Here is a 57,671-nt window from a genome sequence, read left to right as displayed (position 1 = left end):
TGACTTTTTCCGCGAGCTGGTGCGCAACAGGCAGATTTTCCCTGCTGGCACTTTCAGCAAATTTATACATAAAGAAACTGCTGATTAAGGGATAAAAATAGCGTCGCGCCATGATGTGATTGTCTTTCAGCAATTCGTACAGCCCGTCACGCGTAAGAGCAAAATCTTCATTAACCATGATCGGGTAGTACGCATAATTCCAGGTCACATCTTCAGGGATCGACATCAGTGAAATCCCCGGAATATCCGCAAGCAGCGTATTGTAATGGCGATAGAGTCTGCCACGGTCATCGAGCGCTTTATCAATGTGTTGCAACTGAAGGAGCCCGTACGCGGCTTGTAATTCATTCATCTTGCCGTTGATACCCGCCGCGACAACGGTGGTCTCATTAACGAAACCAAAATTTTTCAGATAGTCGATGCGCTGCTTCATTTTGGCGTCGTGACAGATAATGGCACCGCCCTCAATCGTATTGAACACTTTAGTGGCGTGAAAACTCAGAATAGACAGGTCGCCCTGACGCAGGACGCTGACGCCATTTTGTTTAACACCAAAAGCGTGGGCTGCATCGTAGATGACCTTCAGCCCGTACGCATCCGCCAGCTCTTCGATTTTGCGGGTGTTACAGGGGATACCATAACAATGGACGGGCAGGATAGCCGTTGTAGCCGGAGTAATCGCCTGCTCAAGCTTGTCTGCATCAAGATTGAACGTCTCAGGATCGGTATCGACAAAGACCGGCGTAAGGCCATTCCAGAGCAGAGAATGTGCCGTAGCGACAAAAGAATAAGGCGTCGTGATCACCTCACCGGTGATCCCCAGCACCTGAAAAGCGGTCAGTAAGGCCAGCGTACCATTTGAAAACAAACACAAATGTTCCACACCCAGATACTCAGCCAGTTCTTTTTCCAGCTGTTGATGATACGGGCCAGCGTTTGTCAGGTGCTGACTTTCCCAGATATTTTCCAGATAAGGAATGAACTCCTCAAGCGGAGGTAATAAAGGACGAGTGACAAATATGTTTTTTTCCATGATGGCTGTAATCCTGAGAAAGTTAGAACAAGCGATATTCTGATAATAAGTCCCGAACCGTTTCTACAGAGCAGTTCATCAGCACATCAATAATAGAAAGATTAGGATGAAACTCCTCACAACCTTGCGGATAGCGGATGTCATTCATTTTTATAAACTTCAAAACCAGCTTTGATTTTAAAAACTGTTCGCGGTCATATAAATCAACACCACCTGCACTGTTAATATAAACATCTGCACCAAGTGAATGGCATATAGCAATAATTTTGTCGCTGGCACTGCCCGTCTGAGCATAATTAATCTGGCTGGAAAGCATCACAACCTTTTCCATACCCAGATAATCAAAGAAACAGCGCATCATCTTCTGGCACATCAGGGCAATACTTCGCTGTTCAGACTGCAACACCTGCTCAATAAGGGGAAAAACGGCGCCAAAAAAAGGCCTGTTCTGATAGGCCTGCCGTATTTGTTTGATGACTTTTCCCACGTCCTGACTGAACTCAAGTTCCTTTATAGGTTTGAATGAGGACGCTCCGGGGACAGGAATAACAAAACGCTGAATCTGACCGGAACTGAGAATACAATTCCTGTTTATATACCCCTGCTTGATATAGTTAACATTGTCATACAGCACAAAAATATCGCCTGAAGCAGCCAGCTGGAAATAGCCTAAATAAGGAAAAATGTAAGGCTGCATGATAGTAACGCGTTTTAATTCACTCATCAGTAAGACTTTCAGGAACAAAATAAAATACGGTCTCTAAAAGCCCCTCGGAATAATGGCGTAAATAAATTTTATAGTCCGGATTGTAGCTGAGAACCCGCTGAGGAATTGTCCACAGATCATCAGGCTTATGGTAACAACAAATAGCCAGCAGGGGCTTTTGAGTTTTAATAATATTTTGCGCACCGGCTAATGCAGGCAATTCGTAGCCCTCAATATCCATTTTTAAGCAGCTGACATCTCCTTTAAGTAATCCATCCAGCGTAACAACCTCAATGGTGACGTCGCCTGAATCACAAATCTTCGATGCACTGCCGGAACGTGAAAACCGCAGTGTTTCTGACTGGTCCGAAACACCAAAAGGATAGACCCTGACACCGGGGAGAGAACTCAGAGTTTGCGCGACCCGCTGGCACTGGCTGATGTCGGGTTCAAAAACCTGAATACTTTTATAATCCGGAAACAGTCTCGCAAATTCCAGGCTGGTTGCGCCATCAAAACCGCCACAATCTACAAAGTGACGGGCATAATCTTTGACAAACGGCAGATCAAAATACTGCTCATTCGTCCGGCAGGTAAATCCTTCAAGTGCCGCTAAGCGGTTTGTCAGCCTGAAATTAATAATTTTGTCGAACGTTTCTGCTGAGAGGGCATCCGCCAGCTGATGACGTACGTTTTCATAGCGGCTTTTATTCTGGCGGTAATCATCGACAAAAGCCTGACCATGGTAAAAAGCGACAGGGTTTAAAAAAGTCGTGAAATACCGATAGAAGGAAAAGAAATCTAAACAGTCACACTGTTGATCTTTCATCACCCTCTGGGCGGTAAGCGGGTGGCAATCGGCAATTCCGGATACCACCATGGCATCTGCCGGCACCTCTGACCATGAAACGACAGGCAGGCCGTCAACCGACGTGGCATCAGTAAACTCATCGATAAATCCGGTTATCGCAAACTTTTTGGCAATATCTTTAGAATAAGGCGTCACCCCAAAAGCAAACCGTGGCCGGGTAGTTTTTGCAAACTCCTCGCAAAATATAACAGCATCTTTATATATCATAATAATTTCCGTATCCGGTTAACGTAGCAAAAACTCAACAGCATCCACATCCATCACTGCGACATTTTTCAGCTTCGCGACATCCTGACGTTCAATAAAATAGTTATCGATAAAAAGACTCTTCTCAGGAATATAAAATGACTTCTTATCTGTACTTTCCGTTAAATGAATAACCTGATCGAATAAAGACTCAGCAATGGCAGACTGACGCAGGGTATCAACAGGATCGCTGATATGCCGGGTAATCAGGTGAAGTGATTTTCCCTGTGCTTTGCATTGATAAAGTAATGCCATCACAGCCGGAACGGCATGACCGTTAATAATTAGCGTATCGTCGAGATCAATAAAAACATGTTCAACAGGAATATCGATACGGCTGACGGTTTTAACGGATCTGTCAACCAGAGTGATATGTTCACTGGCGAGAGGCGTTATACTGCGCTCCAGAAAATCATGCAGCGTCATCAGAGGTAAATTAATTCCACGCGCGCGCTGGAAAACCATTGTGCCTGCGATACGGCAAGATATTTCCAGCAACTTCCATTTGCCATATTTATCTTTTTTTAACTGAACAAACCACGGACCACGAAACACCAGGCGGGAATTTATCGTGGTAATGATGTCCATGATTTCATCATCCGGGTTCTGTTTTTGCGAACGCATACTGATACCGGCACGTACACGTTCCCGGCTGCGCGGCCCTGCCCAGATGAGTTGCCTTTTTCGATCGGTGAAACAATCGACCGTGATTTCTTCACCGGGCAGAAACTCCACCACCAGTGGCTGAGGAACGTTTTTAATGGCCTGAAGTAACTGAGCCGCATCATCGACCCTCTGCACATCCTTTCCCCCCTGCCCGCAATCCGGTTTAATCAGCACCGGCCATTCTGCCACGGGATATTCCGGGTGATAACAGGCAGGCACCCAGCGACAATCCTGGAAAAGCGCATAGGTTTCACTTTTATAGCGGGTAGTTTGTGCAGTGGTGGCATTTCCATTCACCAGATAAAAACCCTGCCGCTGCGCCAGTAGCGCAAGTTTTACGGCCACACTGTCATGGGTAGCAAAAACAATATCCGTCTGGCACTCTTCTAACAGGGCCAGAAAAGCATCGTCAAAACTTTCGTCATCAATCAGCGGCAAATCGCCCCGGTAATTTTCGAACCTGAATTCACCATGATCGCTGACGCCTGACGCCCCCACTAACTGATTAACATGCACGGAATACCGGAGTGCCTGATATATTTCACCCGCATTTTCCGAGCCGCAGGGGAATACTAAAACGTTTAATTTTTTCATTTAAGTTTTTAATTTAACCCCCCGCAGACGGGTTAAGAAAATCAGCGACTTTTTCAACAATGAATTCCATTTCCGCAATGCCATATCTTTGATCGACAGGTAAAGGGATCAGATGATGAATAAAATCGCTCTCAATGCCTGATGGCCTGACTCTGCAGCCTGCATCATGCCAGTACGAAGGCGTGTAAATACGTTCATTAGTTAAGAACTGACGCAGACGGGATGTTCTGTTCAAAAAGGGATAGCAAAGAGCCCCGTCAGCAGTAACGTTATCAAATGCAGCCTCGTTAAAGCGTCCGAGGTGCTGATGCAGGAACTGAAAATTTTCGTTCCTCGCCTTTCGGCATTGCTGATAATCAATCGTTTTTAACAGTGTTTCCGTCAACTGAGACATGGCAGACGGCGCCTGTGTAAACGTCTCTTCTGCCTGCTGATAGGCCGCAAAACCAGACTCCGCGTTCTCTGCCAGTCGCCGCAACAAATGCGCCGAGCGGTTCAGGGAAACCAGCGGGTCAGTTTGCGGCACATCCACAGGTAATGACGTTGCCAGCAGGCCACCGTCAGGGACTCCGAAGAATTTTCTCGGTGAATACAGCGTTGCCAGACAATCGCCGGGCGGGGAATAAAAGGCCTGGGAATGATCAAGGATGAGCTGACGGGGATTAAACCGGGCGAGCATTTTTTGCTCCTGAACATCACATAACCCGAAATAGTTGACCCACAATACCCATTCATTCTCCGCTGGCACCACCTCTGAGTCCGGCATCAACTGGCTATCAAGCGAATAATATTTCACCGGGATCTGCAATGTTTCCAGGGGTGAAAGCATCGCATCACAGATATAACGCGGCACCCACACTGCATCGGGTTTGCCTGACACCAGCAATGCGTAAAAAGCGCCACGGGCAGACGAAAATAACGCTAAATTCGGATAAAAATGCGCCTGCAAGCGGGGAAGCTCAAGGGGGAAATATCCCCCGATAGCATCTGAGAATTTAGTCATCGGCAAGAACTATGGCTTGTGCGGGCAACCCTTGCTGGTGCAAGCTCCAGGCCTGTTCGAGGACTTTTTCAAAATAGAATGCGCGATGGCTGACTCTTTTTTCTCTTTCCAAAATACGGTCACGAAGAGACAAGCGCACACTGTTCAGATGCTCAAACTGTCCATTGAGCGCGACAGCTTTCGCCACGTATTCATCGGTTGAACTCGCGACAAACTCCTCAAGATCCAGGAATTTCATCGCCGCGCCGGCCTGACGTGACACGACACTGTCGCCCACCAGTGTCAGCGACGGGACGCCCATCCAGCTGGCATGGTTGGTGGTTGTACCGCCGGTATAAGGGAAGGTATCGAGGATAATATCCACGTCATTATGCATTTGCAGATAAGGCCCAAAACCGCACTTAAGACGGGCAATAATTTGCTCACTGCGGACTCCACGACTTTCAAACTCCAGCATGTATTTTTCGATCATTTCCTCATCGCTCATTGACGCGAAAAGTAATCTGGCATCAGGAAGCTGAGTTAATATTCTTGCCCATGCATCGAGCACAGCGGCGGTAATTTTTTGCGGGCGGTTAAACGTGGCAAACGTGATATACCCATTTTTGAGCGCAGGAAGAGCATTAACATCTATATTGTAATCAGCAGGTTCGAATTGCTTAGCCGCAGGTAAATAAGCCAGTTTCTCAGTAAAGTGACTGTCTAATACCCCCGGCGCGGCAAAATTGCTGTCAATAAGATAGTAATCCATCTCTTTTACGCCGGTAGTCCCCGGATATCCTATCCACGACATCTGAACCGGCGCCGGTTTCAGACCAAAAACAGGCAGGCGGTTGAATGCCGTATGGCCCGATAAGTCGATCAGGATATCAATCCCATCCGCTGCAATTTTCTCTGCCAGCTCAATATGACTCAGACTTTTAACGTCATTCCATTCTGAAGATAATGCCGCATAAAGCTGTGTATGGCGGTCATTAGACGGAGAAACATTGTAGCCAATGACGTCAAAGCGGGTTTTATCGATTGAACTGAGCACGGGATAGATGAAGTTACTCACCGGATGGTCCCTGAAGTCACCTGATACAAAACCAACCCGCAGGCGGGGATTGTCATTCACTAGAACCGGGCGTTCAACCGTCTTATTTTTCGCCCACGCGCTCAGCTTTTGACCGTACTTCTGATGCTCGGCAAGGATTTCTTCTGGCGAACATTGATGATCGTGAAGAATGACAAACAACATGTTGCTGTAATTAGCAAAATATCCGAGTGAAGACTCTGACAATCTCACGCCTTTTTCCAGATACTCTCTGGCTTCACGCATCTGATTACGTTCGCTCAGCACATTGCCTAATTTGAGCAGGTATGTTGCGTTATTACTGTTCATGTCTGCGGCTTTACGTGCGCAGTATTCATATTTCAGGCTGTTACGCAGATCGTTATAAACTTTACCCAGTAAATCCCATGCTTCAGCATTTTTGGGGTGATTTCTCAGCAAATGCTGTGCAACTTTTTTGGGATAATGACGATCATTAAGTTTTGAAAGGCACAATACAATACCGCTGTAAAATTCAAACAACCCCGAATTGATCGACAACCCTTTGGTAAGGCATCTTAATGCCTCGTCGACATTATTGGCCTGATGATAAATAGAGGATATATCGCTTAACAACGTGACACTGTCCGGGTATCTGGTTCTCAGTTCTTCCATGATTTCAAAAGATTCCTGAACATGCCCGGATAAATACAGCCCTTTCACTTTACTCAGTGCTTTCTGGTCTACATCATTTTCTGTTTTTTTACTGAGGCTTTTATGACCGGCATGTTCCTGACGGAATCCCCCTTCCTTTGTACTTGCGGAAAACAGCATTAAGCTTGAAATCCGGCGTCGGGCAATATCCACATCTTGCAATGCCATGACCTGCTGATATAAGCGTAACCAGGCAATGTCTGAACCGGTTAGCAACCCTTTGCTCACCAGATCCATCGCCAGCTTATAACTTTCCTCATCTGAAAGACGTATACCAGACTGAAAAAACCCGGCTTCACTTTTCTTCAGAACAGCCTTCTCCCCCCACAGATTCTCTGACTCGATGTATCCGCATTCGGGCCAGATAATGTTGTCAGTCGGATAAATCAGCTTAAGATTACCAAAGCGTGAGAGGTTATAAGGCGAAGGCGTTAAAGACGCATAAATACCTGAAACGTTTTCAATATATAATGCCTGCAGTGTTTTAATCACATTGCCGGCATGCTGTTCAGGTTCTTCTGGCAAATACGTATTCTTTATAATCTGCTGCGTACTGACACTCAGCGGCCAGCTGTTTCCCATTACATCCAGGATCCGCCCCAGCAAATCATTATCTGAAGTCAGGGATTCTCCCTGGCGATTATAGAAAGTTTTTGCATCCGCTTGTCTTTGATAATTTCCTGCCCAGTGCAAATTTTCAATTTCGCGGAGTTGCACCTGTGCATGAATCACTGAAGGATTATTTTTGGAAATCAAAAGACTAAAGCGAACCTGCCGGTCGACGGCAAAGTCCAGATATTGCTGCGCAGTGATTTTATCGAGTCGTTCTGTGGCCGTTGTGTGTACAGTGGCGACCTCTTTCCCGTAGTGCTGCGCTATTTCATACTGAGGCGTCACATCCCCGACGTAGTTAACATTTGATTTTATAATGTCGTGAGTAAAATTAACCAAATAGCGTGCATCATTTTTACTGTAAATATAATGTACAGCCAGCTCTGTATCCGATAAAGATAATGCTTCAGTGATACGGTCTTTCAGGGCACCGTCAGGATGAGCAATATTCATAAATCCCAGCATCGCTCTGGCTGATGAGATTTTCTCTTCATCGCTGACTGAATTTTGGGTGTGCAGTGCAATGGCCTCACGCAATGTGTCAGTGACCTGTGCGCCCGGTAACGTGTTCCACTTTACCGCGATAATTCCCTGTTCTGTTAAATGTTGCTCACAGAAACTCAGCAATGAATAACGGGTTTCCTCATCCAGCAGGCTGAAGAATTGCTGAATAATAATGTAATCGAACTTACCCGGATCAATGGAAAACAAATCCTGTAAACCGAGGCAATATAAATGGGTATTTTCAATTCCAAAGGCGGAAACCTTCTGTTGTCCTTCTCTGACAGAATCAGGGTCAACATCTATTCCTGCTGACGAACTTAAAGGATTCGCAACGGCAAAGCGAATGAGATCCTCGCCCTCGCCACAACCGATCTCGAGAACGTTCGCCGTTTTCGGATCAGCGCCTTTTACGCCATACATTGCCGCTGAGGTATAAATTCCGGCAGGAGAAAAGTGATGAGATGAATACAAATCTTTCAAAATATAAATCCTGTTATCTCAAATTTGTTTTAGTTATCTGTAAGCAAAGCTACCGCACGACTCGCGCAATGCAGCCTTATTTTTTACACAGTAATAATATAGGGGTATTTTATCATCAGAACCCAAGAGTCCATTGTTTGAAAAGATGACAACTTAACGACCAAATAGAGTTATCAGGTAAAAAAAAACGGAAGAGACATATCTGCCTCTTCCGGTAATAACGTGAGTCATCAAATTAATTAAAATTCGGTCCAGGCACCTTCCGTTGTGCTGACGTCTTTTTTAAATACAGGTTCTTTCACCTGAGTGTTTTTCTTAATCCGGCCCGTCTGACGGACAGGTTCTCCGTGGGCAGACTCCTCCATCACAGGCTGTGTTGCATTATCGGCTTTTTCCACACGGAAGAACGAGACGATATCAAACAGGTGCCGGGCATTATTATTTAGGTTTTGAGTTATCACGGATGACTCTTCCACCATTGCCGCATTCTGCTGAGTGGCTAAATCCATTTCATTCACCGCCATCGCTATCTGGGAAACCCCTGTACTTTGTTCTTCAGAAGCCTGGGTTATTTCCTGCATGATATTGCTGACGTGGGTGACGGACGTGACAATCTCATGCATCGTTTTACCTGCATCTTCTATCAGGCGCGCACCGTCATCGACGTTTTTAACAGACTCATTAATCAGCAGGTTAATTTCTTTCGCCGCATCGGCACTGCGGGCTGCAAGATTGCGAACTTCACTGGCGACAACGGAGAAACCGCGGCCCTGCTCACCGGCACGCGCAGCTTCAACCGCGGCATTCAGTGCCAGAATATTCGTCTGATTAGCAATACCATCAATCACGCCATTGATTTCAGAAATTTTGCGCGCACTTTTGGAAATCTTATCCATGGTGGAAACCACGTTGGCCATCACCGAAGATCCGTTATCCGCAGTGGTACGCGCCTGCTGAGACAACAGATTTGCCTGACGTGCATTTTCGACATTGTTAGACACGGTGGTTTTAATTTCTTCCATGCTCGCGGCGGTCTGTTGCAGTGCGCTGGCTTGTTCTTCGGTTCGGGAAGCCAGATCGTGGTTACCGGTATCGATTTCCGAAGCATCGGTTCGGATGTTACCCGACGTATCGCGCACGGAAGTAATAATCCCGCTCAGAGATCCTTTCATGTTCTGCAGCGATTCCAGCATCACACCAATTTCGTTGCGAGCTCCGGTTTCAAACTCATGGAACAACTCGCCGGAGCTGATTTTATCCAGCATGGATGACGCTGTTTGCAGACGATTAAACACAAATCGTTTGATAAGAATAAATGACAGACATGAGATACAGACAGTCAATGCCAGAAGGATCCCTGAGGTGATCAGGAATGCAAGACGGTCTGCAGAAAACTTGTCAGTAATATTACTCTCAACCTTCACGCTATAATCTGCGTATTCCTGTACTGCGTCATCCAGCGCATTTTCCAGCTTGCCGTTATCGAAGCCGGTATTGTTGTAAGCTTCGAGAGAACGCATATTATTGGTGTAACTTTCAATTAATGCGTTAAATTTATTATAAACATTGGTCGAAAGAACTTTTCCCTCTTTACTGTTTTCAGCAGCGCGCTGAAAATTACTGGCATGACGCTGTGCATTTTTAATTCCTTCTGAAATTACTGCTGCTTTTTCTGCCAGTACCTCATGAGAAGCCGTCGGGTCATTGTACACATAGTTAATATCCCCGCGGACAGAGCCAATAAATGCACCCATGCTGCGTAACTCTCTGAGATCTTGAGCCAGCGTTTTCATTTCATTAAAAGAATCACTGGCTTGTGACATGGATTTAAATGAAAAAGCCGAGGTGATCACCAGGATAAAGCAAAGCAGGAATAAAATAGTTTTGATCAGGGTCGATATTTTGAAGGATGCCATTAAAGCCTCTGCAATAATCTACTATATAAAAAAGTCAGGTCAACAGAAGGATTATTTTTGTCAGTTGCTCAAAAATATCTTCCATCATTTTTTCAAAAAACGGCGCAAGGGTGTACATGATCATCGACATCGCTATCATGCCAATACTCAGCGTCAGCGGAAAACCGACGACAAAGATGGAAAGCTGAGGCGTCAGGCGGTTAAGCAGTCCCAGCGTCAAATTCAGTGTCAGAAGCAGAGTGATAATGGGCAGTCCCAGCATCAGCCCGCATTTAAAGACCATTCCGGCGGTGTAAGTAATCGCTAACAAACCATCTGCGTTGATCGGCGTTGCACTGACTGGCAGTAATATAAAACTGTCCGCCAGAGTATTAAGCATCCATAAATGACCATTAAAGGTCAGAAACAGCAACGTCACGAGCAAATTCAGGATGCGGGAAATCACCGGCATATTTCCCCCCGCCGCCGGGTCAAAAAATGTGGCAAAGGATAATCCCATTTGCAGACCGATAATCTCCCCGGCATTACGCACGGCCACGAAAATAAACTGCACCGTCAGCCCGATGGCAGCACCGATAATGAACTGTTGCGCGCCTACCCATAATCCGGCGAAAGAAAAAATTTCAATGTGCGTGTTGGGCTGATGTTGTCCTATCAGTAATGAAATCACGATCGCCAACCCTATCTTGGCTTTCTTCCCGATGCCCTGCTCATTAAAAATTGGCGCGGTCGTGAATAAAGCCAGCACCCGCAGCATTGGCCAGAAATACTGGTTCATGACGGCATATAAGCTGGCAACGGACAACGTAAGCATAACTATCCGATGACGTACGGCAAATTAGTAAAGAGCGTGCGCATATAATCCAGAAAAAGATTTAGCATCCACGGCCCCATCAGAATACCGACAGTCACGATCATCAGTATTTTGGGAATAAATGATAATGTCATTTCATTAATTTGCGTGGATGCCTGAAATATACTGACCAGCAACCCGGTAAACAATGCGGCAAATAACAAAGGTGCCGCAATCATCAACCCGACTTTCATGGCCTGGAATCCCATCGCCATTACACTTTCCGGTGTCATTTTTCGTCCTGTTTAACTTTTTAACTGTTTAACTATTCACTGCTTACTGTTCACTGCTTAACTAAAGAAACTTTGTGCCAGTGAGCCCATCAGTAATTGCCAGCCATCCACCAGAACAAACAGCATCAGTTTGAAAGGCAACGAAATGGTTGCCGGGGGAACCATCATCATGCCCAGCGCCATCAGTACGCTGGCGACCACCAGATCGATAATCAGGAACGGAATGAAAACGGTGAAGCCAATCTGGAATCCGGTTTTCAGTTCACTGGTCACGAAGGCGGGCAGTAAAATGCGCAGAGGCACTTCTTCCTTACTTTGGAAGTTTTCTTCTTTAGCCATGCGCGTATACAGCGCCAGATCGGTTTCGCGGGTTTGTTCCAGCATAAATCTGCGCAGTGGCTGAACGCCTCGTTCCAGCGCGGTTTCCATGCTGATTTTATCTTCCGATAAAGGCTGCCAGGCGTCTTTGTAGATCTGATTAAAGACCGGAGACATCACATAAAACGTCAGGAACAGCGCCAGCCCCAGCAAGACCTGATTGGGCGGCGTAGAGGGCGTACCGAGTGCATTGCGCAATAGCCCTAACACGATGATCACCCGGGTAAAACCGGTCATCATCAGCAGGATTGCGGGCAGGAAAGTGAGTGAGGTCAGCAGAACCAGTGTCTGCACCGGCAGTGACCAGCTTTCCCCATCGGCTGAACGGGTCAGCATCACATCGCCGTTGGCAGCAAAAACATCACGGGCAGGCAACATCAGCCCGACAATCATTAAAAGAAACAGTCCCGAAGGCAGCCACCGGCGGGAATTGTGACGTGAAAATAAACTCATTCCGCTGGCTCCGTTTTACGTTTTTTCAGCAGATTCATCAGCGTGGACTGGAAGTCGACAGACGCTGATACAACCTGTGTTGCACCTTCATCAGGGGGCTTATCAAACGTGGCGAGACAACTGATCTGGCCCGGCGTGACGCCAAGCAAAACTCTTTTATCATTCATATCAATGACGACTACACGCTCGCGCTGCCCCAGAGAATGACTGGCCACCACAGAAAGTATCTGGTTGCTTTTAGGGTGATTGCGGGCAAACCCTGTGCGACGTGCAAGCCAGGCGAATACGGCAATGATCATCAGTATCAGCACCAGCGCACCGCCGACGTTCACCAGGATTGAACCGGGCATGGCCGTATCGACAGTCGAAGGAAGGGTCTGAGTCTGGGGCTGCGGGGTAGTCTGCATCATCATTACCTGCTCAGGCGATACATCCGCTCTGAAGGCGTAATAATATCGGTAATGCGTACGCCGAATTTATCGGAAACCACCACTACTTCACCCTGAGCAATCAGGTAACCATTAATCAGAATATCCAGGGGTTCACCCGCCAGACCTTCCAGAGAAACAACCGATCCCTGGCTCAGACGTAATAATTCCTTGATCGTCATTTTTGTCCGGCCTAATTCCACCGTCATTTTGACCGGAATATCGAGGATCAGATTGAGATCCTCTGAAAAGTTTGTCACCTGTGCCTCTTTTGTGGAGGAGTTATCCGCGGCTTGTTGTTCACTCATCGCATCACCCCAAAGATCATCGATGGATTCTTTATCAGAACCGCCCGAAGTTGTAGTGTCAGTCATTGGGGAATTACTCCTTTTTTAAAGATAATAAAGCGGGATTCATCATTTGCTCTACTTTCAGAGCATATTGGTTATTGACACAACCATATTTTCCCGAGAATACAGGAACGCCATCAACACGAGCTTCAATGCTCTCTTTTTTATCAATGGGAATAATATCCCCTTTCTGCATATTCATAACTTGCGAAAGGCGGGTGGAAATGTCGGAGAAATTCGCCACCAGCTCAAGTTCAGTATCTCTGACCTGAGAAGCAAGCGTACTCCGCCATTGCCGGTCTTCCTGTTTGGAATTTTCCATTGGCGGATTCGTCAGTAATTCGCGCAAAGGCTCGATAATGCTAAACGGAATACAAATATCAAACTCGCCCCGGTGCGGGCCAATTTCGACATAAAAAGGTGTCGTCACCACAATATCGTTAGGTGACGACGTAATATTGGTGAATTTCACCTGTATTTCTGCGCGGACATATTCCGTTTTCAGTTTAAAGATGGAACTCCAGGCGAAATCGTACGCCTCCAGCGCCATCGTCAGCATCCGGTTTATCACGCGCTGTTCGGTCGGTGTGAATTCACGGCCGTCCGCTTTGGTAGGAAAACGTCCGTCTCCGCCAAATAAATTATCCACCGCCATGAACACCAGATTAGGCGAGAAGACAAATAACGCCGTCCCGCGCAACGGGTTCATATGCACCAGATTAAGGTTGGTCGGCACCGGAAGATTACGGGCAAACTCATGATACGGTTGAATTTTGATGCTTCCGGCAGTGATATCCGGGCTTCGACGCAGAAGATTAAACAGTCCCATACGAAACTGTCGTGCAAAACGTTCGTTAATGATCTCAAGTGAATGCAACCGTTCACGAACGACGCGACGCTGAGTATTCGGATCATAGGGTTTGATCCCGTCATCCTGCACTGCATTGTTAGCAGTGGTCTCGCTTTCTGCGTTGCTGCCGCCATTTAAAAGGCGGTCAATTTCAGCCTGAGATAATATACTGTCAGACATAGAAATTACCGTAAGATGAATGCGTTAAATAATACATCAGTCACTACCGCACTGTGATTCGGTGCGAGAGGTTTGCTGACGGTCTCTTTTATTTTCTCTGTTAATCCGGTCTTACCTTCATCAGAAGAGATATCTGTCGCCGTCTGATGTGCTAAAAGAATTAATAAACGACTCCGGACTTCCGGCATATATTCTTCCAGCAGGGACTTCGATTCTGCGTCTTTAACCCTCAGCGTGAGACCAATATACAGCACGCGGTCTGAATCATTCGCTTCCGGTTTCAGACTGACGGTGAAGGTGTCCATCTGCACATATACCGGCACCGCTGGCGCCGCATTTTTTACCTTCGCCGGAGCATCACCCTTTGCTCCGGCTTTCATATTCTTCATTTCGTAAAATGTATAGCCAGCAAAAGCACATGCTCCCACAGCAACAAGCATCATTAATAACATAGCCAGGGAACTTTTTTTCCCACCCCCGCTGGCCTTCTGGTTCTTCTTGGACATTATCTGGGAAACCCTGTTGTAAAAATAAGCCGGCGAACAGGCCGTAATAGATGCTCTGATAAGCCGTGCATTCTATTACAGTCGGACACCAGAACAATTCACGAAAGAAATGAAATTAGTGTTGCCAATTCGCTCTATAAATTTTTATGTCAAACAAATGTATTAATACCGTTGGAATAATGGAGAGTTTTGTTACTTATTTCCGGCTTGTCATCGGCCAGATGCGCATTCTCCTGCCCGTCATCTTCTGTGGATCCCCGGCCGGATGATCCGTCGGACTGCGCGGAGGCACTCCACGACGAAGAAGAGTCAGCGCCGACACTGCTTTGTCCCAGATGGATCCCCGACTCCGCCAGTGATGTACGCAGATGCGGCATCGCCGCTTCCAGTGCAGCGCGCACCTGATGGTTCTCGGTAACAAAATGCAGCTGCGCCTGATCGTTATTCAACCGCAGGCTGATTTGCAGCGCCCCTAACTCTTCCGGATGAAGGCGTAACTCCGCATTGTGAATGCCGTTACGTGAAAAATAAGCCAGCTGCTGCCCTACGGCCTGTTGCCACGCCGGGGTGCCCAGCGCCTGATTAATCACCGCCGGAGACGTCGTGACGCCTGTTGCCGGAGCAGCCGTCAGCTCGCTGACTGGCGTAACGTGCGGTCGCAGGCCGGTTTCTGGTGTCAGCAATACGGAGCTTTCCTGTCTCACCGGCAGTGCCGGATTCAGTTCAAATCTGGCCGGTGCGGCGGCAGGTTCTTTTGGCGCAGCGTCGGTTTTCGTCATCACAGACAGAAAATCCTTATGCTGATCGGCGCTGGTCTTATCGGTTCCCTGCTTGCCTTCCAGCGAAGCCTGTGCGGCCAGTGCAGCCTGTGAGACGGCTTTCGGCTTCATGCTTTCCGGCATCATAAACGCACTGCCCGGACGTTCCTGGCTAAGTGCAGCCTGGACTTCAGCTACCGGATCCGCCTGAGCTGGCATCACCGGTGCGTCAGTCGTGGGTGCCGGTTGCACAGGCACGGCAGCATTCTGCGTAACGATTTGCTGCAAAGCCAAAAGTTGCGGATCAACAAAAGGCGTCTCAGGCGTCTGCACTTCGGGTGCCGGTTGCGGCATATCTGTGATCAGATCCACCGGCGGTAACTCAGCGGGCAGTACGGGCACGGGCACGGGAACAGGCACCGGCAGCGGTTCAGCTTCTGCACGGGTATTATCGGGCTGTGGCGTATCAGGTTGCGTCGTCTTCGTATCCTTCGCGGGCAAGGCCGGTTTGGTCGGATAGGCTTTTTCGAGAGAGGTCGCGAAATTCGCCTCACCGGTTTCAGGCGTGGTGCCTTTTTCCGGCATTTTTGTTGGGGTTACACCGCTGACGACAGAGCTGGCCTGGACAATCATAAAAGTTCTCTTCCCATGCAGGCACGCTGCGCAAATTCATCCATGAGCTTTTGCTCCTGTCGGTTTTCTTTCAGCATCCGTACGTCGTCTGCCCGGCTTTTAAGGGTTTCAAACGCATTGAGACGCTGCTTATCGTGGCGCCAGGTCAGCAGTGTTTCATTGACCGTGTTCTGGCATTTCTGCACCTGATTCGCCTGCTGCTTAACGACATTTCCCAGCGAATCAATGAAAGACTGGCGGTTGAGCAAATCAGCCACCGGGATCCCTTTACCGGACACCGTCGCCCGAAGCTGTTGCTGATATTCCAGCTCGAAGCTTTCCAACTGACCGAGTTGTGTCGCCGCCAGCGTATAAGCCTGCTGAACTTTGCCCAGCTCAGCGGTGGTATCTGTCAGTGTTTGCTCTGCAAGTTCACGCAGAAAATCCATCGGATTGGTGATAGCCATAATTAATTAGTCACCTCAGGCTTTGGGTTGGTCTGAAAAAATGGCATCAAGCTTGTCGCCCGCTTCCTGATAACCGCTGCTCTCGTAGATCGCCTGCTGTAAATAGGCTTCCATCTGCGGGTACAGGCGAATGGCTTTATCCAGCAGCGGATCGCTGCCCGCCGCGTAAGCCCCGACGCTGACCAGGTCACGGTTACGCTGATATGAGGAAAGCAACTGCTTGAAGTTTTGGACTTTTTTGTAATGTACCGGCTCGATAAGCTCGGTCATCGCACGGCTGATGGAGGCTTCAATATCAATGGCCGGATAGTGGCCGGATTCAGCCAGACGACGCGACAGCACAATGTGTCCGTCGAGGATCGCACGGGCGGAGTCGGCGATCGGATCCTGCTGATCGTCGCCTTCCGTCAGAACGGTGTAAAACGCGGTGATCGACCCCCCTTCTTTCACGCCATTCCCCGCACGTTCAACCAGTGCCGGTAATTTCGCAAACACAGAAGGCGGATACCCTTTGGTCGCCGGAGGTTCACCGATGGCCAGCGCGATCTCACGCTGCGCCATCGCATAGCGGGTCAGGGAATCCATGATCAGCAGGACATCCAGCCCGTTGTCGCGAAAATCTTCGGCGATACGCGTGGCATAGACCGCGCCCTGCATACGCAGGATCGGTGAAACGTCCGCCGGGGCGGCAATCACAACAGAACGCTTGCGCCCTTCTTCGCCGAGAATATTTTCGATGAAGTCTTTCACTTCGCGGCCACGTTCACCAATCAGGCCGACGACAATCACATCGGCTTTGGTGTAGCGGGCCATCATGCCCAGCAGCACACTTTTCCCGACGCCGGAACCGGCAAACAGCCCCATACGCTGACCACGACCGACGGTCAGCAGGCCGTTAATCGCACGGACGCCGACGTCCAGCACATTTTTAATCGGGTCACGTAACAGCGGATTCACCGGTGGCGTAAACAGCGGGCCGTGTTGTGCCGTGACCGGCGGCGGCAGGCCATCGAGCGGACGGGCGCTGGCATCCAGCACGCGCCCCAGCAGTTCTCTCCCCAGCGGCAATTGCTTGCCTTTGCTGGCTCCTTCCCCGCTTTCAAGCGCATAAACCCGTGCGCCCGGTAAAATGCCATCGACATTTTCCAGCGGCATCAGATACAAAATCTGGCCGTTAAAGCCGACCACTTCGCTTTCGACTTTATCCACGCCTTCGCGGGAATGACGTTCCACGATGCACAATGTGCCGATGGGCAGTTTCAGCCCGACGGCTTCCATCACCAGTCCGGTGGCGCGGGTTAGTTTGCCGTACTGGCGAAAAGGCGGCAGCGAGGTCATCAGCTTCTCTTTTCTGTCGATAGCCTCCAGCCATTTTGCGAGACGCATCGTCATGCCAGATAATCCTCACGACTCAGCTCGCACAGTTCCTGCCAGCGGGTATTCATGGTCGCATCGAACTCGCCTTCTTCCGACGTGATCCGGCATCCGCCCGGCAAGATCTGCGCGTCGCCACGGATATCCCAGCCCATCGACGCCAGTGATTTACCAACGTTATCCTGAACCAGCGCCAGATCATCAGGATTGACCCACAGAATCGCGGTGCCCTTGAACAGCGTTTCCTGCTGTAACAGCTGCTGAATTTTCTCCAGCAGGACGTCGTTATCACAGGTGATATTTTTGCCCAGAATGGAGCGTGCCGCCGTCAGCGACAACTGCACCAGACGCGACGGGATCACGCTGTCGAGGTTGCTGAGGGCAATTTTGAACTCCTCCAGCAGCCGGGCAAAATGCTCGCCGGTTTCACGCTGCTGCGCGCCGGCCTCAGCCAGACCCTGTTCGAAACCTTCTTTGTGACCCTGAGCAAATCCCGCCTCGTGCCCCTGTTTTTTACCTTCTTCCACACCACGAGCCTGCCCTTGCGCAAAGCCTTTTTGTTCGGCCTGCTGGCGGATGCGGGATAACTCGGCCTGCAATAATTCATCAGACTGATAGGTTCCCGGCGTATCAATAATGTCATGTTCAGGCTGGCTGAAATCGTCCAGCAGGTTCTGCGGCTTCCAGACCTGCCAGTCAGGCTGCTTTTCGCGATCAGACGTAGGCATCTTCGCTTCCTCCAATCACCACTTCGCCGGTCTCTGCCAGACGGCGGACAATCAGCAAAATGCTCTTCTGCTCGGCTTCCACCTGAGACATACGGATCGGGCCACGTGAACCCAGATCCTCTTTCATGATGTCAGCCTGGCGACGGGACATATTGCGGAAGAACTTCTCACGCAGCGGCCCTTCGGCACCTTTGAGGGCAACGATAAGTGATTCGTTTTCGATTTCCTGCAGGATGCGCTGAATGCTGCGGTCTTCGATTTCCACCAGATTTTCGAACAGGAACATCTCGTCGATAATCTTCTGCGCCAGTTCCTGATCGAACTCGCGAACGGCTTCGATAGCCGCCTCTTCCTGCTGAGATTTCATCAGGTTGAGAATTTCCGCCGCAGGACGTACACCGCCCATTTTGCTGCGTTTGAGATTCTGACCGTGCAGCAGACCGTTGAGCACTTCGGTCAGTTCCTGCAAGGCAGCAGGCTGAACACCGCCGAAGGTAGCGATACGCAACATAATGTCGTTACGTTCGCGGTCATCGAATTTACTCAGCACATCCGCAGCCTGACCGCGTTTGAGGTGAACCAGAATGGTGGCAATAATCTGCGGGTGTTCGTCGCGGATCAGGTCGAAGACGGTCTGCGGCTCCATAAAGTTGAGCGTCTCGATACCGTTGGTGCCCTGCTGGCTATCCAGCAAGTCCTCGAGCAGGCTTGAGGCACGCTCTTCGCCCAGCGCCTTCACCAGCACACTGCGCAGATACTCATTGGTATTCACGCTCAGTGCCGCGTATTCACTGGAATCCCGCTGGAATTCCTTCAGAACTTCGGCCAGTTGCTCATGAGTGAAGCCGCCCATATTGACCATTGAACTACTGATCAGTTTGACTTCATGGGTGTTGAGGTGTTTGAACACCTCGGCCGCCAGCCCGTCACCGAGCGTCAGCATGACGATCGCACTTTTATCTGAGGCATTCATCAGGACTTCATCTCCTTATTCATCCACTGGCGAATGACCAGTGCAATAACCCGTGGCTCCTGCTGTGCCAGTTCGCGCAGGCTCTGGGTATTAAGTTCCGTTTCAACGCGCTGCTCGGCCTTGGCTCTCGCGCCGCTTTCTGCACGGCGTGCGCTGGCATCCAGTTCTTCCTGACGTGCCTGTTTCTCAAGCTCCAGCCGTTGCAACACCAGTTCCTGATTACGCAGCCAGGCAGGCTGCACGGCTTTACGCCACAGGAACCAGGCCACGAGGGCAATCAGCAGATAACGGGCGGCAGACATCAGCAGATTGATGAAGCCTTCCTGTTTCCAGAACGGCGGTGCCGGTTCTTCTTCCACCGGGGTAAATGGCGAGTTCACAATGTTGATGGTGTCGCCACGTGCGGCGGAATACCCCATCGTCTCTTTCACCAGCGCATTCACCTGCTCCAGTTGCTCCGGCGTTAACGCCACCGGCGTGCCGTCTTTACCCGGCAGATAGTTGACGACCACGGCAACAGAAAGCCGTTCGATGCTGCCGGTACTGCGCTTGATGTGCGTCAGCGTGCGGTCGAGCTCATAGTTAGTGGTGTTGTCTTTGCGGTTGTTAAACGGCATCGGCGTAGCCACTGTCGTTTCAGCCGTGCCTGCCGCCTGAGTGGCGTTGTTGTTTGCCGCATTGGCCCCCTGCGCAGGTTGATTCGCTACCGGCGGCTGGGTAATGGGCGCGGTCGCCGGCACAGGTGGCTGATTGCTCAGCGCCCCCGGCACACCACCGACGCCATTTTTGCTGCCCTGTTCGGCATCACTGGTCTGGCGGCTGCGGATCGCCATTTTGTCCGGCGATGAATTGGGCTGGTATTGCTCGGCGGTTTGTTCGTGCTGAGTGAAATCAATCTGTGCAGTCACCTGCGCCTTAACGTTATTGCGCCCGACAATCGTGGCGAGGATCGTCTGGATACGCTGCTGGTAATCCGCTTCCACTTCGCTGGTGTATTTGAGCTGCGTCGTCTGCATCGCCTGACCGCCACTTTGGGTCAGCAGCCGTCCGCTCTGATCGACGATGGTGACGTTATCGGCATTCAGCCCCGGCACCGCGCTGGAAATCAGATACGTGATCGCATTCACCTGCCCGGAATCCAGCGTGCGTCCGTTCTTCAGCGTCACGGTGACCGCCGCAGAAGGTGGCTTCTGTTCGCGGACAAACATAGAAGGTTTTGGCATAGCCAGATGCACGCGGGCATTCTGTACCGTGCCGAGCGTTTCAATGGTGCGGGCAAGTTCCCCCTCCAGCGCACGCTGGTAGTTAACCTGCTCACTGAACTGGCTGATGCCAAATTTTTCCTGATCGAGCAATTCGAAACCCACGGCGCCGCCCTTCGGCAAACCGAGCTGGGCGAGGGTCAGCCGTGCTTCGTGAACTTTATCCTCAGGTACCATGATCGCCCCGCCGCGTTCCTGAAAGCGGTAAGGCACATTCATTTGCGTTAATTGCGCCACGATAGCGCCGCCGTCCTGATCGCTGATATTGCTGTACAGGACGCGATAATCTGGCGATTTCGCCCAGAAGATCAGGGCAATAATGATTGAAATTGCCGCAGACGCGCTGATGAGCAATATAATTTTAGGACTCGAACGTAAACGTTCTAATGCTGCCATCAGATTAGCTGTACTTTTGTTTTTAATACCGTTTGTTGTGGCATTCATGCCGTAGTCCTGTAAAAAAATAAATGACGCAATGCAGGCGTATTGTTGCGAATCAGCACTCCGGATACGGATAAGAGAAAGCGAAGCAGTAAATACACAGACAGATTTCCAGTCGCGTATTATCTTCTAATTGCGTTTTTTTTAAACATCAATAAGCTGAAACTTCTGTCAGCTATTCGCATTATTTTATTTACATGACCTTATGTTACGCTGCAGTTATTAAAAACCCACAGAGAGAATAACGGCGAGCTTATTAAGCCGATATAAAGGAATTTCTGATGTCTATTCAATCGATGAAAGGCGTTCTGGATCAAATTAGCTTCCAGGCACAGCAAACGTCGGCCACACAAAAAACACCGTTCATTTCTGATAATAAAAATGTTGAGAAAAAATTACAATTTTCAGACATTTTATTCGACAGTATTAACAATATCAGCCAGGTGCAGAACACCGCCAAGACACAGGCGCAGGACTACATGACCGGTGCGACCGACATCGGGCTGAACGATGTCATGATATCCATGCAGAAATCGTCTGTGGCACTTAATCTGGGTATCCAGGTGCGAAATAAAATGGTCAGTGCTTATCAGGAAGTCATGAGTATGTCTGTTTAAAAGACGTGTTATCTGATGACATAACAGTATCGGAAAAAAACCTCTTTTAAGAAATATGTTCAATATGGCCGGCTGATCATTTTTTATTTCTTCGCTGTCAATATCTGCCGTACCAACCTACAGGAGATCATCACCTTCCTTATCAATTGGGGAATATGCAGGCAGATATGTCAGTTATTATCCCTTTGGGAATTAAATTCCATCAGTAACAGTTGAACAATTGAAATATGCGACTTCAGGAAGAACTCTCCGATAAAGATTTGCAAAAGATTGCAGAGCTTATCTATCAACGCGCAGGGATTGTATTAAATAGCCAGAAGCGAGACATGGTCTATAACCGTTTGTCCCGCAGGCTACGTGAACTGAAATTAACCCGTTTTGCTGATTATGTGAGTCGCCTGGAATCCAATCAGAACAGCCCGGAATGGCAGCTATTTATTAATGCGCTGACCACCAACCTGACGTCATTTTTCAGGGAGTCTTATCACTTCCCTATTCTGGCAGAACATGCGCGCAACCGGCCAAATTACACCGTGTGGTGTACCGCAGCATCGACCGGTGAAGAGCCTTGTTCCATCGCCATGACGCTGGATGAAACGTTGGGGCGTCCTGTGGCAGGACCGCGAGTCTGGGCAACGGATATCGACACAGAAGTATTACAGAAAGCCACGAATGCGGTGTATCGCCTGTCCGATCTCGACAGTTTAACCGCTGAACAGAAGCGAAATTATTTCCTGCGCGGCAACGGCGATCAGGAAAATCTGGTGAAAGTCAGAAAAGAATTACTGGCCAGTATCCGTTACCAGCACCTTAATTTGCTGAGCCCGAACTGGGATGTTCCGGCGCCGTTTGACGCCATCTTCTGCCGTAACGTGATGATCTATTTTGATCAGAAAACGCAGGAGCAACTGATGAAACGCTTCGCCACCATGCTCAAACCGGGAGGCATTTTGTTCGCCGGCCATTCTGAACATTTTAACAGTAAGAATGGTCCTTTCCGCCTGCGTGGTCAGTCAGTGTATTCCCTGGCACGGGAGAAATAATGAAAAAGATACGAGTACTTTGTGTTGATGATTCGGCACTCATTCGCACCATTATGAGTGACATTGTGAATCATCAGTCTGATATGGAAATGGTGGCCACAGCACCGGATCCCATCATTGCCCGGGATTTGATCAAGCGATTTAATCCGGACGTTCTGACGCTGGACGTGGAAATGCCACGGATGGACGGTCTGGACTTTCTGGAACGCCTGATGCGTCTGCGCCCTATGCCGGTGATCATGGTGTCCTCGCTGACCAGCCGGGGATCGGAAATAACACTGAGTGCTCTGGAACTGGGGGCTCTGGATTTTGTCACCAAGCCTGAGATGGGGCTGAAAGACGGCATGATGCAATATGCGGAAATTATTGCAGAAAAAATCCGCATGGCTTCCCGGGTGCTGGTCTGCCGCCGGGACCGTCATCCCAACGTCACTGCGGTGATTTCCAGCCCGCTGGTCGGCAGTGAAAAAATCATTGCGATTGGCTCCTCCACCGGCGGTACCGAAGCCTTGCGTCAGGTGTTACTTCCGATGCCGATGACCAGTCCGGGCATCGTGATTGCTCAGCATATGCCGCCCGGCTTCACGCGTTCTTTTGCAGAACGCCTCGACAACTTGTGCCAGATTTCGGTGAAAGAAGGTGAGGACGGCGACCGCGTTCTGCCGGGTCATGCCTATATTGCGCCCGGCGACCGGCACATGGAACTGATCCGCAGCGGCGCGAATTACCACATCAAACTGAATCAGGCTCCGGCGGTTAACCGCCACCGCCCTTCCGTCGATGTGCTTTTCCGGTCAGTCGCCAATTCTGCCGGCAAAAATGCAGTCGGCGCAATCCTGACCGGCATGGGCAGTGACGGTGCCCACGGATTACTGGAGATGCGCAACTCCGGCGCGCATACCCTGGCACAAAGCGAGAAAACCTGCGTGGTCTTTGGTATGCCGCGCGAGGCAATCGGGCTGGGCGCGGCGTGTGAGGTGACTGATTTACATGACATGACGCAGCACATCCTCAACGGGGTGGTGGGTCAGGCCCGGCGAATTTAACACCTGTTATGGCACCTGCTATCGGGTGTCTTTTGTTTTTCTACCGTTTTGTATTTCCACAATTTTCACCCTTTAAGGACGAGTAAATGGCAGATAAAAATTTGCGCTTTTTGGTTATCGATGATTTCGCCACCATGCGCCGCATTGTCCGCAACCTGCTTCAGGATTTGGGATTTAAGAATGTTGAAGAGGCCGAAGACGGTCAGGATGCGCTGACTAAACTGCGCGCCTCGACCTTCGACTTCGTCATCAGTGACTGGAATATGCCAAACCTGGACGGCCTGCAACTGCTTTCGGAAATGCGTAAAGACGATTCACTGAAAGCGATTCCGGTGCTGATGGTGACCGCTGAAGCGAAAAAGGAAAATATCATTGCGGCGGCACAGGCTGGCGCGAACGGGTATGTGGTGAAGCCTTTCACCGCGGCAACGCTGGAAGAGAAACTCAATAAAATCTTCGAAAAACTGGGATGGTAATCAGAGGATGAATACAACAACAAACCAGGCGTCAGCAAAAAACTTCAAAGACATTTTTTCCCGCATTGGTCAGCTCACCCGTCTCCTGCGCGACAGTGTGGCTAATCTGGGTCTGGATCGCGCCATTATGGATGTGGCGGAAGCGATCCCCGATACCCGGGAGCGTCTGAATTATGTCGTGGGGAAAACCTCGCAGGCAGCCGACCGCGCATTAACTTGCGTGGAAATTGCGCGCCCGCTTCAGGATTCCCTGAGCGAACAATCCTCCGGCCTGAAACAACGCTGGGATACCTGGTTTGAAAATCCGGTTGAGCTGTCAATGGCGCGGGAACTGGTCGCAGACACACGCGCCTTTCTCGATGAAACGCCGGTGATTGCCCGCCAGACCAATGAACAGCTCATGCAAATCATGATGGCTCAGGACTTTCAGGATCTGACCGGTCAGGTGATCCAGAACATGATGAAGCTCATCGAAAACGTTGAGCAGGAGCTGATTCAGGTTCTGGTAGAAAACATGCCGGGCATGATGCCTGCGTCCACCAGCGAGCCGGAAGACAGCCTGAAAAACGGGCCGCAGATCAACCAGTCCGTGGCAGGCATTGTTGCCTCGCAAGATCAGGTCGATGACCTGCTCGATTCGCTGGGATTCTAAACATCATGCGGTTCTGTTTCCTCCTCTCTTCTTCTCTGCATTCCGCCCTGCGCGGTCACTTCACGGGCTGCTCTTATGTCTGAAGAAAGTGATGTAGAAAAAACAGAGGAACCCACACCCACCAGGATATCGAAAGCCCGCGAAGAGGGGCAGGTTCCGCGGTCGAAAGAGCTGACATCTTTACTGATGCTGCTGGTGGGCTGGATGCTGATCATGCTCGGTGGCTCGCATCTGGCCGGAAAGCTCAGCTTGCTGTTGCACAACGGGCTGACCTTTGACCGTCTGGTGATGCTCGATTCCAGACTGATGCTTCTGCGCGCCGGTGAGTTATTCAGCATGGCGGTATTTTCCGTGCTGCCCATTTTAGTCGGGCTGTTTTTCACCGGTCTGGCCTCGCCGCTGTTACTGGGCGGTCTGAATATCAGCGGAAAATCATTAAAAATGGATCTCAAGCGTTTGAATCCTTTATCAGGACTCAAACGCATGTTTTCCACACAGGTGGTGTCGGAATTACTGAAAAGCCTTCTGAAAGTCACCCTGGTGGGATGTGCAGCCGGGGTTTACCTGATGAGCGCAAAATCCCACATGATCCAGCTGATTTATGAACCGGTCGCGATCGGGCTGAAGGATATGCGATCGCTGGTGTCCGGCTGTCTGCTGGTGGTGATCCTGGCCCTGATCCCGCTGGTGGGTTATGACGTATTCCATCAGATCATGAGTAACCTGAAAAAGTTACGCATGAGCCGTCAGGAAATACGTGATGAATTTAAACAGCAGGAAGGCGATCCGCACGTTAAAGGGCGTATCAAACAGCTGCAACGCGCCGCTGCCCGTCAGCGAATGATGGAAGACATTCCTCAGGCTGACGTGATTGTGAATAACCCGACCCACTATTCCATTGCCCTCAGCTACAAAGAGGACGGAACAGGCGCGCCAATGATGCTCGCCAAGGGCGCGGGCGATATTGCATTACGCATCCGTGAAGAAGCGGCTAAGCACAATATTCCGATGCTGGAAGCCCCGCCGCTGGCGCGTGCGCTTTACCGGCATTGCGAAATTGGCGAACAAATCCCGACCGAATTATACGGTGCCGTCGCAGAGGTTCTGGCCTGGGTATACGGCCTGAGACGCTGGAAAAAAGGCACCGGCGCGCTTCCTAAAAAACCTGAGAACCTTCCGGTGCCTGCTGCACTGGATTTTGCACAAGAGAGTCATGAGTGATGGCCAATTTAGCCACCAAATTACGTTTACCGGATTTTAAACAGACGCAATGGCAAATACTGGCAGGTCCGGTATTGATCATGACCATTCTGGCCATGATGATTTTGCCGCTGCCAGCTTTCATTCTGGATTTGCTGTTTACCTTCAATATCGTGCTGTCGCTGATGATTTTGCTGGTGGCGATGTTTACGCAGAACACCCTTGAATTCTCCGCGTTTCCGACGGTGCTGCTGTTTTCCACGCTGTTGCGGCTGGCGCTGAACATTGCGTCGACCCGTATCATCCTGATGTATGGGCATACCGGTGAAGGGGCGGCCGGTCAGGTGATCGATGCATTCGGGCACTTTCTGGTGGGCGGTAATTTTGCCATCGGTATCATCGTGTTCGTCATTCTGGTGATCATCAACTTTATGGTTATCACCAAAGGTGCCGGGCGTATCGCCGAAGTTGGCGCACGTTTTGTCCTCGACGGAATGCCGGGCAAACAGATGGCGATCGATGCGGATCTGAATGCCGGGATCATCGGCGAGGAAGAAGCCAAAAAGCGCCGCAGCGATGTGACGCAGGAAGCCGACTTCTACGGATCTATGGACGGTGCCAGTAAATTCGTGCGCGGCGATGCCATCGCAGGGTTGCTGATCATGGCCATTAACGTGATCGGCGGACTGATGATCGGCACGATGCAGCACGATATGTCATTCGCCGAAGCCGGTGCGACTTACACCCTGCTGACCATCGGTGATGGTCTGGTGGCGCAGATCCCCGGACTGGTGATCTCTACCGCCGCCGGTGTGATCGTGACCCGCGTGGCGACCGATCAGGACGTCGGCGAGCAGATGGTGGGTCAGCTGTTTAATAATCCACGCGTCATGGTGCTGGCCGCCGGTGTGATCGGCTTGCTGGGGCTGGTGCCGGGGATGCCTAACTTTGTCTTCCTGCTGTTTACCGGCGGCTTACTGGCCCTGGCCTGGTGGATGCGCGGACGTCAGACCGATAATCCGTCAGCCCGCAAACGCCCGATGAGCAAAGACGCTCAGGCGGCGGCGAAAGCCGAAGCTGACGCGGCGCAGGTCACCGAAGCCTCCTGGGCAGACGTGCAGCATGAAGATGTTCTGGGGCTGGAAGTGGGATATCGCCTGATCCCGATGGTAGACAGTGAACAGAAAGGTCAGCTGCTGACCCGTATTCGCGGGATCCGTAAGAAATTTGCTCAGGAAATGGGATTCCTGCCACCGCCGGTTCACATCCGCGACAACTTAGATCTGGCCCCGACGGATTACCGGATCCTGCTGAAAGGCGTTGAAATCGGACGCGGGGAAACTCAGCCTGAACGCTGGATGGCGATCGATCCGGGTTGTGCTGAAGGTGAATTGCCGGGTGTACCTTGTCAGGATCCGGCCTTTGGTTTACCTGCGGTGTGGATCGACGAAGTCATGCGCGAACGGGCTCAGGCGCTGGGTTACACCGTGGTGGATCCGAGTTCGGTGATCGCCACACACCTTAATCACCTGATTTCCCTGCACACGGATGAGCTGTTTGGCCGCCAGGAAACGCAGCAACTGCTGGATCGCCTGACGAAAGACATGCCGAAACTGGTTGAGGATCTGATCCCCGGCGTGATTTCGCTGACCACGTTCCACAAAGTGCTACAAAATCTGCTGTCGGAGCGGATCTCCATTCGCGACGTGCGGACCATTATTGATACGCTGGCGGAATTCGCTGGCACGATTGCCGATCCTGACGATCTGACGGCGCACGTTCGCATCAGGTTAGGTCGCGCCATTACTCAGAAATGGTTCCCCGGCAATGGCGAAATGCAGGTGATCGGACTGGATCTGAATCTCGAACGGTTGCTGACCCAGGCGACACAAAGTGGCAGCGCCATCGAACCGGGCATTGCAGAAAATATTATGCTGCAGACGGAAAAAGCCATTGCCCAGCAGGAAGCCAGCGGATCGCCGCTGGTATTGCTGGTTAATCAGCCTCTTCGCTTCATGTTGTCCCGCTTCCTGCGCCGCGTCTATCCGCAGCTGACCGTGTTATCGAATCAGGAAATCAGCAATAACCGTAACGTCAGAATGTCTTACATCATCGGGGGCAAAGAATGAAAATTCGTGCCCTGATCACCGGGCTTACGCTGTTATTCCCGCTGGCGGCTGCGGCTGCCAGCGGTTCATGGAGCGGAGATTCTGCCGGCGGGAAAGTCAGCGTGGGCAATCAGACGTTAACCAGTCGCCCGCTAAACACGACCCTGCCGCCGGCGGCGACCCTTAGCCGGATTTCGTGGCGTATCAGCCTGCTCTCTGCGCCGCCTCCGGGTTTGCAGATTAAATTATGCAGTCAGGAAAAGTGCATCAGGCTGGATTCATTATCGGGGCAGAAAAGTGTGGGTTCATCGCTGACGGCGCGCGGACCCTTTTATTTTGTCTATACGGTGGAAAGTCAGGGACAGCTATTGCCGCCCCTGAATGTGGTGAAGAATCAGCTTACGATTAATTATTATTAACAAGTCACTGTGGCTAATTGAATTACCTGTTAAGAATAATCAGTATTCAATTTTGCCGAAGAGTAGCAAGCAAGGTGAGAGGGGTGCTCAATGCTATGCTAAGGCTATATTTGGTTAACCAAAATAGCCTCTCCGGGGATTAATGGAACGCGGAGGTAAATTGAGATGAATACGCCTCGCTGTACTTCTTCCCGCGATGTAAAGATGACATCTCCTTTTTCAGTACATCCAGTCTGCTTTTCAGCGTTTTTTCAATTTCGTCTTCACTTTCGATCAGGCTTTTCAGAATAAAGCTCAGTGACGTCTTCTCATCTGGCAATATATCTTCCGGCTGATTACTGATCACATCATTCAGTTTAGTAATATACACTTCGGCAAGCTGGATAAACTCTTCCCACTTGCCCTGCTTTACCATTTCCAGCAGATGTAAGTTCAACTGATAAATCTCTTCATACTCTTCGCATACCGTGTTACCCATAATTTTCCAGCCTTTTTTTAGGTTCAATTTCCTTCCATGTCGTGGCAAGGTTTGTCAGTATTTCACTCACACTCGTGAGTCCGTCCGGAGAGTTTTGCCGGTTAGCATCCAGCAAGGTTCGTGACATATAGTCATATAACCTCTCCAAATCTTCCGCGATGTGTTGTCCCTTTTCATGATCCAGAGACGTTCGCAATCCGTTATCAATAATATTGATAGCCCGGGAGATCATTTCTCCACGCCTGGCAATATTTCCCATCTCAAAATAGATTTTGGCGCGCAGTACGGCGTTATTCGCGCCTTCATACAACATGGTAATCAGCTCATGTGGCGATGCGCCAGCCAGCTGACTTTCCAGATCAACCTGCGCGTAAGCCTTACTTCCCGATTTTGAATACATGGTGGTTCCGCTTTCTCCCGGCAGGAGGGCAAGCCTCCTGCAAGATCATTATTCGTTAAAATTAAACCATCAGAGTTTCGATAAAAGGCCGGTCATCTGATTTTGCAGGCTGTTCAGCTGTGACATGGTGCTGTCCAGCGCCGAGAACTGAACCCGGTAACGTTCGACCTGTGCGTCGATCAGTTTCTGGGTTTTATCCAGCTGGGTCTGCATGATTTTGACCTGTTCATCCAGGCTGTCAGTGGACGTTTTAATCAAACCGTCAGTTTTGGTCTCCGGATCACCCACATATTTGGTAATGATGGTGCCGAGTTTGACGGCCATCCCTTCGTTAGTGCCGCGTCCCATGAACATATCGGCAATACCGTCTGGATTATCAGCAATGGCGGCATCAATTTTGCTTTCATTCAGCGTCATCTGGCCGGTGGCCGCATCAATTTTGATACCGATATCCGCCAGTGAGGTGATGTCGGCATCCGAAGAACCGTAGGTGCCGTTCACCGCAGTACGCAGCTCACTGACCATGCCGCGTAGGGTGGAATCCCCCATCAGTGCGCCGCTTTCACCATTTTGCGTGGCGACCTGATCGTCTTTCAGACCTGACGTATCATTCTCGACATATTTGCTGGCTGCGGTGGTCATTTTCAGCAACGCGTTGTACTTCTCAACGAAGTCTTTCACGCTGGTTTTGATGGCACCGGTATCACGGGTCATCGTCAGCTGTTCTGATTTATTATCTTCCGACACCGCTTTGAGCTGCAGGGTGACGCCGCTGATAATGTCGCTGATGTTGTTGGATGAACGGGTATATGAGCTGCCATCAACTTTGAGCCATGCATCCTGCGCGTCGGTCACTAAATACATGCCGTCGCCGTTATCGGGGCCATTAACTGGCCGGCCGCCGGCCGAGGTATTCAGCATATCGCCGAGTTTGTCATCGCCCTCGACCTTAACGCTGATTTTACCGTCGCTGCCGGTGCTTTTTGAACTCAGTACCAGCTGATAACCGTCGTTGGTGAGCTGCACGTTGGCGCTGACACCACCGTCTTGTTTATTGATGGCATTGGCAATCTGGTTCAGTGAGGTTTCATCATCCTTCAGCTCAACCGTGGTGGTTTTCGCTGAATCACCGGAGCCGGTCGTAATGGTGACCGTGCGGATACCGTTATTCGCCTCGCCTTGCGCATCGTCGGCACTGTCCACGCCTTCGGTTTTGATTTTGTGCGCCATCGCCAGCTGTTCAACCGTGACTTCATGGCTGTCGGCATTGGCGCCGGTGGTGGCTGTCGCGCTAAACGCTTTATTGGAGCTGACCGTTAAGGTGTTAAAGGCATCGTTAGACAGACTTTTTACGCTGGTTTGCAGCGCTGACATAGAACTGGAAATCTGACCCCATGCGGAAATCTTCGATTTATAGCTCGTTTGCAGCAAGGTATAAGGCTTCAGACGCGTCTGTTCCCCTGCCTTGAGCTGCTCAAGCATGGTTGCTGTGTCAAGACCGGATCCGATACCCAATGATGAGAAGGAAGCCATTATATTCTCCTGTATAGAATGTATTTTATTTCAAAGTAACTTCACTATTAGATATCGGTTCAGACAATATAAAGTTTAATTCTTTGTCATTTACCCATCAACCATAACGCCCGATAAAAACATTCCCTGCTTCTTTTCACCCAATAGATTTCAGAAATCAGCGGTTATTTCACTTATTCCGATCCGCAAACTTCACAATTAGCGACAAAAGTGCGTTCTTTTATCGTGATTATGATGTAAATAAAAAAATCCCTCTACTAAAAACGTTATTAACATCCTCACCTTTAATTTTAACAAAAGTATAATTTCTGACCGCCCAGAAAATTAATTTAAAAAAAGACTTTAGAGATTTTCCGGCACTCCGATGATTTAAGTATGCGAACGAAATAACGCATCACTCAATTTAAATACAGTTGCAGTGTTACATTATAAATACTCGAGGAAATCTCAATGGCACAAGTTATTAATACCAACTCCCTTAGCCTGGTAGCACAGAACAACCTGAATAAATCTCAGTCTTCACTGGGTACCGCTATTCAGCGTTTATCTTCCGGCGTGCGTATTAACAGCGCGAAAGACGATGCCGCGGGTCAGGCGATCAGCAACCGTTTCACTTCTAACATCAACGGTCTGACGCAGGCTTCCCGTAACGCCAACGACGGTATCTCCATTGCGCAGACCACCGAAGGCGCACTGAACGAAGTCAACGACAACCTGCAGAACATCCGTCGTCTGGCTTTGCAGTCTCAGAACGGCACCAACTCAGAATCTGACCGCAAGTCCATCCAGGACGAAATCGACGCGCGTCTGGCTGAAATCAACCGTATCTCTGAACAGACTGATTTCAACGGCGTGAAAGTCCTGAGCTCAGATCAGACCCTGAACATTCAGGTCGGTTCTGACGACGGTCAGACCATCGAAATCAACCTGAGCAAAATGAACTCCACCACCTTAGGCATGGATGGTTTCGACGCCACTAAAGTCTCCACCAAACTGAGCGTCGGTTCTAAAGTCAGCGGTGATGCTTCCGGTACTGCAGCCAATGCGGTTCTGAGCCAGACTGATATGGATAACATGAAAACTGAAGCCTTTGGCTCAGGCGGCACCGGCGAAATCTACTCCACCAAAGACGGCAGCGGCAACACTGTTTACGTCGCTGTGGGTAAAGACTCTACCGGCGCGGATGTGGCTGTCACCATGGACGCAACCTTCAGCGCAGGGTCTGGCGGCGCGGCTGATACCGTGTCCTTCTCTAAAGGTGCTGCTGCGACTGCCGATCAACTGGCAGGCGTTGGTCAGCTGAAAGCGATTGACGATGCACTGGCAAAGGTTGATGAACTGCGCTCCGGTCTGGGTGCGGTACAGAACCGTTTCGATTCTGTTATCAGCAACCTGAACAGCACCGTGAACAACCTGTCTGAATCCCGTTCACGTATCCTCGATGCTGACTTCGCATCTGAAGTGTCTAACATGAGCCGTGCGAACATCCTGCAGTCCGCAGGCGTGAGCGTACTGGCACAGGCTAACCAGGTTCCGCAGAACGTACTGTCTCTGCTGCGCTAAGTCAGTTTGTAATACGCGAGTCAGTCATAGTGTAGTCAGTATCAAATCCCCCCGGTCTTCACGGACCGGGGGGATTTTTTATTGCCGGTTAGATCACAACAGTAAATAAGCTTAATAAAAAACATCAGCAATAAAAAAGGGCGACAGAATACGCTGCCACCCTTTAATAGTATCTCTCAGTACTTACAGACGTTATTTAATTAACGTTCCGGGTTCAGGCTTCCTGGCGTTCTGTTTCAGTATGGAAAACCGACACCATACTTTCCAGCTCACCGGTGCGTTCATCCATCATCACCGTTATCGCCGCTGATTCCTCAACTAACGCCGCATTTTGCTGGGTCACCACATCCATCTGGTTAATCGCCACTGCCACCTGCTGAATCCCCATGTTCTGTTCTTCAGAAGCCTGAGTGATATCCTGCATGATGTTGCTGACTTTACTGACAATTTCAACAATATCGCTAATCGTATCTTTGGCCGTATCGACGCGTTTACTGCCCGCTTCGGTATCCTGAACTGAATGTTCAATCAGCCCGCGGATTTCTTTGGCGGCATCGGCGCTGCGTTGCGCCAGATTACGCACTTCGGTTGCCACAACAGCAAATCCACGCCCCTGCTCACCGGCACGTGCGGCTTCCACCGCCGCGTTCAGGGCAAGAATGTTGGTCTGGCTGGCAATGCCGTCGATCACTTTGATAATGTTCGAAATCTGCGTGGCATGGCTGGCAATCGTGCCCATTGAGCGGACCACATCGACCATGATTTGTGAACCGCTGTCGGCCATCTGTTTTGCTTCGTTAGCAAGATGATTGGCCTCACGGGCATGTGCCGTATTGTTTTCGACCGTGGTTTTGATCTCTTCCATACTGGCCGCAGTCTGTTGCAGGGCGCTGGCCTGTTCTTCAGTTCGCGAAGACAAATCCTGGTTACCATGGGCAATTTCAACGGCATTATGGCGCAGGTTGACCGCCACCCCCTTCACGCCGGAAATGATATTCACCAGCGAAGCGCGCATTTCTTCAATGCTGCTGAACAGTTTACCCATTTCATTACGGCCATAATCCGGCACCTGACTCGCCAGCTCTCCCTGACTGATTGCCGAGAAGATCGCGGAAGCTTCGGACAAACGGCTGATCACCATGCGGGTGATATAGCGCGAAAGTGAGACATACAAAATCACAAACAACACCACGACAATGGCGATTGTTATCCATAACAGGTCATGTAAAAAATCGGCTCTCTCTTTGTACTGAGTAGTGAGCTTATCGGCTACGGTGTAATAACTGCCGGTGACGGTTTCAAGCTCGGTGATCAAATCATCGGTCTTATCAATCACCGCGGCACTGCCATGAATATCTTTGAAGAACGTCATGTAGGTATCGGTGATCTGCATAAACAGCGCACCAGCCTTGTCTGATAACTCCTGCGTGTAGGCGTCAGTATTTTTCTCTTTTACCCACTGATCAATGCTGCGACGGATATTACTGTTATGGGCATTAATGGCGGTAGCCCACTCATCTGATACCTGTTCATTCGATAAAGACGCGGCCTTAAGAAAAAGAAAATTACCGCGCATCAGCATTAACTTATACATGGCCTGATCTAATAACTTCACCCGGCTGTTTAAGTTGGTAATATCCTGAAAATTACTGCGAGAGATATCCGATATTTTTAAACTTAATCCCGCAAGAAGGATAAATGAAAAGGCAATAACATAAAGATGGCCCTGGACCATTTTTCTAATACTGATTAATGATAACAAAATAAAGTTTCCTATTAAGTTTCATAACATGATTGTAATAAGCGGTTATGCTTGCTGGCATAATAAACACAGAAAGCCTGACTTTTTAAGAAAGGCTCTCTTGATATAAATAATCATTTTTGGGTTTGCAGCAGCTACTGGCAGACGGTTATTAGTTTGTGATTAAGAACCTGTCATTCAGAACCGGGCATTATTCGTAGGTGGCGTCCGCCATTTTTTCGACAATTTCCATTTCGTCACTGTTCAGCAGTTTTTCGATATCGACCAGGATCAGCATACGGTCATCGAGCGACCCGAGGCCCAGCAGGTATTCTGTGGACAGCGTGACGGTGAAGTCCGGTGCGGGTTTGATCTGATCCGCTTTCAGGGAAAGCACGTCAGACACGCCATCAACGACAATGCCCACCACGCGGTTACACAGATTCAACACAATGGTGACGGTATTATCGTTAATTTCCGCAGACTCAAGCTGGAATTTCACCCGCAGATCTATGATCGGCACAATGACGCCGCGAAGATTAGTGATCCCGACAATAAAATCAGGTGAGTTGGCAATACGTGTCGCACGATCGCAACCGCGGATCTCCTGAACTTTGAGGATCTCGATCCCGTATTCTTCATTACCTAATGTGAAAACCAGGTATTCCTGATCCACATTCTTTTCGCTAAATTGTTTTTCTGTTCCGGAAAAATGCATGAAATTACCTTACGCAGTAGGGACAAGTTGATTTTTTTTGGCGGCGATCTTTTTATTCTTACTCAGCGTTAAAAGAGCAACCACGTCGAGGATCAATGCGACGCTGCCATCGCCTAATATAGTAGCGGCGGAAATACCCGGCACTTTACGGTAATTAAGCTCAAGGTTTTTCACCACGACCTGATGCTGACCAATAAGCTGATCAACCAGCAAGGCATAGCGGCAACCCGCACTTTCCAGAATGACCGCAATGCCGTCACTGGCCTGGCGGATTTCACTTTCAATATTAAAGACCTGATGCAGCTCAATCAGCGGCAGATATTCGCCGCGCACTAACAGCATCTGTTCATCACCGGCCATATTGTAAAGCGCGCTTTCCGACGGTTTCAGGGATTCCATCACCGTGCCGAGCGGCAGGACATAGATTTCCTCGCCCACCCGGACAGACATGCCGTCGAGGATCGCCAGCGTCAGCGGCAGAATGATGCGGATAGTGGTGCCTTTATCCTGCTCAGAATGGATTTCGACATGACCGCCCATTGCCAGAATATTCCTGCGCACCACGTCCATCCCGACGCCACGACCTGAAACATCGGTGACTTTTTCTGCGGTAGAGAACCCGGCAGCAAAGATAAGCATCCAGATTTCTTTGTCGCTCCAGTTTTCACTGACCGCCAGCCCCTGCGAGTGTGCGCGTGCGAGGATCTTCTCGCGGTTCAGCCCCGCGCCATCATCGATCACTTCAATCACAATGCTGCCGCCGTGGTGTTCAGCAGACAGGATCAGATTACCTTTTGCCGGTTTGCCTTTCTCCAGTCGCACCTGCGCAGGTTCAATGCCATGATCCAGACTGTTGCGCACCAGATGCGTCAGCGGATCAATAATGCGTTCGATCAGGCTTTTATCCAGCTCTGCCGATCCGCCGCGCAGCGTCAGTTCGATGTCTTTGTTCAGTTTGCTGCCCAGATCATGAACCAGACGCGGGAAGCGGCTGAACACATATTCCATCGGCATCATGCGGATCGACATCACCGATTCCTGCAAATCACGCGCATTGCGTTCCATTTGCCCTATGCTGCTGATGAGGGTGTCGTGAAGGGTCGGATCCAGCACGCCGGAAAGCTGCGATAACATGGCCTGCGTGATGATCAGCTCGCCGACCTGATTAATGATTTGATCTACCTTTTCTACCGCCACACGCAGACTGTTGGACTCGGCAGGTTGTGCGCGTGGTGTGGCTTTAGGCTTTGTCGCGGGAGGCGGCGGCGCGGCGACTGCCTTTTTTGCCAGCGGTTTTTCTTCCGGCTGCGTGTCTTTCTGAGGCATTTCCTGCGCGGGAACGTCTTGCACAGGCGCCACGGAGGTTGCCGGTTTTGCGTTGCCTGCGGTAATCGTAATTTGTCCGGGTTCCAGCACAAAACAGAGTACCGCGAGAATATCGTCGGCACAGACGCCGGTCTGCAACGCAACCTCGAGCGAATCTTCACCCTGCTGATGACTCAGTACGTCGCCGAGATTAGCCAGTTCTTCCAGAAGCACGGTTTTATCTGACGCTGAAATCCCGCTCAATCTGACGTTCAGCATCTCACCGCGGGTTTCAGCACTGACCGGAACCGGCTCGGCTACCGGTTGTTCAGCAGTTTGTTCAGCAGGTGCTTCTGCGGCAGATGCTGCTGACGTGGCGGAGTGTTTATCTTCCAGTGCAATTTGGCGGAGCGCTTCACAGATATAGCGGAAACTTTCCTGGTCAGGCTCTTGCGAGGATTTATACGCATCAAGCTGATCTTGCATAATATCTTTGCTCTCCAGAAACAGATTTATGATGGCGTCAGTGAGCGTCAGTTCTCCCCGTCTGGCGTCATCCAGTAAGTTTTCCATGATGTGCGTCGTTTCCTGCAGAACCGTAAATCCAAAGGTTCCTGCTCCTCCTTTTATCGAGTGAGCGGCACGAAAGATGGCATTCAGCATTTCCTTGTCGGGCGACATGAAATCCAGCTCCAGAAGGTGCCTTTCCATATCGGCCAGGAGCTCATCTGCCTCATCAAAGAAGGTTTGGTAAAAATCGCTGATATCCATTTTTAATGACCTTGTCCCTGAGAAGATTGCTGTAAAGGATTGACGACAACCGAACCGGCAGGCTCAGTCTCAACGCCGCCTGACATTTTTTTCAGTTCAGCTTTAATTTTCTCACTGCCCTGGTTGTCGGTGACCTGCTGCAAAACCGTATCCTCTTCCAGAATCGATTTTTCTTTATTCATGCTGAGAACCAGAATACTGATACGGCGGTTTACCGGATCATCGGGACGCAGATTTTCCAGGCTCATCCTGTCGGCAGTACCAATGACGCGCAGGAATTTATTATCGGCCAGGCCACCGGAGACTAAGGCACGGCGCGAGGCATTGGCACGATCGGAGGAAAGCTCCCAGTTGCCATAACCGGCTTCGCCGTTGGCATAAGGCAGTGAATCCGTATGCCCGGTCAGGCTGATACGGTTGGGCAGTTCATTGAGCACCGGCACCAGCGCCTGAAGAATGCCGCGCATATAAGGTTCAGGCGTTTTACTGCCGACTTTGAACATAGGCCGTTCCTGCGTGTCGATGATCTGGATAAGCAATCCGTCATCGGTCAGGGAGAGGCGCAGGTTAGACTGGAAATCGCTCAGACGAGGATCGTTGTGGATCAGGCTTTCCAGTTTTTCATGGGCGCGTCGTAAATTTTGCGCATTCTTTTGCCTGTCGAGCCGGGTGAGCGTTTGTTTGAATACCTCGCCGTCCTGCTTCATAAAATCATCCCCGCCGCCGGGTATCACGCTGCTGCTCAGACTGGCTTTATCCCCTTTGCCCATCGCCACTTTCAGCGGCATCTTGAAGTAATCCGCGATTTGTTCACGTTGCAAAGGGGTTGAGGATGACAGCAGCCACATGACCAAAAAGAAGGCCATCATGGCCGTCATAAAGTCTGCGTACGCAATTTTCCACGAACCGCCGTGATGGCCGTGTTTATGCTTTTTGCGCTTACGGACAATGATTACCGGACCGGGACTTTTGTTCATGATGGCGTGCTTTCCGAGCTGGCCGAGGACTTCGCTTCGCGCACATGTTCTTCAAGCTCAATAAAGGTTGGACGCTCACTGGAGAACAGCGTTTTACGCCCAAATTCCACCGCAATCTGCGGCGCATAGCCATTCATGCTGGAGAGCAATGTCACCTTGATGCATTGCAGCATTTTAATTTGCTCGGCGCTCTTTTGACGCAGCACAGAGGCCAGCGGCAAGACAAATCCATACGCCAGTAAAATACCGAGGAACGTCCCCACCATCGCGTGAGCAATAAGCTCACCCAGCTCGGCCGCCGGACGGTCAGCGGCCGCCAGCGCATTCACCACGCCCATCACCGCGGCAACGATCCCAAAAGCCGGGAATGCGTCACCAATCACGTTCAGGCTGTTAGACGGGACTTCATGTTCGTGTTCACAGGTTTCGATTTCCTCATCCATCAGCGCTTCGATTTCATACGAATTCATGCTGCCGCTTATCATCAGGCGCAGATAATCGACAACGAAGTTCATCAGTGAGGCATCAGCCAGCAAACGGGGATAAGCGGAAAATATGGGACTGTTCTGCGGATCTTCAATATCGCTTTCCAGGTTCATCATGCCGTTCTGTCTGGCTTTGGTCAGCAGCAGAAACATCATCGCCATCAGGTCCATATAAAGCGCTTTGGTATAACGTGAACTTTGTAATAAATGAGGAAAGGCTTTCAGCGTGGCTTTAATGGATTTGCCGTTATTCCCGACAATAAATGCCCCCACACCTGCCCCCCCGATAATTAACAGTTCAGCCGGCTGATACAGTGCACCGAGCTGTCCGCCGGTTATCACGAACCCGCCAAAAACAGTGAGAATAACAACCACGTATCCAATAATGACTAGCACATGTGCTCCTTAAATAATTCAATATCCAGATCTTACCCATGTGTTCAGTAGCCATAAAATTGACATACGGGGAGGCCGTATCACATCGTGGCGACACCAGGTTTCAACAACATTTTTAACGGCTTATTTTAATTTGCCGCAGAACTGGCCGCGTGATCCGTTGAGGAATCGGCCACTTTGCACTTTTTAATGGCGCGCGAAGGCGGACTGCATAAGCTACAGGTAAAAGGATTCTTCGAGTGTTCACTCGTGACAACGAAACCGCCACCGCAAATACAACATTCTGTATGCTCTATAATTCCACAATCGATAAACCGTAATAACGTCCATGCGCGTGTTAAACCCAGTACAGGTTTTTCACCCGGAGGCGTCGGACATTGTTCCAGATATAAGCGATAGGCTTTCACCGTGGCTTCAATCGGGCGACAAGGTTCGGTTTTCTGTATATAAAGATGGATGTTATAGAACATAGATGAATGAATATTTTGCTCCCACGCCATAAACCAGTCTTCGGAAAACGGTAACATGCCTTTCGGGGGCGGACATCCTCTTAACTCTTTGTAAAGACGTAATAATCTTCTGCGACTTAAACTGGTTTCACTCTCCAGCATCTGCATACGGGCACCAAAGGAAATCAGCTGCATGGCAATCTGGACTTCTTTGATTTCTTGTAAAATACTTTTTTCGCTCATAACCACATTCTCCATTAATCCATTAATCCGTTAACCTGGTGTAGGGCTGTTCTCCGAGAGTGAGTTAAGCAGATTGGTGGATAAAATGATCCCTGTATGAATTTGCTGTAAGGCTTCGATACGTGAATCTTTCGTCAGGTTATCGATCACAATTTCGTTATCTACGCGCAGGCGACAAATTAACTGGTTGGTAGAGGCCAGTTTTATCAGTTGCGGCAGAGAAAGTTCTTTCAGTGCATCTATCGTTGCTTCAGTCAGCCCGAGGCGAAATCCTGCAGCAAACTTATCTTCTCTGATCAATTGCTGAGCCAGCAGCAGGTAAGAAAGGTTAATGTCATGAATTCTTTGAAGCTGTTCGTCAACGTTGTCTATATTCATTTTTTCGTTACTCGATCCTTTACGGATTGTCGGTGAAAGGACGTTAATTAATTCGTTGAAAATAAATAATTGAAGCTATAGGTTCAGCAATAACTACCACACAAGAAGTAGTAAACTATTGATTATTTTTGTCATTACGACGGCTTTGTCATGATGACAAATAATGACATTTCCCCGGTCAGACTCCGCATTCAACCGGCAACATAAGAGTTGTCGCTGACAAATAGGGACTCCCCATCTTACCTCATATTTCAAAGTAAAAATGGCGCTGGAAATCATTATTTGAATAATAACGGTAATGACCTAAAAGCTCAACGCTTCAGAGCGAAAACCTCACTAAGAATTACTTTATCCTTGATATAAACCCCTATTTAATCGCTATACTATAAAAATTTACAAACGTCCTACATAATATTTAAACCTGGTAGGAAAATTCCTACACGCTTTATTTAAGCGCATCCATTCTGGCGCGAATTCGTTTGATCGCCTGGCTGTGTAACTGGCTAACCCTTGTTTCCGTGACACCCAAAATAATGCCCACTTCCTTCATGTTCAGTTCCTGCTGATAATACAAATTCAACAACACCTGCTCACGTTCCGGAAGTTCTTTAATCAGCTGGCTCACTTGTTTCGCCAGCTTGCCTTTCATTAATTCATGTAATGGATTGAGCATCTCATGCTGTGCGCCCGGCTGCTCAACATCACTGACGGATTCTTCCTGTAACTCTTCCAGGGAATAGAACTGGCTGCTGTTAGTATCCACTAACATCTGCTGGTATTCTTCCAGCGAAATCCCCATAAAGGCAGCCACTTCCGCCTCTGAAGCGATACCGCCGGTCTGCTGCTCAATCTCCCGAATGGCGGCAGAAATTTCTCTGGCATTAGTGCGGACCCGCCGGGGAACCCAGTCGCGATCGCGTAATTCATCTATCATCGCCCAGCGCACACGTTGAGTGACATAGGTACTCATGCCGATCCCTTTCTTGGGGTCGAACTGGTCAATGGCCGTCAGCATCCCAATTGCACCAGCCTGAATGAGGTCATCCAGCTCTACGCATGCGGGTAATCTGGCCTGTAACCGTAGTGCTTCGTGACGAACTAAATAACGGTATTTCAACCACAACTCGTCCTTTTGCACCACTCCAACATGGGTGTAAATACCATTCACAATTACGACATCCGGCGTATAAAAGGGATAACAATTATTAAGGAATAATCTGAAATCATATAGCCTGATAAGACCGAATTATATTGCGCAATCCGGCTGTTAAATTTCGATCATCCGCCCGAAATCATCACGCTCTGAATTATCACTACCGATATTTGTAAATTAATTAAAATTATAATCGCTGAGATTGATTTAAAACGTCTCCCATTCTTCTTACTGTAACGCCGGGATAATTTTGGGTGTTACTTTGTTACCGGTGATACTGGGCGTATAAGAGGCTGTCTTTATTTTTTGTTCTCCGTCAGCGGTAACGTCCTTCTCATTGAGAGAAAATTTCCCGACGATTTTTTCCAGAGATTCCGTTTGTGCTTCCAGATTACTGGATGCCAGCGCGGCTTCTTCTACCATCGACGCGTTCTGCTGCGTGACATGATCCATTTCATTGACGGCCTGGGCAATCTGATTAATCCCGGCACTTTGCTCATCAGAGGCTGACGCTATTTCACCCATAATATCGGTGACCTGGGTGACGGAATTAACAATCTCCTTCATTACCCTTCCGGCCTGTTCCACCTGCTGAGAACTGGTGCTCATATTATTGACACAGGTGGTGATCAGCTGGCCGATCTCTTTTGCCGCATCCGCACTGCGTTTTGCCAGATTGCGCACTTCACTGGCCACAACGGCAAAACCACGCCCCTGCTCTCCGGCTCTGGCCGCCTCAACCGCGGCATTCAGCGCCAGTATATTGGTCTGGCTGGCAATGCTGTCGATGACATGGTTGATGTCAGCAATCTGCCGGGAGCTTTTGGTGATCTCCTGCATGATCCCATCAAGGTCAGACACCACATTGCCACCTTTGTGCGCGTTACTGCTCGCACCTTCAGCCAGCTGACGCGCGGTATGTGCATTGTCGGCATTATGACGCACGGTGGTTTTCAGCTCTTCCATGCTGGCCGCCGTTTCCTGCAACGCCGATGCCTGTTCCTCAGTGCGGGCAGAAAGATTGTTATTACCCTGCGCAATTTCCTGAGCATTCAGGTAAATCTGTTTAACGCCCTGCTGCACGCCGGACACGGTTTCCTTCAGGGAAAGACGCATACTTTCCAGTTCTGCCAGCATCAGCCCCAGTTCATTCGGATTACCGGTTTCAATTTTCTGACGCAGATCACCGCTGGCAATCATCCTGATCGAACGGGAAGTTTGTTCCATCCGCAGCACCAGCGCGTGGCGCACCCAGATACGGTTGGTCACCGTCACGGCAACCGATATCAGCAGGACAATGACAGCCATAATGATCATGTTGTGATAATCGCGATCCGCCTGATCGATGTATCCCTGGTTCTGCCGGGCTGAAATCGCGGCATAGGTGTCGATTTTATCCCGCAGCGACATGCGCTCATTCCATTCCTGATCCAGCGCGTCAGGAAGCTGAGCCGGGTCAGCGATGTAACGGAGTTTGTCCCGCGACAGGCTGAGCACTTTTTCAAATTGTTTGCTCAGATCACCGGCAGCCTGTTTTTCCTCTTCCGAATTAAACGGCGTCGCCATAAAAGCTTTAATATTGGTTTCCGCCTGCGCGAAAATCCCCTGAACGGTCGTGACTGCCTCAGGATTTACCTGACGATGCAGACTGGTTTGCAGCATCAGGGCGTTCACATGCGTCAGGCCGCCGTTGAGATTAAAGACGGCATGTTGCATCTCAGTGGTGTTGTCCACAGAGGTGGCCATGCGGGCGAAGTTGCTTTTCGCTGACATCGCATTCATCAGACTCAGTCCGGCAATCACCACGATAAACAACGCCAGCGTCGCGATAATGCCGGTAATGCCTGTCGAGATCTTTAATCCTTTAAACATACTGCCCCTCATACGACATCGTAATAACGCAGTGATCGCGCGGATGCTGCCGTTCTCAGTCATGCACGGATTTACATGTTAAAAATATTCATCTTCTGCATGGTCTGGAAAACCATCATTGAGGCATTCAGGCTAAATTCGGCCATTTTTGACTGACTCACCAGCGTGATAAACGTGGAATAATCAGACCCAACAGTCTCTTGCAGGCTGCTTTCCACGTTGATTTTCTGAACCATTGACGTGGCGTTCAGGGCGTCAATTTGCTGAAGATTGGTCCCGACTTCTGCCTGAATCCGCCCTAAATTATCGATGCCTTTTTTGATGGACACGTTCACGCCATCCAGCGTCTTTTGCAGGGCTTCGCGTCCCGCGTCATCGGTAATCGGGGTATTAAGTGCGGCAATCGCGCTGTCGAGCTGGGCAAGCAGGTCGTCCGGCGTTCCGCTCATGAACACGTCACTGCCGGTGTGTCCGACCTGCATTTCCGTGCTGTCAGCCACAATCTGCGTCATGGCCGTATTGCCGCCAATGTAGGTGCCGTCTTTTTCGAACGGCGCGGTTCCGGTGTTATAACCGGCGAAAACGTAGCGGCCATTGCTGTTTTTGGCATTGCCCAGATCCAGCATGTTGTCGCGGATCCCCTGCAGTTCCGTCGCCACCGCCTGACGGTCAGCATCAGACATCGTACCTTTGCCTGCCGCTACGATTTTTTCACTCAGGTTCTTGGTCAGAATATTACCCAGCGAGTTGAGGGTATTATCTTCAAAGTTCAGAGCGTCTTTCGCAAAACCACGGGCCGAATCAAACTGCTTCATATTCGCCAGAGAGTTCTGGTACATGATGGCCTGCGCCGCACCTGACGGGTCATCAGAAGGGTTCAGCAACCGCTGACCTGCGGATAAACGCATACTGATACCGTTAGCGGTATTCATCGAACTGGAGAGGCTGTTGATATTGTTTTGAAACATATACTGAGTGCTAAGGCGCATCACAATCATCCTTAATAGCGTGCCACGCAGCCCGTGACACATTCACGGGTTAGCGGAGACTCAACAGAGTGTCAAAGAGTGTGTTCGCGGCCTGCAACACTTGTGCATTGGCCTGATAATACTGGGTATACATCTGGATCTTGACCGACTCTTCCATCAGATCCACGCCGGAAACCGACTGCTTCTCGAATTCGATAGCGGCGGTGGCTTTGGACGTTGTTTCGTTATCTGCCTTAAGCGCGGTCATGGAAGAACCGACGGAGCTGACCAGACTGGAATAGGCTTCGGTGAGCGTGCCGTTGCCAATCAGCGTTTCGGTCTTGATCGCCAGCATATCCTTGATGTTTTCGTTATTGCTCTCTTCGCCGCTTTTACTCGATGCTGCGATCTGGTCGCCTTTGGTAATAGCCACGCTGAGCTTTCCGGCCGCGCCCGCTGTCGGGTTCATCACGAAACTGTCACCCGGCTGAGGCGTTCCCTGCGGTTTGATGGACACCCCTTCAAACTCCAGTTCGCCGTTAGTGCCGACAGTCGGGTTGATGGTTCTGCCATCTGCCGTGGTCACTTCCCAGTCAGTATCGTTCGGGCCTTTGAAGGTTAAGGTGTAATCCTCTGACTTCACTTTGCTGATATCGGAGAAGGACACGTCCAGCGAGCTGTCGCCGGTATTTCCACGGTTTGCCAGTGCGGTCGGGTCAGCAATATTGAAAATGTTACCGCCCGGATTACCGTCGAGATCGAACCCTGCGGCATTGACCTCGTTGAAGCGGTTAGCCATTTGCAAAGCCAGCTGGTTCAGCTGGTTACGGGCTTCGACCAAATCTTCATTGCGGAATTTAAATAATCCGCCCAGCTTGCCGCCGCTCATTTTGTCTTCATCAAGCAGCATTTTGTTGCCTGAGGCATCGACGTAAGCCACAACCGTTTTGGAAGGATCTTCAGCGGAAACCGACGCTTCAAGCGCGTAAGAGCGGTTACCGTTCACCAGCGGCATACCGTTGGACAGCGTCACGTCCACACGACCCGTGGTGGTGTTTTCGTTGACCTTGATGCCCACCTGCATGCTCAGGCGTTCTAACAATGCATCGCGCTGATCGAGCAGGTCAGCCGGAAGATCGCCGGTGCGCCCGTGGATCTTGGCGATTTCGTCATTGAGTTTTGCGAGCTGTTTGGCATCGGCGTTGATGTCAGAAACACTCTGAGAAATTTGGGTGTTGGTACTTTTTTCCAGCCCGTTGAGGGTATTGCTCTGGGTATTGAACTGGTAAGAAATCGCCTTGAACTGGGCTAACGCCCCCTGACGCGCGGCCTGGCTGACCGGATCGGCGCTCATTTCCTCAAGCGATTTAAAGATGCTGTTCAGCGAAGTGGAAATGTTGCTGGTGTCATCACCCAGCATATTATCAATCTGGGTCAGCTGCTGATAACGCCCGACCTGGCTTGATGATTCTGTGTACGCGCCGCGCAGCTGGTTATTCACAAATCCGTTATAAGCGCGCTGAACGCCATTCACCTGAACCCCGTAACCGAAGTAGCCGGAACCGGTGGTTCTGCCGCCCGCTTCGCCCAGAATAATACTCTGTCGGCTGTAGCCTGGCGTTAAGGCATTGTTCATATTGTTGCCCACGACATTCATCGCTGCCTGTGCTGAGCTGAGCCCGCTCTGAGCCAGATTAAAAAGATTCATAAATCACCAACATTGTGTTCTTGGCTAAAGTTGTTAGCGCCTTTGTCCAGAATTATTCTCTAGGAAAATTCGCACCTGTTTAATCTATCGGTACTTCGAAAATAAACTAAAACGCCGAAAGCTAAAAAATTGATGAAAGATCGGTTTTATAAGCATTCACGCCCTGACTGATATTTCCTTTCACCTGATTAATGATGTTGATCAATTTTGTCGCATACGCCGGATCGGTGGCATATCCGCCTGACTGCAGGGCGTGCGCCGCCCTTTCCGGTGAGCCTGAACGCGCAACATTTTGATAACGTGGATTATTCGTCAGAAGAGACGTGTAATCGGCCAGCGCTTCAGAATAAGACGGATATACGCGAAACGCGGCTTTGACCTTTTGCGCCGTGCCGTTGACAAACTCGGTGGTGGTTATTTCTGTCGATTCACCTTTCCAGTCCGGCGTGGCTTTTATTCCGAATAAGTTATGACTTGGTTTACCATTTGTTGTGGTAATTTCTTTATTTCCCCAGCCTGACTCCAGCGCCGCCTGGGCAATAATCAGCTGATGCGGAATACCACTTTTCTTTGCCGCCGCTATTGCGGGTTCAAGCATCCGGGAAATAAAGTGGCTGTTTTTCTCGGTTCCCCTGGAATATTGCGCCGCGCTCAGGCTTTCAGATGTCATCTGCTCAGACCGGCTCAGCGGGACGCGGGACGCATACCCGCCACCGTTGAGCACATAAGGTGCCGGAGCAACACCGGGTGTATTCGTTACCGGCGTCACTTCTCCCCCCATTTGTCTGACCATCAGGTCGGCAAACCCCATTTTGCTTTGCGAGGCAATGTCCTGAGAGATCTGCTGGTCATACATGGAGGTGAACATATCTGACTGCTGGCTGTTCAGCAGGCCATCCTTAAAAGAGGCGTCGCGCATACTTTTAAGCATCATCTGGATAAACATGCCTTCCATCTGCTTAGCCGCCGCTTTGATCCCTTCCTGCGAATTACTTTTAACTTCGCGCTTCAGGGCATCAAGGCCGCGGACATCAAACGCCGCACCGGAAGTCAGCGGTGAGCTGCTCATCAGTTGGTCTCCAGTTTGGCGCGCAGACAACCGGCACTTTTCATCGACTGCAAAATCGACATCAGATCGTTCGGCGTCGCGCCCAGGCTGTTCAGCGCACGGACCACGTTATTGAGATCAGCACTGGTATTCACCCGTTGCAGCGAACCATTTTGCTCACGTACGGAGATCTGCGTATTCGGTGTCACCACCGTCTGACCGCCGCCGAAAGGTGTATCCGGCTGACTGACCTGATTGCTGCGCGAGACTTCGACGGTCAGATCACCCTGCGCCACCGCACAAGCGTCCAGCGTCACATGGCGGTTCATCACCACCGAACCGGTGCGGGAGTTGACGATCACTTTGGCATCCATAATGCCGATACGGATCGGGATGTTCTGCACATCGGCCAGGAAGCGCACTTTGGCGGCACTGCCGGACGGGGCAAACAACTTCACGGTGCGCGAGTCTTCCGCGACGGCGGTTGCCCCCCCGAAGCGGCGGTTAATCTCATCACTGATCTGCTGAGCGACGGTGAAATCATCATCGTTAAGTTGCAGGCGCAGCGTATTTTCCTGAGCAAAACTGGCCGGCACTTCACGTTCTACCGTGGCGCCGCCGCTGATGCGCGCGCCGTTAAGCTGATTGGTCTGCACACGGCTACCGCCGCTTTGCGCCCCCGCACCGGAGACCAGTAAATTCCCCTGCGCCAGCGCATAAATTTGGTTATCCACACCCTTGAGTGGCGTCATTAATAATGTGCCGCCACGCAGGCTTTTCGCGTTACCCAGCGAAGACACCACCACGTCGATTTTCTCGCCCGGACGTGCGAAAGGAGGCAAATCGGTAGTCACCATGACCGCCGCCACATTTTTCAGCTGCATGTTGGTGCCTGCGGGCACGGTGATCCCCAGCTGGGACAACATATTGCTCAGGCTTTGGGTAGTGAAAGGCGTTTGCATGGTCTGGTCGCCGGTGCCGTCAAGGCCGACCACCAGCCCGTAACCCATCAGGGAATTGCTGCGAATACCCTGAATCGATGTTAAATCGCGAATACGCTCTGCCTGTACATTCTGCGGCATGATGAAAATCAGGCCACAGAACAGCGTCAGGCACAGCGAGAGAAATGAAGTTTTCATAACTGTCGTCTGTTAACCATTAATAAGGGGATAAATTCAGGAACAGACGCTGCAACCAGCCCATCTGTTGCGCTTCGTTGATGTAGCCGTTACCGACATATTCGATGCGGGCGTCCGCCACCTGAGTGGAGATAACCGTGTTACTGCTGCTGATGGTTCGCGGGTTAACCACACCGGAAAAACGGATGAACTCCGTTCCCTGATTGATGGCGATTTGCTTCTCGCCCACGACTTTCAGGTTGCCGTTTTCCAGCAGTTGCTGAACGGTGACGGTGATCGTGCCGCTGAAGGTGTTTTTCGCCGCAGCGCCGCCTTTGCCGGAGAAATCATTTTTGCCACTGATCGAGGTCGCTGCGCGGTCACCGCCCAGTAAACCGGCCAGCATACCGGGCACCGCATCAACCGAAAGGTCGGTGGATCCGCCACGGTTGGCATTGGCCGAAGAACTTTTGCTGGCGCTGACATTTTCCTGCAGCACAATGGTCAGCGTGTCGCCCACGTTGCGGGGTCTGCGGTCTTCAAACATCGGCTGATAGCCGTAGCTCATCGCCTGCCCGGTTTGAAATACAGACCCGTTAGCGGTAGTGGTGGCTGCCGCCGCCGGACTGGCTGTCGTGACGCCATCGACTAAAGGTTTGTGAGGAAGATAAGCGCATCCCGTCAGAAGCAACGTCAGCGCACCGGCCGCGATCAGCTGGCTGGCGGCACGTGTGCGGTTCGGCAACAGGGCGGGATACAGAGAAGAAAGCTGGTTTTTCATTTCATCCACTACAGGCTTAAGCAGCCATAAAGCGGCCCCCGTCTGCAGGACAGAGGCCGGGCGTATGGGTGCTTTGAGGCTTCTAAATACGATTAAGGTTTAAAAACGATTCGGGCTTAAACAGGAGTCAGGTTTAAACAGGATTCAGGTTTAAACAGGATTCAGGTTTAAACAGAATTAAAGTTGTGTGAGGCGTTGCAACATCTGGTCGGACGTTGAAACGGCTTTACTGTTAATTTCGTAGGCACGCTGAGTCTGGATCATGTTGACCAGCTCTTCCGCCACGTTAACGTTTGAGGTTTCGACATAGCCCTGTTTCAGGGTGCCGCCCCCGTTCAGACCGGGCGTTGTTTCGTTCGGCGCGCCGGAAGCCTGGGTTTCGCGGTAAAGGTTTTCACCGATACTTTCCAGACCGGAATCATTGATGAACGTGCTTAACGTCAGCTGCCCGACCTGTTGCGGCGCAGTCTGGCCCGGTACGGTGACGCTCACGATGCCGTCGTTGCCGACGGTCAGGGTGTCAGCATCTTGCGGAATGGTGATCGCAGGCTGAACCTGATACCCGCTGGCGGTGACCATCTGACCGTTCTGATCAAACTGGAATGACCCGTCGCGGCTGTAACCGGTGGTGCCATCGGGCAGCAACACCTGGAAGAACCCGTGACCTTCGATCGCCAGATCCTTACTTTTATTGGTTTGCGTCAGGCTACCCTGGCTGTGAATACGCTCGGTCGCCACGGGACGAACACCGGTACCCAGCTGCAAACCGGAAGGAATGGTGGTCTGCTCGGAAGACTGAGCACCGGGCTGGCGCAGGGTCTGATAAAGCAAGTCTTCAAACACCGCACGCTGGCGTTTGAAACCGTTGGTGCTCACGTTTGCCAGGTTATTGGAGATGACATCCATGTTGGTCTGTTGTGCTTCAAGACCTGTTTTGGCAATCCATAAAGAACGGATCATGCTGAATTTCCTCTTAGCCCATGCTCAGTAGCTGGTTAGCTTTCTTTTCGTTGTCATCCACTGCACTGATGACTTTCATGTTCATATCAAAGCCGCGCGCGGTCGCAATCATGTCCACCATCGATTTAGCGGGATTGACGTTGCTGCTTTCCAGCGCGCCCGGGATCAGCTGTAAATCAGGATCCGCAGGGAGCTGAGCCAGCCCGGCGTTTGGCGATTGTGGAGAGATATGGAACAACCCGTCATCGCCGTGCGTCAGATCCTGAAGGGGTGAATTCACCATCTTCAGTCTGCCCACCTGCGCCAGCGCGGTCGGTTCATCACCGGCACCGAGTGCGGTGATCGTCCCGTCCGGCGCAATGGTCAGTTCAGACTGCGGTGGCACGTTAATCTGGCCACCGTCGCCGAGAACCGGCATTCCTCTGATGCTCAGCAGACCTTCGCTGTCGACGGCAATATTGCCCGCGCGGGTGTAAGCCTCAGTACCGTCCGGCAAGGCGACCGCCAGCCAGCCATTTTGTGGCAGGGCAACGTCGAGATTGCGTCCGGTCTGGTTGATGGCGCCCATCGAATCGTCGTGGTAAGGCGTGGATTCCGTCACCAGCGTACGGGTGGCGACGGACGGACCATTTACCGGCACAGCGCGGAAAGCCGCGAGCTGTGCCCGAAATCCGGTCGTGGTGGCATTCGCCAGGTTATTTGACGTGACGGCCTGACGGTTGAGGGCGGCATTTGCCGCGCCCATGGCGGTATATATTGCGCGATCCATAGCAGCAGCCTTTAGCCCAGATTAGCCAGGATCTGAAGGAGTTCAGACTGGGTTTTGATGGTCTGCGAGTTGGACTGATAGTTGCGCTGATAGACGATCATGTTGACCATCTCTTTGCTCAGATCCACGTTGGAAGACTCAAGCTTGTTACCCAGCAGGTTCCCCAGATTCCCGGTGCCGGCCACGCCGGTAGAAGGCTGACCAGATTCCGGCGTTTCTGCCCAGGTGTTGTCACCTTTGGACGTCAGACCGCCCGGGTTGGTGAAGTTTGACAGCACCACCTGACCGATCAGCTGCGACTGACCGTTGCTGTAGCTTGCAATCACCTGACCGTTATCACCGACCATATAGCCGTTCATCATACCCGGCGCGTAACCGGTGGTGGTCGGGCTGCCCATGTCCGTATCCGACGCCTGCTGGGTCATTCCGTCCATATCCAGATCGAAATTCAGCGGTGCGCCGCCGTTATAACCGGCACCCTGAATGCTTAATTTCGCCGGGTTGGTGGTCAGCTGACCTGCGGTATCGAAAGATAAACCGAGTTCCTGATAGACCGGCTCACCCTGATCATTCAGATTTGGCGAGGTGGTATCACTGGAATAGGCTTTCCATTCGTTGTCACCGGTTTTGACGTAATACACGTTAATGGTGTGCTTGTTACCGAGGCTGTCGTAGGCATCCAGCTGAGTGACGGAGTTGTAGCTTTTATTATCCGCTGGGTCGAACGGGTTAGCGGTCTGATCGATGACATCGCTGCCCGAATCCAGGTTACCTTTCAGGGTACCGGCGTCAGAAGCGCGCGCGGGCATCTGACCATTTGGGATCTGAATCGGGCCGACAGCCGCACCCGGCTGAATGGCTGGCGGGTTTCCGGTGGCCTGATAACCGGTCAGGAACATGTCCTGGTTGTTGACGATATAACCGTTTTCGTCCTGTTTGAACTGTCCGTTACGGCTGTAGAAAATGCTGCCGGATTCACTGGCCAGACGGAAGAAACCGTTGCCCTGGATACCCATATCCAGATCACTGTTACCCATCCCGAGTACGCCATCGCTGAAGTTCTGGTTTACTGAGGAAACCTGTACACCCATACCGATTTGAGAACCGGCAAAGACATCAGCAAACGCAATGGAGCCGGATTTGAAGCCCACTGTCTGGGAGTTCGCAATGTTATTACCGACCACATCGAGGGCCTGAGAAGCTGCGGTTAACCCGCTGAGACCTTGTGAAAAACTCATTGTTATTCTTCCTGAATACTAATAAATGAAATATGAAGACCTGATCACTCAATCAAATACACTTTGCCAATCGGCGCGGTTCCATCCAGCCCCAGCTGGAGCTGAGCGCCGCCATTGGTGAAGGACACGCTTTCAACGGTGCCTTTTTTCAGTGACGTGACTTTTGGCACACTGCCGTTTTCGTTGGAGGCGGTGAAAGTCACCTTAAAGATGCTGGTCTCATCAACGGTCGGATCGGAAGGCTTAAAGTTCTCCAGATCGTCCAGTGAATATTTATTGGGACCGGCTTTTGCCCCTTTCACATCCGCGGTATAGGCGTTGCCCTGCTCATCCGTCAGGGTGACGGTCACCTTGTCGGCATCCGAATCGAGGCTGAAGCCGAAATCTTTATTCCCGCCTTCTTTGTTGGAAACGGTGGAATCGCCTTCGATATACACGGTGCGTCCGACCCATTGCGCGGCGTTCATCTGCTGCATGCTGTTGACGATCAGACCCACGTCACCCAGGGTGCTGTTAAGCTTCTCGACGCCCGCGGCGGTGTTAAATTGCGCCAGCTGAGAGGTCAGCTGGTTGTTATCCATCGGATTAGTAGGATCCTGGTTCTTCATCTGCGCGACCAGAAGTTCCATGAAACTCTGCGACAGGTCAGCCGCGCTGCTGCCCGTACCTGTCGACGTCGGGGAAGATGAACCATTATTCATTACCGGTGAAACAGCCATGGCTTTGTCCCTTATTGACCCAGCGTTAATGTTTTCAACATCATCGATTTGGCCGTGTTCATCACTTCGACGTTGGCCTGATAACTGCGGGAGGCAGAAATAGTGTTCACCATTTCGTTCACCACATTCACATTGGGCATACGGACATAACCCTTAGCGTCCGCCAGCGGATTTGACGGCTCATACACCAGACGATCCGGCTCATTACTTTCCACCACATCGCTGACGCGAACGCCGCCAATTTCCTGACCCGGCGCACTGTTCACCTGAAATACCACCTGACGGGCGCGGTAAGGCTGACCATCCGGCCCGACAACGCTGTCGGCGTTAGCCATATTGCTGGCGCTGACGTTCAGACGTTTAGACTGGGCCGCCATGGCGGAACCTGAAATATCAAAAATACTCATCGTAGACATGACAATAATTAACCCTGGCCAATGACACTCATCATGCCTTTAATTTGCCCACCCAAAACGGTCAGGCTGGTCTGATATTTCATGTTGTTATCAGCAAAACTGATACGCTCACGATCCATATCAACAGTATTTCCATCAGCACTTGGCTGATCGGGAATACGATAAAGCAGCTGCCCGTTATCTATTGCCGGTGCCACAGCGGGAATATGCGATCCTGACGTTAATGACAAGGTCAGAGGACCCTGTGCTGGCGTATTTCTTTCCACCGCACTTTTTAACTGTTCAGAGAAATCAATATCCCGGGCTAAATATCCCGGCGTATCAGCATTAGCAATGTTTGAAGCCAATATATTCTGACGTTGAGTCAGTAAGCCCAGCGCTTCCTGCTGGAAACGTAGCGCATTATCGAGTTTATCAAGCATGAAGAAACAACCCTCTGCCTTATGAAAATTAACTCATACATTCTATTGGCGAATGATTCAATTTTATACTGTGATGATATGACAAAAATAAGCGCATTTAGCGGGATGGATTTTTCGTGCTTATTTTCACAAAGCAATCCATTAAATTGGCATCACAAATTCGCGCATTTAACACGTTAATAAACGCAATTTCTGGCTTATACTTTGAGCCGTCAAAAGTTGTTGGAAAAGGGATCCGCCCTGCGTTATATAATATAAGGTCAGTACACATCATGTTTTTTCCCCGCCCTCTTTATACCGCGGCAATTTCATTATTAAGCCTTATATTTTATTTACCCGCTTTTGATGCCATTGCCGCTACGCCGTCTGTTGAGACGCTTAAAACACACATTACTGCGCTGGTGAATAGCCATAATGAAAGATCGTCGGACAGCGCCATTACCCGCACCATAAAGATTCTGACGCCCGCTGAACAACTGTCATCCCTTTGCGCTACGCCGGAATTATCCGTAGCAGGCAACAACCGGCGTCTGACCGGGAATAAAAGCATCATTGCGCAGTGCGGAAACAAACGTAAATTTATTCAGATTTCAGTGCAGGCGCAGGGAACCTGGTGGACGGCTCGTCACGGGATTAAACCCGGCAGCGTGATTGATGCGAATGATATTGAGCCGCGCAGCGGATCGCTGGACAGACTCCCCGCCGGGCTGATTTTCGACCGGGAGAGCATTGTCGGACAGACCGCCACGCGCACTATCAATAAAGGCCAGCCGGTGGTGGAAAATCAGCTCCGCAAAGGCTGGTCTGTGGTTTCCGGCCAGGAAGTGGACGTGTTAGCCACCGGTGAAGGGTTTCAGATCCGCATAAAAGCCAAGGCGCTGGACAGTGCCGCAGCAGGCCAGCCGGTGAGACTGAGCACACGTTCAGGGCAAATTGTGACCGGTACGGTGACCCCGGACGGAAAAGTGCATATTAATTTAAAAGAATAGCTTTAGTTATTTTGGCAGCCACCGATATTTTAGATATACCGTGAGGTCACCAGAACAACGAATGTAGAGGAACACCATGAGCATCGACCGAGCAATTCAACCTCTTTCAGTACCCGCTGTGAATGTGCAACAGCAGGATTTAAAAATGCGTCCGAAAGCCGCGGATATCAGCGCGGCACCGGTTGCAGCCAGCGAAACCTCAGGTACGCAAATTAAGCTGAGTAAAGTGACGCAGGCCATTCAGGCAGACAGCTCACAGGATGTTGACTACGACCGTCTTGCAAAAATTCGCGCAGCCATGGATGCCGGTGAATTACAACTTGATACTGACCAGATTGCCAATGCGCTGGTCGAAGACATCTTTCAACTCTCATAAGTTCTGATAAGACATTAATGAAAATGGAAAACTTACGTTCGGTTCTGCTAAAAATTCAAGATTCTCTGGGTGAACTGGAGGCTATTCTTGTCGAAGAAGCAAACCAATTAAGGCGGACGCAGATTAATCCTGTTTCCCTGCAAATTGTATCTGACAGCAAAAGTCAGTTGCTGGCGACGATCAGTCATTATGATGACCTGCGTAAGCAAATTGAAAAGCCGTTACATCTTTCTGCGCCTTATCATCAGAACGCAAGATTTGCATTGCTGTGGAAAAATATCACCAGGAAAGTCACTACCTCTAACGAGCTCAATAAAAAGATTTATGACTTGCTTGAAATGCATATTCAGAAAACTGAAAGCATTAAAAAACTGGTGAATGATGCTGGCACACCCACCTCACTTTATGGTCAGGAAGGTCAGTCTGCGACGCCTGTATCAGGAAAGGTTTATAATATCAGCGTGTAACGGGATTATTAATAGCATTAACAAACTAACAACTTATGTCCCCTAAATAAAAAATCTAAAAAAACCACTCTGTTGTCTATTTTAGCTTCCTGTCGCGGGAAGCTTTTTTTTGTATTTTCCATCTCCTTAATAAGCGTCACTTCTGTTCGTTCTTCGGCCAATCTGTTTATCATTATTTCATCCCGAAAGCCGTTAAAATAGCCAGCGTAAAAATATGCGGAATTTTAAACAGGGTGTGAAGTGGCAAATCTAATACTGCGCAGTGGATATCTGGACGATTACAATGCGCTCGGTGAAAACGGCCAGACAATATTTGAAAGCGCGATACAAATTCGCGAAACATTACGTCTGCGTAAACAACAGATCCTCCTCGATTGCCTGGCGATCCCCCAGCACAATGAAGCCGAAGACAAAGTGGACTGGTACGCGCCGCACGAAGGCACCGTCACTCAGTGGGCTTACGCCAGCGATAAGCAACGCGAACAGGCCCTGCGGTATCTGGAAAATTGCCTGACCAGCGCCAGTGCGCTGAGCAAAAGCTGCCTGCTGGCTGAAAAAACCGCCGTCCGGTTATTTGGCTCACTGCTGGCCCGGGTGGTGCAGTTTCCCGCCAGTCAGCATGTCTATCTGGTCAATGATAAACCGGTGATCACTTTCTGGGGATTTACCCGTCTCAACCATCCGCAGCAGGATGATCCCCTCGATTGCCTGCGTGAAATCGCGCCACCTGTGGTGGCAGAAATCATCACAGAACACGAACCGGTTGTTGCACCGGTGGCTGAAAAACAGGACGCTGAAAAGCCTGAAATCAGTACGCCTGTAATCAATAAGCCGCTGGTTATTGAGGCTTCCGATCCGCTGCCTGAGCCTGAGCCTGAAGAAGAAAAATTTGCTGATCCGCAGCCGGTTGTCGTCACGCTCTCATCGCCTTCTGCACCGCCGTCAGAACCTGCTGCCACCGTGCAGGCTGAGCCCGCCGCATTGCCCCAAAAAACCAGACCGCTCTGGCGCAGACTGATGCTGAAAATTGCCTTTGTGGGCATCCTGTTTATCGGCCTGCCCGTCGCCTGGCCGTACATCGCCGCCATGATGCCGTCGCTGGTGGTGACGCCTTACCGCGCCGGATCCACGGAAAACAACGTGCCTGCAACTATCGCCGAAACGGCGCCAGAACCGGTGGCCGAAACGCCAAAAATCCTGCTGTCCGTTCACCTTCCGGTTCAGCCTGCCGTCGTGGTTGCGCCGCCTGCGCCTGCGGTGAAAGAAGAGTCAGTGAAAGAGCCTGTCGTGGAAAAAGTAGAGGAACCGGTCATCGATAAAAATGCACTGGTGCTGCCCGCTGATGAGGTTAAAGCGGGATCCACAGCCTTTATGAATGGTCGCTGGAAGGCGAGCATCAACGTCAATAATCCGCTGACCAGCACCCCGCCGGGTCTGCGTTATCAGATCAAAAATAGTGAAGGCACCATCAGCATTACCCGCAACAACAATATCGTCTGTAAAGCCGACGTTTATCTCGGGCTGATGCAGTCAGGCAATTTGCTGATTAAGAGCCGTACCAAAGCGAAATGCAGCGATGACACCCGTTATCAGGTGCCGGAAATCACCTGCAGACAACCGCTCAGCGGCGCGGCCCAATGTACCGGCCGCTATGAAGACAACACCGTCGTTCCGATGACGCTTTTGAGAGTGGGTAAATAATTCATGCTGGCAACTCTTATCGACTTCAAACCGGCCGTTACGCTCATCCAGAACAGCAGCGTGCAGTTTCTGGATTTCGGTCTGAATCCGGTGGGCGCAAGCCCGCACGCGGGTCGCTTTGTGCGCCACAGCGTCAATGGCCCGCTGCTGCGTCTCAGCTACGATACGCTGTCTGAGCGCTTCACCCTGCCCGCTGAAAACGGCGGCGAGCCGGAACTTGTCCGCCCGGAGATGACGGTTTCTCTGGAACATTCTTTGCAGGTGATGGACAACGTCTGGCTGCCGCTGCCTTTTATGCGTTTTAGTCCGCCGCGCGTATTCACCAACAGCCCTGCGAACTGGGCGCGTGTGCAGATTAAACGCCTGCCTGCGCCGGATGAAGCCGGTAACACCCTGCGTTTGTGTATTGCGTTCGACACCAAAGTTCACGCCGATGACAGCGCCACCGCAAAGCTGGCTCTCACCACCCGTGATGTACGCGACGGCAGCCGCTTTGCACTGGCGTGGCACAATCATGAAATCAGTGAGTTTCTGGATGAAACCTGGGTCGATGGCTGGTTGCGTGAAGTGTTTGTTCACTATGCCACCAATCAGGAAAAGCGCAGCGCGGGTGATATCAGTAACGCCATGAAAGCCTTCGAGTATCAGGCACACTTCCTCAATATTCTCGAAATGCTCGGTACCCAGCTCGAGATCCCGGAAGTTCAGATCGTCACGGAAACCCTGAGCAATGCGCCGGTTCCG

Annotated in this window: 57 protein-coding genes (2 of these 57 only partly in view); 14 read left to right on the top strand and 43 right to left on the bottom strand. The window is 50.5% G+C overall.

What is annotated here, in order from left to right; all coding sequences use genetic code 11:
* The 20 genes from EC840_RS14650 to fliF form a co-directional block, all read right to left on the bottom strand.
* A protein-coding gene (locus tag EC840_RS14650) for a DegT/DnrJ/EryC1/StrS family aminotransferase (RefSeq protein WP_132965871.1) crosses the window boundary here: on the bottom strand, window positions 1-1,033 show its 5' portion. Its footprint begins 116 nt before the window's first position; 1,033 of the gene's 1,149 nt are visible here — the first part of the coding sequence; the start codon lies at window positions 1,031-1,033; the stop codon falls past the left edge of the window.
* A 22-nt stretch (window positions 1,034-1,055) separates the two neighbouring features.
* Window positions 1,056-1,757, bottom strand: coding sequence for a WbqC family protein (locus EC840_RS14645; protein WP_207914759.1), 702 nt, complete (start codon window positions 1,755-1,757; stop codon window positions 1,056-1,058).
* Complete coding sequence (locus EC840_RS14640) at window positions 1,750-2,817, bottom strand: FkbM family methyltransferase (protein WP_132965869.1); 1,068 nt, start codon at window positions 2,815-2,817, stop codon at window positions 1,750-1,752. The genes EC840_RS14645 and EC840_RS14640 overlap by 8 nt, the downstream gene beginning before the upstream one ends.
* Before the next feature lie 18 nt (window positions 2,818-2,835).
* On the bottom strand, window positions 2,836-4,038 hold the full coding sequence (locus EC840_RS14635) for an ATP-grasp domain-containing protein (protein ID WP_243701072.1): 1,203 nt from the start codon (window positions 4,036-4,038) through the stop codon (window positions 2,836-2,838).
* Window positions 4,039-4,129: 91 nt separating this feature from the next.
* Entirely contained in the window at window positions 4,130-5,119 is a 990-nt protein-coding gene (locus EC840_RS14630) for a hypothetical protein (RefSeq protein ID WP_132965865.1), read from the bottom strand.
* The gene (locus tag EC840_RS14625) at window positions 5,112-8,462 is read right to left on the bottom strand and encodes a methyltransferase (protein WP_132965863.1); all 3,351 of its coding nucleotides are present in this window, start codon (window positions 8,460-8,462) and stop codon (window positions 5,112-5,114) included. Before EC840_RS14625 ends, EC840_RS14630 begins: the two co-directional genes overlap by 8 nt.
* Before the next feature lie 239 nt (window positions 8,463-8,701).
* Window positions 8,702-10,378 carry a methyl-accepting chemotaxis protein gene (locus EC840_RS14620; protein ID WP_132965861.1) on the bottom strand — a complete coding sequence of 559 codons (1,677 nt, stop codon included), beginning with the start codon at window positions 10,376-10,378 and terminating at the stop codon, window positions 8,702-8,704.
* A 34-nt stretch (window positions 10,379-10,412) separates the two neighbouring features.
* Window positions 10,413-11,192 carry a flagellar biosynthetic protein FliR gene (gene fliR / locus EC840_RS14615; RefSeq protein ID WP_132965859.1) on the bottom strand — a complete coding sequence of 260 codons (780 nt, stop codon included), beginning with the start codon at window positions 11,190-11,192 and terminating at the stop codon, window positions 10,413-10,415.
* Between the two features lie 2 nt (window positions 11,193-11,194).
* Window positions 11,195-11,464, bottom strand: coding sequence for a flagellar biosynthesis protein FliQ (gene fliQ / locus EC840_RS14610; protein ID WP_112291438.1), 270 nt, complete (start codon window positions 11,462-11,464; stop codon window positions 11,195-11,197).
* A gap of 57 nt (window positions 11,465-11,521) precedes the next feature.
* The gene (fliP, locus tag EC840_RS14605) at window positions 11,522-12,178 is read right to left on the bottom strand and encodes a flagellar type III secretion system pore protein FliP (RefSeq protein ID WP_232829978.1); all 657 of its coding nucleotides are present in this window, start codon (window positions 12,176-12,178) and stop codon (window positions 11,522-11,524) included.
* Window positions 12,179-12,291: 113 nt separating this feature from the next.
* Window positions 12,292-12,702: a flagellar biosynthetic protein FliO gene (gene fliO, locus EC840_RS14600; protein WP_243701071.1), complete on the bottom strand. Its 411-nt coding sequence runs from the start codon at window positions 12,700-12,702 to the stop codon at window positions 12,292-12,294.
* A gap of 5 nt (window positions 12,703-12,707) precedes the next feature.
* The gene (gene fliN / locus EC840_RS14595; protein ID WP_112291435.1) at window positions 12,708-13,097 is read right to left on the bottom strand and encodes a flagellar motor switch protein FliN; all 390 of its coding nucleotides are present in this window, start codon (window positions 13,095-13,097) and stop codon (window positions 12,708-12,710) included.
* A gap of 7 nt (window positions 13,098-13,104) precedes the next feature.
* Window positions 13,105-14,103: a flagellar motor switch protein FliM gene (gene fliM / locus EC840_RS14590; RefSeq protein ID WP_112291433.1), complete on the bottom strand. Its 999-nt coding sequence runs from the start codon at window positions 14,101-14,103 to the stop codon at window positions 13,105-13,107.
* A 5-nt stretch (window positions 14,104-14,108) separates the two neighbouring features.
* Entirely contained in the window at window positions 14,109-14,609 is a 501-nt protein-coding gene (gene fliL / locus EC840_RS14585; RefSeq protein WP_112291432.1) for a flagellar basal body-associated protein FliL, read from the bottom strand.
* Between the two features lie 149 nt (window positions 14,610-14,758).
* Window positions 14,759-16,000, bottom strand: a complete 1,242-nt coding sequence (locus tag EC840_RS14580) for a flagellar hook-length control protein FliK (RefSeq protein WP_243701070.1) — start codon at window positions 15,998-16,000, stop codon at window positions 14,759-14,761.
* On the bottom strand, window positions 15,997-16,446 hold the full coding sequence (gene fliJ / locus EC840_RS14575) for a flagellar export protein FliJ (protein ID WP_112291430.1): 450 nt from the start codon (window positions 16,444-16,446) through the stop codon (window positions 15,997-15,999). Before fliJ ends, EC840_RS14580 begins: the two co-directional genes overlap by 4 nt.
* 15 nt (window positions 16,447-16,461) lie before the next feature.
* Window positions 16,462-17,838: a flagellar protein export ATPase FliI gene (gene fliI / locus EC840_RS14570; RefSeq protein WP_113878046.1), complete on the bottom strand. Its 1,377-nt coding sequence runs from the start codon at window positions 17,836-17,838 to the stop codon at window positions 16,462-16,464.
* The gene (locus EC840_RS14565; RefSeq protein WP_132965857.1) at window positions 17,835-18,548 is read right to left on the bottom strand and encodes a flagellar assembly protein FliH; all 714 of its coding nucleotides are present in this window, start codon (window positions 18,546-18,548) and stop codon (window positions 17,835-17,837) included. Before EC840_RS14565 ends, fliI begins: the two co-directional genes overlap by 4 nt.
* Window positions 18,535-19,521: a flagellar motor switch protein FliG gene (gene fliG, locus EC840_RS14560; protein ID WP_112287671.1), complete on the bottom strand. Its 987-nt coding sequence runs from the start codon at window positions 19,519-19,521 to the stop codon at window positions 18,535-18,537. The genes EC840_RS14565 and fliG overlap by 14 nt, the downstream gene beginning before the upstream one ends.
* Window positions 19,521-21,227, bottom strand: a complete 1,707-nt coding sequence (gene fliF / locus EC840_RS14555) for a flagellar basal-body MS-ring/collar protein FliF (RefSeq protein WP_132965855.1) — start codon at window positions 21,225-21,227, stop codon at window positions 19,521-19,523. The genes fliG and fliF overlap by 1 nt, the downstream gene beginning before the upstream one ends.
* Window positions 21,228-21,505: 278 nt before the next feature.
* Here fliF and fliE point away from each other — a divergent pair, with 278 nt between their 5' ends.
* The 8 genes from fliE to EC840_RS14515 all read left to right on the top strand — a co-directional run bounded on the left by fliE (window position 21,506) and on the right by EC840_RS14515 (window position 28,785).
* Entirely contained in the window at window positions 21,506-21,841 is a 336-nt protein-coding gene (fliE, locus tag EC840_RS14550; protein WP_112287673.1) for a flagellar hook-basal body complex protein FliE, read from the top strand.
* Window positions 21,842-22,068: 227 nt separating this feature from the next.
* A complete protein-coding gene (locus tag EC840_RS14545) occupies window positions 22,069-22,884 on the top strand; it encodes a CheR family methyltransferase (RefSeq protein WP_113878044.1) in 816 nt (271 codons plus the stop codon).
* Complete coding sequence (locus tag EC840_RS14540) at window positions 22,884-23,930, top strand: chemotaxis response regulator protein-glutamate methylesterase (RefSeq protein WP_112287675.1); 1,047 nt, start codon at window positions 22,884-22,886, stop codon at window positions 23,928-23,930. Before EC840_RS14545 ends, EC840_RS14540 begins: the two co-directional genes overlap by 1 nt.
* Window positions 23,931-24,016: 86 nt before the next feature.
* The gene (cheY, locus tag EC840_RS14535; protein WP_113878042.1) at window positions 24,017-24,406 is read left to right on the top strand and encodes a chemotaxis response regulator CheY; all 390 of its coding nucleotides are present in this window, start codon (window positions 24,017-24,019) and stop codon (window positions 24,404-24,406) included.
* 7 nt (window positions 24,407-24,413) lie between these two features.
* Complete coding sequence (cheZ, locus tag EC840_RS14530) at window positions 24,414-25,058, top strand: protein phosphatase CheZ (protein WP_112287677.1); 645 nt, start codon at window positions 24,414-24,416, stop codon at window positions 25,056-25,058.
* A gap of 75 nt (window positions 25,059-25,133) precedes the next feature.
* Window positions 25,134-26,279 carry a flagellar biosynthesis protein FlhB gene (gene flhB, locus EC840_RS14525; RefSeq protein ID WP_112287678.1) on the top strand — a complete coding sequence of 382 codons (1,146 nt, stop codon included), beginning with the start codon at window positions 25,134-25,136 and terminating at the stop codon, window positions 26,277-26,279.
* Window positions 26,279-28,387: a flagellar biosynthesis protein FlhA gene (gene flhA / locus EC840_RS14520; RefSeq protein WP_132965919.1), complete on the top strand. Its 2,109-nt coding sequence runs from the start codon at window positions 26,279-26,281 to the stop codon at window positions 28,385-28,387. The genes flhB and flhA overlap by 1 nt, the downstream gene beginning before the upstream one ends.
* Window positions 28,384-28,785: a flagellar protein FlhE gene (locus EC840_RS14515; RefSeq protein ID WP_112287680.1), complete on the top strand. Its 402-nt coding sequence runs from the start codon at window positions 28,384-28,386 to the stop codon at window positions 28,783-28,785. The genes flhA and EC840_RS14515 overlap by 4 nt, the downstream gene beginning before the upstream one ends.
* Window positions 28,786-28,924: 139 nt before the next feature.
* Here the strand turns inward: EC840_RS14515 and EC840_RS14510 are convergent, their stop codons facing one another.
* The 3 genes from EC840_RS14510 to fliD form a co-directional block, all read right to left on the bottom strand.
* On the bottom strand, window positions 28,925-29,263 hold the full coding sequence (locus EC840_RS14510; protein ID WP_232829827.1) for a flagellar protein FliT: 339 nt from the start codon (window positions 29,261-29,263) through the stop codon (window positions 28,925-28,927).
* A complete protein-coding gene (fliS, locus tag EC840_RS14505; RefSeq protein ID WP_112287681.1) occupies window positions 29,256-29,663 on the bottom strand; it encodes a flagellar export chaperone FliS in 408 nt (135 codons plus the stop codon). The genes EC840_RS14510 and fliS overlap by 8 nt, the downstream gene beginning before the upstream one ends.
* 69 nt (window positions 29,664-29,732) lie before the next feature.
* Window positions 29,733-31,196, bottom strand: coding sequence for a flagellar filament capping protein FliD (gene fliD / locus EC840_RS14500; RefSeq protein ID WP_132965853.1), 1,464 nt, complete (start codon window positions 31,194-31,196; stop codon window positions 29,733-29,735).
* A gap of 450 nt (window positions 31,197-31,646) precedes the next feature.
* On the opposite strand from fliD, the gene EC840_RS14495 reads away from it, so the two are divergent.
* Window positions 31,647-32,759 (top strand): FliC/FljB family flagellin, encoded by a 1,113-nt coding sequence (locus EC840_RS14495; protein ID WP_132965851.1) that lies wholly within the window; start codon window positions 31,647-31,649, stop codon window positions 32,757-32,759.
* Window positions 32,760-32,973: 214 nt separating this feature from the next.
* On the opposite strand, the gene EC840_RS14490 is transcribed toward EC840_RS14495, so the two are convergent.
* The 20 genes from EC840_RS14490 to flgB form a co-directional block, all read right to left on the bottom strand.
* On the bottom strand, window positions 32,974-34,353 hold the full coding sequence (locus EC840_RS14490) for a methyl-accepting chemotaxis protein (protein ID WP_243701069.1): 1,380 nt from the start codon (window positions 34,351-34,353) through the stop codon (window positions 32,974-32,976).
* A 358-nt stretch (window positions 34,354-34,711) separates the two neighbouring features.
* A complete protein-coding gene (cheW, locus tag EC840_RS14485; RefSeq protein WP_112287685.1) occupies window positions 34,712-35,218 on the bottom strand; it encodes a chemotaxis protein CheW in 507 nt (168 codons plus the stop codon).
* A 9-nt stretch (window positions 35,219-35,227) separates the two neighbouring features.
* Window positions 35,228-37,294 carry a chemotaxis protein CheA gene (gene cheA, locus EC840_RS14480; RefSeq protein ID WP_132965847.1) on the bottom strand — a complete coding sequence of 689 codons (2,067 nt, stop codon included), beginning with the start codon at window positions 37,292-37,294 and terminating at the stop codon, window positions 35,228-35,230.
* 2 nt (window positions 37,295-37,296) lie between these two features.
* Window positions 37,297-38,271: a flagellar motor protein MotB gene (gene motB, locus EC840_RS14475; protein ID WP_132965845.1), complete on the bottom strand. Its 975-nt coding sequence runs from the start codon at window positions 38,269-38,271 to the stop codon at window positions 37,297-37,299.
* Complete coding sequence (gene motA, locus EC840_RS14470) at window positions 38,268-39,152, bottom strand: flagellar motor stator protein MotA (RefSeq protein ID WP_132965843.1); 885 nt, start codon at window positions 39,150-39,152, stop codon at window positions 38,268-38,270. The genes motB and motA overlap by 4 nt, the downstream gene beginning before the upstream one ends.
* A 128-nt stretch (window positions 39,153-39,280) precedes the next feature.
* Window positions 39,281-39,844, bottom strand: a complete 564-nt coding sequence (gene flhC / locus EC840_RS14465) for a flagellar transcriptional regulator FlhC (RefSeq protein ID WP_112287689.1) — start codon at window positions 39,842-39,844, stop codon at window positions 39,281-39,283.
* A gap of 30 nt (window positions 39,845-39,874) precedes the next feature.
* The gene (gene flhD / locus EC840_RS14460; RefSeq protein WP_112287750.1) at window positions 39,875-40,216 is read right to left on the bottom strand and encodes a flagellar transcriptional regulator FlhD; all 342 of its coding nucleotides are present in this window, start codon (window positions 40,214-40,216) and stop codon (window positions 39,875-39,877) included.
* A gap of 451 nt (window positions 40,217-40,667) precedes the next feature.
* Window positions 40,668-41,390, bottom strand: a complete 723-nt coding sequence (locus tag EC840_RS14455; RefSeq protein ID WP_112287690.1) for an RNA polymerase sigma factor FliA — start codon at window positions 41,388-41,390, stop codon at window positions 40,668-40,670.
* Window positions 41,391-41,603: 213 nt separating this feature from the next.
* Window positions 41,604-43,247, bottom strand: a complete 1,644-nt coding sequence (locus EC840_RS14450) for a methyl-accepting chemotaxis protein (protein WP_132965841.1) — start codon at window positions 43,245-43,247, stop codon at window positions 41,604-41,606.
* A gap of 71 nt (window positions 43,248-43,318) precedes the next feature.
* Window positions 43,319-44,236 carry a flagellar hook-associated protein FlgL gene (gene flgL / locus EC840_RS14445; protein WP_113877436.1) on the bottom strand — a complete coding sequence of 306 codons (918 nt, stop codon included), beginning with the start codon at window positions 44,234-44,236 and terminating at the stop codon, window positions 43,319-43,321.
* 49 nt (window positions 44,237-44,285) lie between these two features.
* Complete coding sequence (gene flgK / locus EC840_RS14440) at window positions 44,286-45,923, bottom strand: flagellar hook-associated protein FlgK (protein ID WP_132965839.1); 1,638 nt, start codon at window positions 45,921-45,923, stop codon at window positions 44,286-44,288.
* A 121-nt stretch (window positions 45,924-46,044) separates the two neighbouring features.
* A complete protein-coding gene (gene flgJ, locus EC840_RS14435; RefSeq protein ID WP_132965837.1) occupies window positions 46,045-46,992 on the bottom strand; it encodes a flagellar assembly peptidoglycan hydrolase FlgJ in 948 nt (315 codons plus the stop codon).
* Window positions 46,992-48,053, bottom strand: a complete 1,062-nt coding sequence (locus tag EC840_RS14430) for a flagellar basal body P-ring protein FlgI (protein WP_232829831.1) — start codon at window positions 48,051-48,053, stop codon at window positions 46,992-46,994. Before EC840_RS14430 ends, flgJ begins: the two co-directional genes overlap by 1 nt.
* Before the next feature lie 76 nt (window positions 48,054-48,129).
* Window positions 48,130-48,870 carry a flagellar basal body L-ring protein FlgH gene (locus EC840_RS14425; RefSeq protein ID WP_132965835.1) on the bottom strand — a complete coding sequence of 247 codons (741 nt, stop codon included), beginning with the start codon at window positions 48,868-48,870 and terminating at the stop codon, window positions 48,130-48,132.
* A gap of 177 nt (window positions 48,871-49,047) precedes the next feature.
* On the bottom strand, window positions 49,048-49,830 hold the full coding sequence (flgG, locus tag EC840_RS14420) for a flagellar basal-body rod protein FlgG (RefSeq protein WP_132965833.1): 783 nt from the start codon (window positions 49,828-49,830) through the stop codon (window positions 49,048-49,050).
* Between the two features lie 13 nt (window positions 49,831-49,843).
* Window positions 49,844-50,599: a flagellar basal body rod protein FlgF gene (locus EC840_RS14415; protein ID WP_120163766.1), complete on the bottom strand. Its 756-nt coding sequence runs from the start codon at window positions 50,597-50,599 to the stop codon at window positions 49,844-49,846.
* 11 nt (window positions 50,600-50,610) lie between these two features.
* Window positions 50,611-51,837 carry a flagellar hook protein FlgE gene (gene flgE / locus EC840_RS14410; RefSeq protein ID WP_132965831.1) on the bottom strand — a complete coding sequence of 409 codons (1,227 nt, stop codon included), beginning with the start codon at window positions 51,835-51,837 and terminating at the stop codon, window positions 50,611-50,613.
* Window positions 51,838-51,881: 44 nt separating this feature from the next.
* The gene (locus EC840_RS14405; RefSeq protein ID WP_112287699.1) at window positions 51,882-52,556 is read right to left on the bottom strand and encodes a flagellar hook capping FlgD N-terminal domain-containing protein; all 675 of its coding nucleotides are present in this window, start codon (window positions 52,554-52,556) and stop codon (window positions 51,882-51,884) included.
* 11 nt (window positions 52,557-52,567) lie between these two features.
* A complete protein-coding gene (flgC, locus tag EC840_RS14400; RefSeq protein ID WP_112287700.1) occupies window positions 52,568-52,972 on the bottom strand; it encodes a flagellar basal body rod protein FlgC in 405 nt (134 codons plus the stop codon).
* Between the two features lie 8 nt (window positions 52,973-52,980).
* Complete coding sequence (flgB, locus tag EC840_RS14395) at window positions 52,981-53,394, bottom strand: flagellar basal body rod protein FlgB (protein ID WP_112287701.1); 414 nt, start codon at window positions 53,392-53,394, stop codon at window positions 52,981-52,983.
* 272 nt (window positions 53,395-53,666) lie between these two features.
* Here flgB and flgA point away from each other — a divergent pair, with 272 nt between their 5' ends.
* From flgA to EC840_RS14370, 5 genes are all read left to right on the top strand, one after another.
* Entirely contained in the window at window positions 53,667-54,383 is a 717-nt protein-coding gene (gene flgA, locus EC840_RS14390; RefSeq protein WP_132965829.1) for a flagellar basal body P-ring formation chaperone FlgA, read from the top strand.
* Window positions 54,384-54,459: 76 nt separating this feature from the next.
* Window positions 54,460-54,759 carry a flagellar biosynthesis anti-sigma factor FlgM gene (gene flgM, locus EC840_RS14385; protein WP_132965827.1) on the top strand — a complete coding sequence of 100 codons (300 nt, stop codon included), beginning with the start codon at window positions 54,460-54,462 and terminating at the stop codon, window positions 54,757-54,759.
* 17 nt (window positions 54,760-54,776) lie between these two features.
* The gene (flgN, locus tag EC840_RS14380; RefSeq protein WP_112287704.1) at window positions 54,777-55,226 is read left to right on the top strand and encodes a flagellar export chaperone FlgN; all 450 of its coding nucleotides are present in this window, start codon (window positions 54,777-54,779) and stop codon (window positions 55,224-55,226) included.
* Window positions 55,227-55,466: 240 nt separating this feature from the next.
* Window positions 55,467-56,927 carry an SrfA family protein gene (locus tag EC840_RS14375; RefSeq protein ID WP_132965825.1) on the top strand — a complete coding sequence of 487 codons (1,461 nt, stop codon included), beginning with the start codon at window positions 55,467-55,469 and terminating at the stop codon, window positions 56,925-56,927.
* A 3-nt stretch (window positions 56,928-56,930) separates the two neighbouring features.
* On the top strand, window positions 56,931-57,671 hold the beginning of the coding sequence (locus EC840_RS14370) for a virulence factor SrfB (protein ID WP_132965823.1). The gene runs 2,232 nt beyond the window's last position; 741 of the gene's 2,973 nt are visible here — the first part of the coding sequence; its start codon is at window positions 56,931-56,933; its stop codon lies off the right edge, out of view.

This window comes from Rahnella sp. JUb53 (assembly GCF_004346065.1).
Taxonomy (GTDB): Bacteria; Pseudomonadota; Gammaproteobacteria; order Enterobacterales; family Enterobacteriaceae; genus Rahnella; species Rahnella variigena.
This window is presented reverse-complemented; position numbering and strand designations above follow the sequence as displayed.

Excerpts from the sequence above, each read along its gene's own strand:
- fliP (WP_232829978.1), bottom strand. The coding sequence starts at position 12,178 with ATGCTGACCCGTTCAGCCGATGGGGAAAGCTGGTCACTGCCGGTGCAG.
- flhA (WP_132965919.1), top strand. The coding sequence starts at position 26,279 with ATGGCCAATTTAGCCACCAAATTACGTTTACCGGATTTTAAACAGACG.
- EC840_RS14405 (WP_112287699.1), bottom strand. The coding sequence starts at position 52,556 with ATGGCTGTTTCACCGGTAATGAATAATGGTTCATCTTCCCCGACGTCG.
- fliI (WP_113878046.1), bottom strand. The coding sequence starts at position 17,838 with ATGACGATGCGTCTCGCAAAATGGCTGGAGGCTATCGACAGAAAAGAG.
- EC840_RS14495 (WP_132965851.1), top strand. The coding sequence starts at position 31,647 with ATGGCACAAGTTATTAATACCAACTCCCTTAGCCTGGTAGCACAGAAC.
- EC840_RS14645 (WP_207914759.1), bottom strand. The coding sequence starts at position 1,757 with ATGAGTGAATTAAAACGCGTTACTATCATGCAGCCTTACATTTTTCCT.
- flgJ (WP_132965837.1), bottom strand. The coding sequence starts at position 46,992 with ATGAGCAGCTCACCGCTGACTTCCGGTGCGGCGTTTGATGTCCGCGGC.
- flhC (WP_112287689.1), bottom strand. The coding sequence starts at position 39,844 with ATGAGCGAAAAAAGTATTTTACAAGAAATCAAAGAAGTCCAGATTGCC.
- EC840_RS14545 (WP_113878044.1), top strand. The coding sequence starts at position 22,069 with ATGCGACTTCAGGAAGAACTCTCCGATAAAGATTTGCAAAAGATTGCA.
- flgL (WP_113877436.1), bottom strand. The coding sequence starts at position 44,236 with ATGCGCCTTAGCACTCAGTATATGTTTCAAAACAATATCAACAGCCTC.
- EC840_RS14540 (WP_112287675.1), top strand. The coding sequence starts at position 22,884 with ATGAAAAAGATACGAGTACTTTGTGTTGATGATTCGGCACTCATTCGC.
- EC840_RS14630 (WP_132965865.1), bottom strand. The coding sequence starts at position 5,119 with ATGACTAAATTCTCAGATGCTATCGGGGGATATTTCCCCCTTGAGCTT.
- fliD (WP_132965853.1), bottom strand. The coding sequence starts at position 31,196 with ATGGCTTCCTTCTCATCATTGGGTATCGGATCCGGTCTTGACACAGCA.
- flgE (WP_132965831.1), bottom strand. The coding sequence starts at position 51,837 with ATGAGTTTTTCACAAGGTCTCAGCGGGTTAACCGCAGCTTCTCAGGCC.
- EC840_RS14510 (WP_232829827.1), bottom strand. The coding sequence starts at position 29,263 with ATGGGTAACACGGTATGCGAAGAGTATGAAGAGATTTATCAGTTGAAC.
- fliJ (WP_112291430.1), bottom strand. The coding sequence starts at position 16,446 with ATGGCTATCACCAATCCGATGGATTTTCTGCGTGAACTTGCAGAGCAA.
- EC840_RS14620 (WP_132965861.1), bottom strand. The coding sequence starts at position 10,378 with ATGGCATCCTTCAAAATATCGACCCTGATCAAAACTATTTTATTCCTG.
- cheY (WP_113878042.1), top strand. The coding sequence starts at position 24,017 with ATGGCAGATAAAAATTTGCGCTTTTTGGTTATCGATGATTTCGCCACC.
- flhB (WP_112287678.1), top strand. The coding sequence starts at position 25,134 with ATGTCTGAAGAAAGTGATGTAGAAAAAACAGAGGAACCCACACCCACC.
- flgC (WP_112287700.1), bottom strand. The coding sequence starts at position 52,972 with ATGTCTACGATGAGTATTTTTGATATTTCAGGTTCCGCCATGGCGGCC.
- flgA (WP_132965829.1), top strand. The coding sequence starts at position 53,667 with ATGTTTTTTCCCCGCCCTCTTTATACCGCGGCAATTTCATTATTAAGC.
- EC840_RS14565 (WP_132965857.1), bottom strand. The coding sequence starts at position 18,548 with ATGCCTACGTCTGATCGCGAAAAGCAGCCTGACTGGCAGGTCTGGAAG.
- EC840_RS14430 (WP_232829831.1), bottom strand. The coding sequence starts at position 48,053 with ATGCCGCAGAATGTACAGGCAGAGCGTATTCGCGATTTAACATCGATT.
- flgN (WP_112287704.1), top strand. The coding sequence starts at position 54,777 with ATGAAAATGGAAAACTTACGTTCGGTTCTGCTAAAAATTCAAGATTCT.
- fliQ (WP_112291438.1), bottom strand. The coding sequence starts at position 11,464 with ATGACACCGGAAAGTGTAATGGCGATGGGATTCCAGGCCATGAAAGTC.
- fliE (WP_112287673.1), top strand. The coding sequence starts at position 21,506 with ATGTCTATTCAATCGATGAAAGGCGTTCTGGATCAAATTAGCTTCCAG.
- flgB (WP_112287701.1), bottom strand. The coding sequence starts at position 53,394 with ATGCTTGATAAACTCGATAATGCGCTACGTTTCCAGCAGGAAGCGCTG.
- fliS (WP_112287681.1), bottom strand. The coding sequence starts at position 29,663 with ATGTATTCAAAATCGGGAAGTAAGGCTTACGCGCAGGTTGATCTGGAA.
- EC840_RS14640 (WP_132965869.1), bottom strand. The coding sequence starts at position 2,817 with ATGATATATAAAGATGCTGTTATATTTTGCGAGGAGTTTGCAAAAACT.
- fliG (WP_112287671.1), bottom strand. The coding sequence starts at position 19,521 with ATGAATGCCTCAGATAAAAGTGCGATCGTCATGCTGACGCTCGGTGAC.
- EC840_RS14450 (WP_132965841.1), bottom strand. The coding sequence starts at position 43,247 with ATGTTTAAAGGATTAAAGATCTCGACAGGCATTACCGGCATTATCGCG.
- fliO (WP_243701071.1), bottom strand. The coding sequence starts at position 12,702 with ATGCAGACTACCCCGCAGCCCCAGACTCAGACCCTTCCTTCGACTGTC.
- EC840_RS14425 (WP_132965835.1), bottom strand. The coding sequence starts at position 48,870 with ATGAAAAACCAGCTTTCTTCTCTGTATCCCGCCCTGTTGCCGAACCGC.
- fliR (WP_132965859.1), bottom strand. The coding sequence starts at position 11,192 with ATGCTTACGTTGTCCGTTGCCAGCTTATATGCCGTCATGAACCAGTAT.
- EC840_RS14415 (WP_120163766.1), bottom strand. The coding sequence starts at position 50,599 with ATGGATCGCGCAATATATACCGCCATGGGCGCGGCAAATGCCGCCCTC.
- cheZ (WP_112287677.1), top strand. The coding sequence starts at position 24,414 with ATGAATACAACAACAAACCAGGCGTCAGCAAAAAACTTCAAAGACATT.
- fliL (WP_112291432.1), bottom strand. The coding sequence starts at position 14,609 with ATGTCCAAGAAGAACCAGAAGGCCAGCGGGGGTGGGAAAAAAAGTTCC.
- flgG (WP_132965833.1), bottom strand. The coding sequence starts at position 49,830 with ATGATCCGTTCTTTATGGATTGCCAAAACAGGTCTTGAAGCACAACAG.
- cheW (WP_112287685.1), bottom strand. The coding sequence starts at position 35,218 with ATGCATTTTTCCGGAACAGAAAAACAATTTAGCGAAAAGAATGTGGAT.
- EC840_RS14580 (WP_243701070.1), bottom strand. The coding sequence starts at position 16,000 with ATGATTGTCCAGGCCAGCTCTGTCGTCAGCGGTGTAACCCCAACAAAA.
- fliM (WP_112291433.1), bottom strand. The coding sequence starts at position 14,103 with ATGTCTGACAGTATATTATCTCAGGCTGAAATTGACCGCCTTTTAAAT.
- flgK (WP_132965839.1), bottom strand. The coding sequence starts at position 45,923 with ATGAATCTTTTTAATCTGGCTCAGAGCGGGCTCAGCTCAGCACAGGCA.
- fliN (WP_112291435.1), bottom strand. The coding sequence starts at position 13,097 with ATGACTGACACTACAACTTCGGGCGGTTCTGATAAAGAATCCATCGAT.
- EC840_RS14515 (WP_112287680.1), top strand. The coding sequence starts at position 28,384 with ATGAAAATTCGTGCCCTGATCACCGGGCTTACGCTGTTATTCCCGCTG.
- motB (WP_132965845.1), bottom strand. The coding sequence starts at position 38,271 with ATGAACAAAAGTCCCGGTCCGGTAATCATTGTCCGTAAGCGCAAAAAG.
- fliF (WP_132965855.1), bottom strand. The coding sequence starts at position 21,227 with ATGAATGCCACAACAAACGGTATTAAAAACAAAAGTACAGCTAATCTG.
- EC840_RS14490 (WP_243701069.1), bottom strand. The coding sequence starts at position 34,353 with ATGTATAAGTTAATGCTGATGCGCGGTAATTTTCTTTTTCTTAAGGCC.
- cheA (WP_132965847.1), bottom strand. The coding sequence starts at position 37,294 with ATGGATATCAGCGATTTTTACCAAACCTTCTTTGATGAGGCAGATGAG.
- flgM (WP_132965827.1), top strand. The coding sequence starts at position 54,460 with ATGAGCATCGACCGAGCAATTCAACCTCTTTCAGTACCCGCTGTGAAT.